General features: G+C 60.8%; 43 protein-coding genes, 1 tRNA gene, 1 rRNA gene and 2 pseudogenes (1 of these 47 running past the window's edge). 30 read left to right on the top strand and 17 right to left on the bottom strand.

What is annotated here, in order from left to right; all coding sequences use genetic code 11:
* Positions 1–163: 163 nt before the first annotated feature.
* From rrf to OKC42_RS08560, 3 genes are all read left to right on the top strand, one after another.
* Positions 164–278: ribosomal RNA gene (gene rrf, locus OKC42_RS08570) — 5S ribosomal RNA — on the top strand.
* A 97-nt stretch (positions 279–375) separates the two neighbouring features.
* Positions 376–452 (top strand) — tRNA-Asp (locus OKC42_RS08565).
* Between the two features lie 580 nt (positions 453–1,032).
* Positions 1,033–2,985 carry a ligand-gated channel protein gene (locus tag OKC42_RS08560; RefSeq protein ID WP_201953069.1) on the top strand — a complete coding sequence of 651 codons (1,953 nt, stop codon included), beginning with the start codon at positions 1,033–1,035 and terminating at the stop codon, positions 2,983–2,985.
* A 67-nt stretch (positions 2,986–3,052) separates the two neighbouring features.
* Here OKC42_RS08560 and OKC42_RS08555 read toward each other — a convergent pair whose 3' ends face one another.
* From OKC42_RS08555 to OKC42_RS08545, 3 genes are all read right to left on the bottom strand, one after another.
* On the bottom strand, positions 3,053–4,357 hold the full coding sequence (locus OKC42_RS08555) for a transporter substrate-binding domain-containing diguanylate cyclase (protein WP_270819484.1): 1,305 nt from the start codon (positions 4,355–4,357) through the stop codon (positions 3,053–3,055).
* 140 nt (positions 4,358–4,497) lie between these two features.
* Complete coding sequence (locus OKC42_RS08550) at positions 4,498–5,859, bottom strand: ATP-binding protein (RefSeq protein WP_021231762.1); 1,362 nt, start codon at positions 5,857–5,859, stop codon at positions 4,498–4,500.
* Between the two features lie 33 nt (positions 5,860–5,892).
* Positions 5,893–6,615 (bottom strand): response regulator, encoded by a 723-nt coding sequence (locus tag OKC42_RS08545; protein ID WP_005336534.1) that lies wholly within the window; start codon positions 6,613–6,615, stop codon positions 5,893–5,895.
* 199 nt (positions 6,616–6,814) lie between these two features.
* Here OKC42_RS08545 and OKC42_RS08540 point away from each other — a divergent pair, with 199 nt between their 5' ends.
* Positions 6,815–7,165 (top strand): hypothetical protein, encoded by a 351-nt coding sequence (locus OKC42_RS08540; protein ID WP_005355311.1) that lies wholly within the window; start codon positions 6,815–6,817, stop codon positions 7,163–7,165.
* 178 nt (positions 7,166–7,343) lie between these two features.
* Here OKC42_RS08540 and OKC42_RS08535 read toward each other — a convergent pair whose 3' ends face one another.
* On the bottom strand, positions 7,344–7,763 hold the full coding sequence (locus tag OKC42_RS08535) for a hypothetical protein (RefSeq protein ID WP_270819483.1): 420 nt from the start codon (positions 7,761–7,763) through the stop codon (positions 7,344–7,346).
* Between the two features lie 99 nt (positions 7,764–7,862).
* Positions 7,863–8,777 (bottom strand): LysR family transcriptional regulator, encoded by a 915-nt coding sequence (locus tag OKC42_RS08530; protein ID WP_129503088.1) that lies wholly within the window; start codon positions 8,775–8,777, stop codon positions 7,863–7,865.
* A gap of 258 nt (positions 8,778–9,035) precedes the next feature.
* On the opposite strand from OKC42_RS08530, the gene OKC42_RS08525 reads away from it, so the two are divergent.
* The 9 genes and pseudogenes from OKC42_RS08525 (at position 9,036) to OKC42_RS08485 (ending at position 23,064) form a co-directional block, all read left to right on the top strand.
* Entirely contained in the window at positions 9,036–9,368 is a 333-nt protein-coding gene (locus OKC42_RS08525) for a hypothetical protein (protein WP_013723379.1), read from the top strand.
* Positions 9,369–9,398: 30 nt separating this feature from the next.
* A pseudogene (locus OKC42_RS08520) lies at positions 9,399–10,084 on the top strand (pirin family protein).
* 39 nt (positions 10,085–10,123) lie between these two features.
* Positions 10,124–10,516: a DoxX family protein gene (locus OKC42_RS08515; RefSeq protein WP_005336513.1), complete on the top strand. Its 393-nt coding sequence runs from the start codon at positions 10,124–10,126 to the stop codon at positions 10,514–10,516.
* Positions 10,517–10,774: 258 nt separating this feature from the next.
* Positions 10,775–14,128 carry an exodeoxyribonuclease V subunit gamma gene (recC, locus tag OKC42_RS08510; RefSeq protein WP_270819482.1) on the top strand — a complete coding sequence of 1,118 codons (3,354 nt, stop codon included), beginning with the start codon at positions 10,775–10,777 and terminating at the stop codon, positions 14,126–14,128.
* Positions 14,128–17,736, top strand: coding sequence for an exodeoxyribonuclease V subunit beta (gene recB / locus OKC42_RS08505; protein ID WP_270819481.1), 3,609 nt, complete (start codon positions 14,128–14,130; stop codon positions 17,734–17,736). The genes recC and recB overlap by 1 nt, the downstream gene beginning before the upstream one ends.
* On the top strand, positions 17,733–19,796 hold the full coding sequence (gene recD, locus OKC42_RS08500) for an exodeoxyribonuclease V subunit alpha (protein WP_270819479.1): 2,064 nt from the start codon (positions 17,733–17,735) through the stop codon (positions 19,794–19,796). Before recB ends, recD begins: the two co-directional genes overlap by 4 nt.
* Before the next feature lie 87 nt (positions 19,797–19,883).
* On the top strand, positions 19,884–20,636 hold the full coding sequence (locus OKC42_RS08495) for a hypothetical protein (RefSeq protein WP_270819476.1): 753 nt from the start codon (positions 19,884–19,886) through the stop codon (positions 20,634–20,636).
* 449 nt (positions 20,637–21,085) lie between these two features.
* Positions 21,086–21,673 (top strand): hypothetical protein, encoded by a 588-nt coding sequence (locus OKC42_RS08490; RefSeq protein ID WP_270819475.1) that lies wholly within the window; start codon positions 21,086–21,088, stop codon positions 21,671–21,673.
* Positions 21,674–22,065: 392 nt separating this feature from the next.
* Positions 22,066–23,064, top strand: coding sequence for a sensor domain-containing diguanylate cyclase (locus tag OKC42_RS08485; protein WP_058057085.1), 999 nt, complete (start codon positions 22,066–22,068; stop codon positions 23,062–23,064).
* Positions 23,065–23,148: 84 nt separating this feature from the next.
* On the opposite strand, the gene OKC42_RS08480 is transcribed toward OKC42_RS08485, so the two are convergent.
* Positions 23,149–23,775, bottom strand: coding sequence for a porin family protein (locus tag OKC42_RS08480; protein WP_040068735.1), 627 nt, complete (start codon positions 23,773–23,775; stop codon positions 23,149–23,151).
* A gap of 1,275 nt (positions 23,776–25,050) precedes the next feature.
* On the opposite strand from OKC42_RS08480, the gene OKC42_RS08475 reads away from it, so the two are divergent.
* Complete coding sequence (locus OKC42_RS08475) at positions 25,051–25,815, top strand: helix-turn-helix domain-containing protein (protein WP_005336490.1); 765 nt, start codon at positions 25,051–25,053, stop codon at positions 25,813–25,815.
* A gap of 40 nt (positions 25,816–25,855) precedes the next feature.
* Here the strand turns inward: OKC42_RS08475 and OKC42_RS08470 are convergent, their stop codons facing one another.
* Complete coding sequence (locus OKC42_RS08470) at positions 25,856–26,620, bottom strand: UTRA domain-containing protein (RefSeq protein WP_236271799.1); 765 nt, start codon at positions 26,618–26,620, stop codon at positions 25,856–25,858.
* Between the two features lie 279 nt (positions 26,621–26,899).
* Here OKC42_RS08470 and OKC42_RS08465 point away from each other — a divergent pair, with 279 nt between their 5' ends.
* From OKC42_RS08465 to OKC42_RS08440, 6 genes are read left to right on the top strand one after another with little or no spacing between them, the layout of a single operon-like run.
* Entirely contained in the window at positions 26,900–27,946 is a 1,047-nt protein-coding gene (locus OKC42_RS08465; RefSeq protein ID WP_270819494.1) for an ABC transporter substrate-binding protein, read from the top strand.
* A gap of 9 nt (positions 27,947–27,955) precedes the next feature.
* The gene (locus OKC42_RS08460; protein WP_270819474.1) at positions 27,956–28,789 is read left to right on the top strand and encodes an alkaline phosphatase family protein; all 834 of its coding nucleotides are present in this window, start codon (positions 27,956–27,958) and stop codon (positions 28,787–28,789) included.
* Positions 28,789–29,670 (top strand): ABC transporter permease, encoded by an 882-nt coding sequence (locus OKC42_RS08455; protein ID WP_270819473.1) that lies wholly within the window; start codon positions 28,789–28,791, stop codon positions 29,668–29,670. Before OKC42_RS08460 ends, OKC42_RS08455 begins: the two co-directional genes overlap by 1 nt.
* Entirely contained in the window at positions 29,663–30,439 is a 777-nt protein-coding gene (locus tag OKC42_RS08450) for an ABC transporter permease (protein WP_167571452.1), read from the top strand. The genes OKC42_RS08455 and OKC42_RS08450 overlap by 8 nt, the downstream gene beginning before the upstream one ends.
* Before the next feature lie 6 nt (positions 30,440–30,445).
* Complete coding sequence (locus OKC42_RS08445; protein WP_270819472.1) at positions 30,446–31,453, top strand: ABC transporter ATP-binding protein; 1,008 nt, start codon at positions 30,446–30,448, stop codon at positions 31,451–31,453.
* A gap of 39 nt (positions 31,454–31,492) precedes the next feature.
* The gene (locus tag OKC42_RS08440; protein WP_270819471.1) at positions 31,493–32,146 is read left to right on the top strand and encodes an HAD family hydrolase; all 654 of its coding nucleotides are present in this window, start codon (positions 31,493–31,495) and stop codon (positions 32,144–32,146) included.
* A gap of 115 nt (positions 32,147–32,261) precedes the next feature.
* Here OKC42_RS08440 and OKC42_RS08435 read toward each other — a convergent pair whose 3' ends face one another.
* The gene (locus OKC42_RS08435; RefSeq protein WP_270819470.1) at positions 32,262–33,896 is read right to left on the bottom strand and encodes a sensor domain-containing diguanylate cyclase; all 1,635 of its coding nucleotides are present in this window, start codon (positions 33,894–33,896) and stop codon (positions 32,262–32,264) included.
* 83 nt (positions 33,897–33,979) lie between these two features.
* Between OKC42_RS08435 and OKC42_RS08430 the strand changes: the two genes are divergently transcribed.
* Both OKC42_RS08430 and OKC42_RS08425 read left to right on the top strand, forming a co-directional pair.
* Positions 33,980–34,420, top strand: coding sequence for a DUF2214 family protein (locus tag OKC42_RS08430; RefSeq protein WP_005355246.1), 441 nt, complete (start codon positions 33,980–33,982; stop codon positions 34,418–34,420).
* A 137-nt stretch (positions 34,421–34,557) separates the two neighbouring features.
* Positions 34,558–35,457 (top strand): DMT family transporter, encoded by a 900-nt coding sequence (locus tag OKC42_RS08425; RefSeq protein WP_270819469.1) that lies wholly within the window; start codon positions 34,558–34,560, stop codon positions 35,455–35,457.
* A gap of 63 nt (positions 35,458–35,520) precedes the next feature.
* Here the strand turns inward: OKC42_RS08425 and OKC42_RS08420 are convergent, their stop codons facing one another.
* The 3 genes from OKC42_RS08420 to OKC42_RS08410 all read right to left on the bottom strand — a co-directional run bounded on the left by OKC42_RS08420 (position 35,521) and on the right by OKC42_RS08410 (position 37,849).
* The gene (locus OKC42_RS08420) at positions 35,521–36,147 is read right to left on the bottom strand and encodes a glutathione S-transferase family protein (RefSeq protein ID WP_270819467.1); all 627 of its coding nucleotides are present in this window, start codon (positions 36,145–36,147) and stop codon (positions 35,521–35,523) included.
* A 106-nt stretch (positions 36,148–36,253) separates the two neighbouring features.
* Positions 36,254–37,522, bottom strand: coding sequence for an O-acetylhomoserine aminocarboxypropyltransferase/cysteine synthase family protein (locus OKC42_RS08415; protein ID WP_270819465.1), 1,269 nt, complete (start codon positions 37,520–37,522; stop codon positions 36,254–36,256).
* A gap of 150 nt (positions 37,523–37,672) precedes the next feature.
* Positions 37,673–37,849 (bottom strand): hypothetical protein, encoded by a 177-nt coding sequence (locus tag OKC42_RS08410; RefSeq protein WP_005336463.1) that lies wholly within the window; start codon positions 37,847–37,849, stop codon positions 37,673–37,675.
* A gap of 100 nt (positions 37,850–37,949) precedes the next feature.
* On the opposite strand from OKC42_RS08410, the gene sgrR reads away from it, so the two are divergent.
* From sgrR to OKC42_RS08390, 4 genes are all read left to right on the top strand, one after another.
* Entirely contained in the window at positions 37,950–39,653 is a 1,704-nt protein-coding gene (gene sgrR, locus OKC42_RS08405) for an HTH-type transcriptional regulator SgrR (RefSeq protein ID WP_164979887.1), read from the top strand.
* A gap of 145 nt (positions 39,654–39,798) precedes the next feature.
* Positions 39,799–41,976, top strand: coding sequence for a catalase/peroxidase HPI (gene katG, locus OKC42_RS08400; RefSeq protein ID WP_270819464.1), 2,178 nt, complete (start codon positions 39,799–39,801; stop codon positions 41,974–41,976).
* A 264-nt stretch (positions 41,977–42,240) separates the two neighbouring features.
* Entirely contained in the window at positions 42,241–42,636 is a 396-nt protein-coding gene (locus tag OKC42_RS08395) for an acyl-CoA thioesterase (RefSeq protein ID WP_005336457.1), read from the top strand.
* 44 nt (positions 42,637–42,680) lie between these two features.
* Positions 42,681–43,382 carry a hypothetical protein gene (locus OKC42_RS08390; protein WP_129503120.1) on the top strand — a complete coding sequence of 234 codons (702 nt, stop codon included), beginning with the start codon at positions 42,681–42,683 and terminating at the stop codon, positions 43,380–43,382.
* Between the two features lie 36 nt (positions 43,383–43,418).
* On the opposite strand, the gene OKC42_RS08385 is transcribed toward OKC42_RS08390, so the two are convergent.
* The 3 genes from OKC42_RS08385 to tyrS all read right to left on the bottom strand — a co-directional run bounded on the left by OKC42_RS08385 (position 43,419) and on the right by tyrS (position 46,510).
* Positions 43,419–44,168: a lipase secretion chaperone gene (locus OKC42_RS08385; protein ID WP_129503108.1), complete on the bottom strand. Its 750-nt coding sequence runs from the start codon at positions 44,166–44,168 to the stop codon at positions 43,419–43,421.
* The gene (locus tag OKC42_RS08380) at positions 44,165–45,076 is read right to left on the bottom strand and encodes a lipase family alpha/beta hydrolase (protein WP_031227935.1); all 912 of its coding nucleotides are present in this window, start codon (positions 45,074–45,076) and stop codon (positions 44,165–44,167) included. Before OKC42_RS08380 ends, OKC42_RS08385 begins: the two co-directional genes overlap by 4 nt.
* Positions 45,077–45,244: 168 nt before the next feature.
* Entirely contained in the window at positions 45,245–46,510 is a 1,266-nt protein-coding gene (gene tyrS / locus OKC42_RS08375; protein ID WP_270819462.1) for a tyrosine--tRNA ligase, read from the bottom strand.
* A 145-nt stretch (positions 46,511–46,655) separates the two neighbouring features.
* Between tyrS and OKC42_RS08370 the strand changes: the two genes are divergently transcribed.
* Positions 46,656–47,504, top strand: coding sequence for a helix-turn-helix domain-containing protein (locus OKC42_RS08370; protein WP_270819461.1), 849 nt, complete (start codon positions 46,656–46,658; stop codon positions 47,502–47,504).
* A gap of 12 nt (positions 47,505–47,516) precedes the next feature.
* On the opposite strand, the gene OKC42_RS08365 is transcribed toward OKC42_RS08370, so the two are convergent.
* Together OKC42_RS08365 and OKC42_RS08360 are read right to left on the bottom strand one after the other, a co-directional pair.
* Positions 47,517–48,293 (bottom strand): substrate-binding periplasmic protein, encoded by a 777-nt coding sequence (locus OKC42_RS08365; protein WP_270819459.1) that lies wholly within the window; start codon positions 48,291–48,293, stop codon positions 47,517–47,519.
* A gap of 391 nt (positions 48,294–48,684) precedes the next feature.
* Positions 48,685–49,842: pseudogene (locus OKC42_RS08360) on the bottom strand (hypothetical protein); the annotation flags it as partial.
* 223 nt (positions 49,843–50,065) lie between these two features.
* Between OKC42_RS08360 and OKC42_RS08355 the strand changes: the two are divergent.
* Positions 50,066–50,383 carry a YnjH family protein gene (locus OKC42_RS08355; protein WP_270819458.1) on the top strand — a complete coding sequence of 106 codons (318 nt, stop codon included), beginning with the start codon at positions 50,066–50,068 and terminating at the stop codon, positions 50,381–50,383.
* Positions 50,384–50,693: 310 nt separating this feature from the next.
* Here the strand turns inward: OKC42_RS08355 and OKC42_RS08350 are convergent, their stop codons facing one another.
* Entirely contained in the window at positions 50,694–52,142 is a 1,449-nt protein-coding gene (locus OKC42_RS08350; RefSeq protein WP_270819457.1) for a catalase, read from the bottom strand.
* 161 nt (positions 52,143–52,303) lie between these two features.
* Here OKC42_RS08350 and OKC42_RS08345 point away from each other — a divergent pair, with 161 nt between their 5' ends.
* Both OKC42_RS08345 and OKC42_RS08340 read left to right on the top strand, forming a co-directional pair.
* A complete protein-coding gene (locus OKC42_RS08345) occupies positions 52,304–52,801 on the top strand; it encodes a GNAT family N-acetyltransferase (RefSeq protein WP_270819455.1) in 498 nt (165 codons plus the stop codon).
* A gap of 4 nt (positions 52,802–52,805) precedes the next feature.
* Positions 52,806–52,866, top strand: partial view of an AraC family transcriptional regulator gene (locus tag OKC42_RS08340; protein WP_270819492.1) — the start only. The gene runs 800 nt beyond the window's last position; only the first 61 of its 861 coding nucleotides appear in the window; the start codon lies at positions 52,806–52,808; its stop codon lies beyond the right edge, outside the window.

Genomic DNA, 52,866 nt, shown 5'->3' with positions numbered 1-52,866 from the left:
TGAGCTAACCCATACTAATTACCCGTGAGGCTTAACCATACAACACCCAAGAAGTGTTCTAAGGCTTGTAGCAAATACCAAGCGAACTACTCAAATTCAGTGATAGTGACAAGCCAAGCGCAACATCACTACTCACGTCAGCTTTCCAAGATTGAAGAATTTGCCTGGCGGCCATAGCGCCGTGGAACCACCTGATCCCATGCCGAACTCAGAAGTGAAACGCGGTAGCGCCGATGGTAGTGTGGCATTCGCCATGCGAGAGTAGGACACTGCCAGGCACCCAATTAAACAGCGATGTGAAGACTCACATCACTGGCTGCGAGGATGACACCTCATAAGAAGCAGCAGAAGATTTAGCGAAAGCTAACCGAATGCGGAGCGGTAGTTCAGTCGGTTAGAATACCGGCCTGTCACGCCGGGGGTCGCGGGTTCGAGTCCCGTCCGCTCCGCCACTAATTTGAAGGCCTTCCCGATTGGGAAGGCCTTTTTGCTATGGGCGGTTTTGTCCATAAGACCCACAGGTTTGCATACCAGAACGAACACAAAGCCCAGTCTCACGACCGGGTTTTGATGTTTTAGCCTGCTGGTGAGCTGCCGACATCCCACCGCGATGGCAATACCTTCCCCTATTGGCGTTCTTGCTACTATTTCCACCTCTGTATCGCAGTACATCCCATCTTGGCCATATTGTTCCGCAGCGAACTGATAAAGCTTGAGGATTAAATCAGACCATCTTGCAACGGTACGTCATCGCTTCCGCTTGTTTGTTTAATCCCCTTGTTTATGGATTTATTCCATTAAAACAGTCTCTTATCAAGAATGAGCTGTTTTGTAGCAGGAATACCACACGAGATAAATGATAATCATTATTGTTTGAATGATCCGGTCGGGGTCGTTACAATGCGGGCTGATTAATAAAGTGCTTTTCAAATGAGCCTTTTCTAGCACTGCGTCTGGCCGGATGCCAGGGCGTTGTAATGAGTGAAGTAAGGGAATACGTCACCTTCCTACTAATAATGTTCAGGCTAAAACATGACAATTTTGAAACCGAACAAGCTTGCCTTGCTGATCTGCTCCCTTCTTACGACCCAGGCCTATGCTGCCGAACAAGAGGTGATGGTCGTCACCGCTTCCGGCTTCCAGCAGAAGATTGAAGACTCAGCTGCCTCCATCTCTGTGATTACCCGTGAGCAGCTGGAAAAGCGGGCATATCGCGATGTGACCGATGCCCTGAAGGATGTTCCCGGTGTTGTGGTGACCGGCGGTGGCAGCAGCAGTGATATCAGCATTCGTGGTATGGGGTCGAAATACACCCTGATGCTGGTTGATGGCAAGAAGGTGGATAGCCGTGGCACTCGTCCGAACAGCGATGGTCCGGGTATCGAGCAGGGCTGGCTGCCGCCACTGCAGGCGATTGAGCGCATTGAGGTCGTCCGTGGCCCTATGTCATCCCGTTATGGTTCCGATGCCATGGGGGGCGTGATTAACGTGATTACCCGCAAGACCACCGGCCTGGCTTGGCAGGGCTCGGTTCATGCTGATTCGACCTTCCAGGAGAACAAGGATGCTGGCAACAGTTTCCAGACCGATGCCTATACCGCAGGTTCACTGATCGATGGCGTGTTGGGGCTGCGTTTCAATGGTCAGCTCGCCCATCGTGGTGAAGACAAATTTATCCAGGGTTTTGCCGAGCAGGAGACTCGCAGTGGCACGGCGGTGCTCAGCTTCAAGCCTGATGATCATAACCGCTTCGATCTGGAAGCCAGTCGCAGTCTGCAGGATCGGGATCGCACGGCCGGCAATTCGCTGGCTGCCAAGGCGAAAGATAGCCTTAACCGATACGAGCGCACCAACTATGCGCTGACCCATGATGGCCAGTATGATTTCGGCTCTTCCAGCAGCTATTTGCAGCAGGAGACCAACACCAACCCGGCTCGCAAGATGGAGCTAACCAACACCATCGCCGATACCCATACCCAATTTATTCTGGGTGATCACTACCTGAGTATCGGTGGTCAGTATCGCTATGAGGATCTGCACGATCAGGGCAATACCCTGAAAGTGGCCAACCCTGCCGAGCAGCTGACCCGCTGGAGTTGGGCGATGTTTGTCGAGGATGAGTGGTCACTCACTGACAGCTTTGCCCTCACCGGTGGCGCACGCATGGATCGGGATCAGAATTACGGCTCTCACTGGAGCCCGCGCCTCTACGGAGTTTGGCATCTGGATGATAGCTGGACCTTGAAAGGGGGCGTATCAACCGGTTACCGCTCTCCTGACTTGCGGATGTCAGCGGCCAACTGGGGTCAGGTCACCGGTGGTGGTAGCCTGGATGGCATGCTGGTCGGTAATCCTGATCTCAAACCCGAGACCAGCGTGAGTGAAGAGATCGGCCTGCTGTGGAATGGCCATCAGGGCTTCAACGCCGGAGTGACCCTGTTCAACACCGACTTCAAGAACAAGATATCCGAAGTGCGTCGTTGCACCAGCAAGAGCGATCCCGCCTGTACCCTCAATGGTCACAGCTATGACTTCATCAGTGATCGGGTCAACGTCGACAAGGCGAACATGCGCGGTGTCGAGGGGATGATGGATTGGGCCATCAATGAGGATTGGTCGGTCAGCTCCAGCTACACCTTTACCCAGTCCGAGCAGAAGAGTGGTCCACTGGCGGGTCATGCCCTCAACCAGATGCCCCGCCATATGTTCAACGGCAGCGTAGACTGGCAGACCACCGAGGATCTCAGCCTCTGGTCACGGGTCAACTTCCGTGGCGAGACCTCCGAGTACCTGAGCCGGGTCAAGATGGCGGAGGGGACCCCTTCCTACACCTTCTTTGACATGGGCCTGGTCTACAAGGCCAACAAGCATCTGGATCTGACCGCCGGGGTCTACAACCTGTTCGACAAGACGGTGGATTACAGCAGCTATGGCACTGTGCTGGATGGTCGCCGCTACAACCTGGGCGTGACCTACAACTTCTGATAGGAAACCTCTCATGCGGCCGCCATCTTCCGATGGCGGCCGTTTTTATTGCGTGTCCGTCAGGGGACTATGCCTGATAGGCGGCGGCTTGCCAGGTATTGCGCCCCAGTCCCTTGGCCTGATACATGAGGGCGTCAGCCTGCCGTAGTAGCTGGTCGGCATCAGCCTCTCTCTCTGCGGCTACCCAGACTGCCCCGGTGCTGATGGAGAGGGTCACCTCACCGCTGCTGGTGTGCAGGGTTTGCCGGTTGCTCTCCAGGCAAATACGCTCGGCCCATTGCTCTGTCTCTGCCAGTGTGGCCAGCTTTTCCAGCAACAGATCCCCGATGCCATGACCAAAGCGGTCATTGGTCTCCTTGAAGTGATCCACATCGAACAGCAGTAGAGCACAGGGCTCCCTGCTTGCCAGCCGTTGCTCCATGGCGGGCATAAATGCCCGTCGGTTGAGCAGGCCGGTCAGGGGGTCGGTACTGGCCAGTTTCTCCAGTCTGGCGTTGGCGCGGCTCAACTCGGTGGTACGGCTGGCAACGGCGCGGCGCAATTGCACTATGTAGGCCACCATGATTAACACTCCGGCAAACAGTAGCCAGGGACCGAGATGGATGGGGTAGACGGTCTCAACATGCATCCATTTGCGGATGATCCGCTCCCGATCGCTCTCTTTGAGCTTGGCGAAGCCCTCTTCCAGCCGGTTTAACAGGGCAAGGTCGCCCTTTTTCACCGCAAAGCGGATCTGGTCGGTATAGAGGTGGCGAACCGGAATAAAGCGGGTGGGATCGTCCGAGGTATAGATGTAGAAGTTGGCGACCTGCAGATCGGCGATAAAGGCCTTCACTTCACCCTTGAAGGCCGCAGCCAGCAGGGTGTCATTGTCATTGAAGGTTTGCAGTCTGGTGCCGGGGAAGTAGCGTCTGGCGTAATACTCCTCGTAGCCACCGGCTACCACACCGACCGTTTCATGGAGCAGGTAGTAGTGGACATCGGTGCCGCGCAGTTCGCTCGAGAAGAAGAGTTGGGAGTCGAGCTGGGCGAGAGGCCGGCCATAGTCGAACAGTTTGTCCCGCTCCGGTGACCAGAGCAGTCCGGCGTGAACGTCCGCTTTCCCCTCATGGAGCAGGTCGAGGGAGCCTTGCCAGTCGACCAGCCTGAACTCGATCTTCTGGCCGGTGACCCTGGCATATTCACGCCACAAATCGATCAGCAGGCCATCCGGCTGGCCCGACTCATTGATATAGGAGAAGGGCTGCCAGGCTTTGGAGTTGGTAATGATGAGCGGCTCTTCCGGGGCTTTGGCCCAGGCTGGCAGGGCAAGGGCGAGTAGCAGGAGCCCCCATCCGATACTGACTATGACTCCTGTCCTGGAAGAGGCCATCCTTGCTCCAATCCGTTGCCGTATACCGTCCCGTGGTCACCGATTATCACCGTCTTTCTGATCGAAGAACAAGCGCTCAAATGATGAAGTTTACATGATGCAAATGGCGCCATGACAAGGCTGGCGGATAGAGTAACTACTTACAGCGGTAGGCTGATCCGCGCCTCCAGTCCCCCCTGTGGCCGATTGAGCAGGGTCAGCTCGCCGCCGTGCTGATGGACCAGGGTGCGGGCGATGGAGAGGCCCAACCCGACACTGCCGGACTCGGTGTTGCGCGCTTCATCGAGCCGCACGAAGGGTTTGAACACATCCTCGAGCCGCGCCGGATCGATCCCCGGCCCGTTATCGCAGACCCGGATCAACAGCTCCTCCTTGCGCCGCTCCAGCGACACTTCGGCGCTGCCGGCATATTTGATGGCGTTGCCGATCAGATTCTGCAGCACCCGGCGCAGGGTGTTGGCCCGACAGGCGTAGACCTCTTTGCCTTCCGCCAGACAGGTGACCGGCTGGCCGGTATCGGCATAGTCATCGCACAGGCTGACCAGCAGGCTGACCAGATCCAGCTCGCGGGTAGCCTCCTGCTGCCCCTCCTCGCGGGCAAAGCTGAGGGTTGCGGCCAGCATCTGCTCCATCTGTTGCAGGGTCTGCTGGATGCGCTCCTTGTCCTCGCCATCGGCCAGAAATTCGGTGCGCAGCCGCAGGCTGGTGATGGGGGTGCGCAGATCGTGGGAGATGGCCGCCAGCATCCGGGTTCTGTCCTGCACGAAGCGGTCGAGCCGGGTGTGCATCCGGTTGAAGGCCTGAATCGATTCGCGGATCTCGGTCGGCCCCTCCTCTTTCAAGGGCTCGATATCCTCGCCTCGCCCGAGCCGCTCCGCATTGCCTGCCAGCTGCTTGAGCGGGCGGGTGGCACGACGAAACAGCAGCACCATCAGCCCGATCACCAGACTGGCGACCAGCATCAGGTTGAGGGTGGTCTGCCACGACCAGCTGCCCGCCTCCTTGTCGACCAGCGAGCTGAACTGCAGCCAGCCCCCCTGCGGCAGTTCGATGGAGCCATAGAGCCGCATATCCCGCGGCGGGGGCGGCCCCTTGCGATCCCGCATCATGCGGGCATGATGTTCCCACGCCTTGCTGCGCTGAGTATCCTCTTTCAGCTCGGCGCTGATCTCGACCGTGAGGCCGGGGGGATAGTTGAGGCGCGAGCGCACCAGCTGCTCGAAGCGGGGGCTGCGGTTATCCGGTTGCAGCGGCTCGTCGGAGAGGCGCAGCAGCAGGGTCTCGCTGCGGCTCGCCTTGAGGATCTCGTCATAGAGGGACGGGGGGGAGAGGGAGAGCAGCCTGACCACCGAGATGATCCGCTGCATGGCGTTGCGGCTGTTGACGAAGCCGAGCGCCTCCTCCCGATCCGTGCGGTAGATCTGGATGCTGAGCAGCTGGATCAGGATCAACCCTGCCAGCGCCACCAGAATGATCTGGCCGGTCAGCCCCTTGGGCCACATCCGTGCCCACAGTCGTCGCAAGGTGCCCACTGCTTAAACCTGCGTCACGTCGGCGGAGAACATATAGCCGCCACCCCAGATGGTCTTGATCAGCTCCGGATTCTTGGGATCCCGCTCCAGCTTGCGGCGCAGCCGGCTCACCAGAGTATCGATGGCGCGATCGAAGGCTACCGCCTCGCGGCCACGGGCCAGATCCAGCAGTTGATCCCGGCTCAGCACTCGCTGCGGGCGTTCCAGAAACACCTTGAGCAGATCGAACTCGGCGGTGGAGAGGCTCAGGCCCACCCCATCCTCATCGACCAGCTCCCGGCGATTGACGTCGAGCAACCAGCGATCGAAGCGCAGATCCCGGGTCAGGGTTTCGGCGGCGGGTTGGGTCTCGGCCTGGGTGCGGCGCATCACCGCCTTGATGCGCGCCAGCAGCTCGCGCGGGTTGAAAGGCTTTGCCAGATAGTCGTCGGCCCCCATCTCCAATCCGATGATGCGGTCGGTCTCTTCCCCCATGGCAGTGAGCATGATGATGGGCAGGTTCGATTTGACCCGCAGCTCGCGGCAGAGGGTCAGACCATCTTCACCCGGCATCATCAGATCCAGCACCAGCAGGTCGAACTCCCGCTCCTCCAGCAGTCGCTTCATCTCCTTGCCATCCCGGGCACAGCTGACCCGCAGGCCGTGCTGTTCCAGAAAGCGTTTCAACAGATCGCGGATCTCGCTGTGATCGTCGACCACCAGAATGTGGGTGTTGCCCTGGTTCATGAATACCTCCCCTGCTTGGCGTTGGCACGAGTATACGAAAATCCGCCCGGCGGTTTGTGTCAAAGTGTGCCAGATCCGCACGATGCCACACTCTGCTACAAAAAAGGGCGATGCTGGCAAAGTTCAGACACCGATAGGGTGTTTACTTGAGGGCAAGGCAAGAGCGCCGAACCAGAATCATCCCTACAGGAGATAGACCATGAAAAAGCTGACCAAAACCCTGCTGACTGCCACCCTGATCCTTGGCCTGCCGCTGGGCGCCTATGCAGCCAGTGAAGCGGCCCCCACCGGCCAGCCCGGTGCCATGGTGGATTGCCCGATGGACGGTGGTGGCATGATGGGTGGCAAACACCACGGTGGTCGCCACGACAAGATGGCCCGCATGCAGAACATGACCCCGGAGCAGATCCAGGCCAACCTGCAGCAACGTTATGACCGCATTGAAGATCCTGCCAAGAAGGCGGAGTTCATCAAGAAGCTCAACGAGCGTGCCGCCGGCATGACCAAGCACGCCGAAGCAATGAAGCAGTTCGCCGAAGCGAACCAGTAACAGCGCCTGCTGTTATCAACCCAAGGGTGGCCGAGGCCACCCTTTTTTGCGCTTACTGCGTTGAGCAGCAGATTGGTTGAACGCTGGTGATTGCCAATAAAAGAGGGGAGCCCGGTGCTCCCCCTCTTGCTATCTGTACCGATGCGGGTGTTCAGCCCACTCCGCCGGACGAGCGAACTTAGCCCTGAGCCTTGTCGGTCAGGTCTACTTTCTTGACGGTTTCGCCTTCGAACTTGATGACCACGTTTTTCTTGGCGGCGTCGGTATCTTTCAGCAGGGTTGTGGTTGTCTCTGCCAGCAGCGGAGAAGCCTTCTTCAGGGCATCCAGATCATAGGTCCACACTTCCAGACCGGATTCAGTCTTGGTGGTGGCAGGAGCGCCCAGCTTCTCTTTGACTGCCTGCTTGTTGGAGCCGCCTTCCTTGATATCCAGTGCCTTTTTGATGGCTTCGTTGGATGCACTGTCCATGGCACCGGATACGGCAGTGCTGGCCGCATCCTTGACACTGCTGGTGACGCTGTCGGTCAGCGAATCCATCAGGCCGGCATTGGCAAACAGGGGCAGGGTGGTGAGGGCAACCAGCAAACTCTTTTTCATTTTCTACAGCTTCCATGGGTTCAATGAGGCGGCTATGAAATCAGCAAAGATATTGGGCGTCAAGTGAGGCATGCAATTAACATTTCTGTTAACTGGCTCTCATTTCTCACCAGCCGCAAACAGTTTTGGTATCTCCCGCACCAGCCAGCTTTTGGCCTTGCCCATGGTGTCTCGCCGCCAGGCCAGCACGACCTGGATCTGATGGCGATATTCGGGGCTGATCACCTTGAGTCGTCCGGCCCGGATGTCTTCCTCAATCCAGCTCTGTGGCATGGTGCCGACCCCGATCCCTGCCAGCAGGGCATCCCGTTTCTCCGTCATGGTGCTGACAGTGAGGCGCGGCTGCTTGTCCAGCAGGCGGTAGGTGAGCACCGGTTTGCGCAGGGCGGTATCGGCGACCGCGATGGCGCGGTAGCGGCGCAGGGTTTCGTCGGCCAAGGGTTCGGGCTCCTGATGCAGCGGATGATCGGGATGGGCGACATAGAGCATCACCTCCTCTTTCAGCACCTGATGCTTGATGCCGGTCATCATGATGTCCGGGTTGATGGAGGAGATCAGCAGATCGGCGCGACCATCTTCGAGACACTCCCAGCTACCCGCCAGCACCTCGGCCCGCAGCCGCAGTCGGGTATCGGTCTGTTCGGCCAGCTTCTCCACCAAGGGGTAGAGGGCCTGCACCGGGACCAGTGCATCGACGGCGACTGTGATGTCGGTCTCCCAGCCACGGGCCAGCGCCCGGGTCTCTCCCACCAGATGCTCGGCTGCCTCCAGCAGTACCCGGCCGCGCTCCAGCAGCATGCGCCCCGCCGGTGTGAACTTGGTGCGGTGGCCGCTGCGGTCAAACAGCATGGCATCCAGTTCATCCTCCAGCTTCTGCACCGTGTAGCTCAATGCCGAGGGGACCTTGCCCAGCTCGTCGGCCGCCGCCGCAAAGCTGCCGCGGCGGTCGATGGCGTCCAGCACCCGGATTGCCTCCAGGGTCAGCGCCCGCTCCTTGTTCGATTCCTTGGCCATTCCTCACCTTCAATTTTTTTGAATATGTTTGCCAGTTTATCTCGCTAACAAGTTAGGTCATGTCACTTTAATATTCAATCAACGCTTAGGCAGGAACGTCGAGCGGCCAAATATGCGGGTAGTTCCGTACTGTGACACACCAAATAGGTCTGTCTGACGTCGGTGAAAGAACAACACACTATTTGAATAACCTCTTGCATGGATGCATTGATTCTGGCCGAAAAGGCCTTGGCAATGACATATAAAACAAGAGAGTGAATGAACATGAAAAACGTAATCAAGATGCTGGCCGTTGCAGGCCTGATGACCACTGGTTTCGCCCAAGCTTCCGTACCGGCTGACTTCAATGCCATGCCCGGCGTGCTGTTTGTGAACTGGAACGCCACTGCCGCAATGGATGGCAAAGCCAATCCGATGCTGGAAGTGCGTGATGAGTCTGGCGATCTGCTGGCATCAGTCCACGCCAACCTGACTGGCACCCAGCAGGTGCGGATCCCGAGCCGTACCCAGGGCAACCTGACCGTCAGCCTGGCTGACCAGAGCAGCGAATACCGTATTCCGTTCGGCATCGGTAGCGGCAAACAGCGTTAATCAACCGTCCCGGTAGGTGAGGAGCAGACCATGATGCAATTGAGAGCCGCAGAAGCGCGGGGCAAGGCCAACTTTGGCTGGCTGGACGCGCGCCACAGTTTCTCCTTCGGTCATTACTATGACCCGGAGTGGATGGGGCACTCGGTACTGCGGGTGATCAATCAGGATCTGGTTGCGCCGGGTGGCGGATTCGCCACCCACCCTCACGCCAATATGGAGATCCTCACCTGCGTGCTGCAAGGCACCATAGAGCACAAGGACAGCCTCGGCCATGCCGAGCAGATCCCGGCAGGGGATTTCCAGCTGATGAGCGCAGGCAGCGGGATCCGCCACAGCGAGTACAACCCCTCGCGACGGATCCTCTCTCCCTGTTGCAGATCTGGATCGAGCCGAACGAGTTCGGCACGCCACCCGGGTATCAGCAGAAGAAGATCGAGTCCAGACCGGGCATGACGCTGGTGGCGTCACCGGATGGCGAGGCGGGATCGCTGCGGATCCGCCAACAGGCCCGCGTATGGCGGCTGGAACTGGCCCCGGGCGAGACGCTCGAATGGGCACTGGCTGGCCGACACGGTTACCTGCAGATGATTTCAGGGGAGTTGACCGCCAACGGTCTGGCTGCCCGACCCGGCGACGGGATACTCAGTCGTGATGAATACCGGTGGGAGCTGGTTGCGACCAGTGCCAGCCAAGCTCTGTTATTTGACCTACCCTGAAGCAGTCAGCGGTGATGTGACACAAACGAGGAATATGAAATGGACAAGATGAAAGATGTAGCGCTGCTGGCGGGTCGTGTACTGCTGGCGCTGATGTTCGTAATGGCGGGCTGGAGCAAGATCGGCGGCTATGCCGGTACTCAGGGCTATATGGAAGCGATGGGCGTGCCGGGCTTTATGTTGCCGCTGGTGATCCTGCTTGAGCTGGGTGGTGGCCTTGCCGTCGTGCTGGGTCTCTTTACCCGCAGCCTCTCCGTGCTGCTGGCCGGTTTCACCCTGATGGCTGCCTTTATTTTCCACTATCAGCCTGCAGAACAGATGCAGATGCTGATGTTTATGAAGAACGTCTCAGTGGCCGGTGGTTTCCTGGCGCTGGCGGCGGCCGGAGCAGGGGCTTTCAGTGTGGATGCCCGTCTCGGCAAAAACTGGTAATGCCCTGAAGAGTCAAGTTTTCCAATGCCTTTTGGCCGGTGCAACTGCACCGGCTTTTTTCTGTCTGCGTTTTCCGAGGCGGTGGGGCAGCTGCACAAATCTGCGGCCCCCCTCATGGTTCAGCGGTTTACCCGCCTGCTGGCCACAAGAGCCTTTTGCATCTTCCCCCCCGATCCCTGACAATTCCCTCTCTTGTGAAGTGACGGAAATGGCTCGCCTTTTCCCTCGCCCCCTCTCATCCACAGGCGGGAATTGCTCATGTTTACCCTCTACCACTCCAATCAGCTGGATCTGCTCAAAGAGCTGCTGGTGAGCCGCATCCGGCAGGCCCCTCTCTCTCACCCCTTCGATCGGGAGCAGATCCTGGTGCAGAGTCCGGGCATGGCCCAGTGGCTCAAGCTGGAGCTGGCCAAAGCGTTCGGCATCGCCGCCAATATCGACTTTCCGCTGCCCGCCAGCTTTATCTGGGAGATGTTCACCCGGGTGCTGGCGGATGTGCCGCGTCAGAGCCCCTACAACAAGGGATCCATGAGCTGGCAGCTGATGACCATTCTGCCTGCCTTGCTGGAGCGCCCCGCCTTTGCCCCGCTCGCCGCCTATCTGGGCGGGGGAGATGAGGAGGATCCTGCCCAGGAGCCCGAGCAGGTGCGGTTGTGGCAGCTCTGCCAGAAGGTGGCGGATCTCTTTGACCAGTATCTGGTCTACCGGCCGGACTGGATCGCCCGTTGGGAAGAGGGGGAAGGATTGAGTCAGGAGCTGGCCGGGGTGAGCGGTCAGGATTGGCAGCCCGAGCTGTGGCGCGAGCTGGTGGCCCGCACGTTGGCGCTCTCTCCGAGCGGTTACCACCGCGCCAACCTCTACGAGGAGTTTATCCACGAGCTGGCGCGTACCGCCGATCTGCCGGGCAAGCTGCCGCAGCGGGTCTTTGTGTTCGGCATCTCGGCGCTGCCGCCGCGTTATGTGGAGGCGCTGCTGGCCCTCGGCAGCCGGCCTGAGGTGGAGGTGCACCTGTTCGTCACCAACCCTTGCCGCTACTACTGGGGGGATCTGCTGGATCGCAAGACGTTGGCGCGCCTCGAAAACAAGCTCAAACCCGGTACCGACATCGAGACGTTGCAGGGCCCCGCCAACCCGTTACTCGCCTCCATGGGCAAGCTGGGGCGCGACTACCTGCACCAGCTGATGGAGCTGGAGGTGCCGCAAATCGAGGCCTTCGTCGATATCGACGAGCTGGATGGCAAGGGCAATATCAAGCTGCTGCATGCCATCCAGAAGGATGTGCTGGAGCTGGCCGAGCGAGGCGCCGGTCAGTTCGATCTCGACAGCAGCCATCACAAGAGCCCCATAGATCCGGCGGATGGATCCTTGCAGATCCACGCCTGTCACGGCCCGATGCGCGAGCTGGAAGTGCTGCACGACCGGCTGCTGGCGCTGTTCGAGCAGGACCCGTCCCTCACCCCGAAAGATGTGGTGGTGATGATGCCGGATGTGAACAGCTACGGCCCCTATATTCAGGCGGTGTTTGGCGCACGCGGCCAGATCCCCTTTGCGGTATCGGATCGGGCGGCGAGTCAGGAGAGCCCGCTGCTGCAAAGCTTCCTCGCTCTGCTCAGGTTGCCCAACGCTCGCTTCGGAGCGGGGGAGCTGCTCGCCATTCTCGAGGTACCCGCCGTGCTGCGCCGCTTCGAGCTGGATGACGACGAGTTCAACCAGCTGCGGGTCTGGGTGCAGGAGACCGGCATCCGCTGGGGGCTGGATGACGGCTACCCTGTCCGTTTCGATCTGCCGCCCATGTCCGGCAACAGCTGGCTGTTCGGCCTGCGCCGCATGCTGCTCGGCTTTGCCATGGGAGACGGTGAACCGGTGGCGGGCATCCTGCCCTACGCCGATATCGAAGGGCAGCAGGGGCTGGCACTCGGCAAGCTCGCCTGGTTCGTCGATTCGCTGGCCGAATTCCTGCCCCGCCTGCAACAGGCGCAGCCGCTGGCCGAGTGGAATGCCTGCCTGCTGGCGCTGCTGGAGCGCTTCTATCTGGCCGACGAAGATGAAGAACGCCAGCTCCAGCTCATTCGCAGTCAGCTGGCCGAGTGGCAGACTCGGCTCGACGAGGCCCGTTTCGAGCAGCCCATTACCGCCGACCTGTTGCAGGATTACCTCGGCAGCGTGCTGGAGGAGTCCCGCTCCAGCCAGCGCTTCCTCGCCGGTCAGGTCAACTTCTGCACCCTGATGCCGATGCGCTCCATCCCCTTCAAGCAGGTCTGTCTGCTCGGCATGAATGATGGCGTCTACCCGCGCACCCTGGCCCCCATGGGGTTCGACCTGATGGCGGTGGCGTCGCGGCGGGGGGATCGCTCTCGTCGTGATGATGACCGCTACCTGTTCCTTGAGGCGTTGCTCAGCGCCCAGCAGGGGCTCTATATCAGCTATCAGGGCTTCAGCGCGCAGGACAACAGCGACAAGGTGCCCTCCGTGCTGCTGGCGGAGCTGATCGACTATGTGCGGCAGGGCTTCGTGCTGGCGGGGGATGAGGATCTCGATGACGAAACCTCCGGCAAGCGGCTGCTCAACCACCTGATGGTGGCGCACCCGCTCACCCCCTACAGCCGCAACTACTTCTACCCGGAGGCGGGTTCACGCCTCTTTACCTATGCCGCCGACTGGCTGCCCGCTCTCAATCCGGTGCGCGGCGCGGCCAACTTCCAGAGCGGCGAGCTGCCTCTCCCGCCCGAATGGGGCAAGGAGCAGGGGCTGGAGCTGGCGGAGCTGCTGCGCTTCTATCGCCAGCCCACCAAATATTTCCTCAACCGTCGCCTCAAGGTGTGGTTTGAGCTGAACGAAGCCAACATCGAGGACAGCGAGCCGTTCGAGCTGGATGGCCTGCAACATTATCAGCTGAAAGATCTGCTGCTCGATGCCCATCTGGCGGAAGGTGAAAGTACCGAGCGTCGCGAGCGGTTGCAGCTCACCGGCCTGCTGCCGCAAGGGTGGTTCGGCAGCCTGCTGCTGGACGATCTGGATGCCGAGATGGGCAAGCAGGCGGATCGGCTGCGGCCATGGGTTGCGGCCAATGAGTCAGAAAAACAGGCGGTGGAGATCGATATCTCCCTCACTCAGGGCCAGCTGCAAGGGTGGATCGACACCCAGAAGGGGCGCTTGCTGGTGGTCAAACCCGGCAGCTTCAACGGCAAGGATCTGCTGCTGGGCTGGATCCAGCACCTCTGCCTCTCATTGAGCGGCGCTCCCGGCGACACCCTGCTGTTCGATGCCAAACAGAGTCTGCGGTTAGCCAAGCTCACTGCCGACGAGGCTCGGCCCAAGCTGGCGGCGCTGGTGGCGTGCTGGGCGCAGGGGATGAAGCGGCCGCTGCCCTTCTTCCCCAACACCGCCTGGGATTGGCTCAAGGCGATCGAGAAGGATCCGGACAAGCCGGAGGCGGCCGACAAGGCGGCCCTCACCCGTTTCAACGGCGGCTGGATGATCAATGGGGAAGGGCAGGACGTTTACGTCGCCCGCTGCTTCCCCGAACTCGATGACGAAGTGCTGGGGCAGTTGCAGGCGCTGGCCCGCGAACACCTGACCCCGCTGATCAAGACCCTGGAGGAGCTGAAATAATGGCTAACCCGCTCAATACATTGCGTTTTCCCCTCCATGGTGAACGACTGATCGAAGCCTCCGCCGGTACCGGCAAGACCTACACCATCGCCGGTCTCTACCTGCGCCTGCTGCTGGGCCACGGCCCGTTCATCGAAGAGGGGGCCGATGCCGGTCAGCCGAGTGCCCACGAGCGGCCGCTCTCGGTGACCGAAATTCTGGTGGTGACCTTTACCGAGGCGGCCACCGCCGAGCTGCGCGGCCGGATCCGTGGCCGCATTCACGAGGCGCGCCTCGCCTTTATGCGCGGTCACAGCAGTGACACCCTGCTCGCCCAACTACTGGAAGAGGTGGAGGATCACGAGCTGGCGGCCCGCCGCCTGCTGGCTGCCGAGCGGCAGATGGACGAGGCGGCGGTCTTTACCATCCACGGCTTCTGCCAGCGGATGCTGAAACAGAACGCCTTCGAGTCGGGTGCCCTCTTTGAAACCGAATTTCTTACCGACGACAGCCAGCTCAGGCTGCAGGCGGTGAGCGACTACTGGCGCGCCGAGTTCTATCCGGTGGATAAAGCCCTCGCCAGCGCGGTGCGTGCGCTCTGGCCGAGCCCCGCCGCCCTGCTGCGGGAGATGGGCAGCTGGCTCGACAACAGCGAGCTGGAGATCCACCCCGCGCTGGGGGATGAGCCCCTCGCCGCTCGCCATCAGGCGGCCATGAGTCGCATCGCGGCGGTGAAGAGCGAGTGGCTGGCGCAGACGGACGAGATCCGCCGCCAGACCGACGGCCAGATCAGCCGCTACACCGGCAAGAACTACGAAGGGTGGCTTGCCAAGATAGCTGACTGGGCACAGGACGAGGCCAGTGGCTACGCCATCCCCAAGGAGCTGGAGCGCTTTGGCCAGACGGTGCTGGAGGAGAACCTCAAGAAGGGGGGCGCTGTGCCGACCCTGCCGCTGTTCAGTCAGATAGACGAGTTGCTGGCGAGCCGCCCCGGTATTCGGGATCTGATCCTGCAACGGGCGGCCAAGGTGGTGCGCAGCCGGATGCAGGCCAGCAAGCGTCAAGCCCATCAGCTCTCGTTCGATGATCTGCTCAAAGATCTCGACGGGGCGCTTGGCTCAAGCCTTGGCGAGCGGCTCTGCGAGCGCATTCGCGCCACCTATCGGGTAGCGATGATCGATGAATTTCAGGATACCGACCCCCAGCAGTACCGCATCTTCCATCGGCTTTACGGCGGCCACACAGACACGGCGCTCTTGATGATCGGTGACCCCAAGCAGGCCATCTACGGCTTTCGCGGCGCCGACATCTTTACCTACATTCAGGCGCGGCGAAATGTGAGTGCCCACTACACCCTCGGGCGCAACTGGCGCTCCAGCAGTGCGCTGGTGGGGGCGGTCAACGGCCTGTTCGAGCGGGCCAAGGATCCCTTTATCTACGAGGCGGATATCCCCTTCCTGCCGGTGGAGGCGCAGGGCAAGAGCAAGGCGCTGCTGCTCGATGGTGTCACCGCCCCGGTGCTCCACTGCTGGCAGCTGACCGGCCAGCCCACCTTCAATCGGGGGGATTACCAGAGCAAGATGGCCCGCGCCACCGCCGCCGAGATCCACCGCCTGCTGACCCTGGCCCGCGAGGGCAAGGCGCTGATCGGCGACAAGGCGGTGAAGGCCGGGGATATCGCCGTGCTGGTGCGCACCGGCGCCGAGGGCAAGCTGGTGCAGCAGGAGCTGGCACGGCTTGCCATCGCCTCCGTCTATCTGTCGAACCGCGAGAGCGTGCTGGAGCAGGTGGAGGCGCGGGAGATCCTGTTGATTTTGCACGCCTGTCAGAACCCGAGCGAAGAGCGCAGCCTGCGTGCGGCGCTGGCCACCGGGTTGTTTGATCTCGACGCCAAGGCGCTCGATGGGCTGGCCAGCGACGAGCGGGCGTGGGAGAGCGCGGTGCAGGAGTTTATGGAGTACCGCAAGATCTGGCACCGCCGTGGCGTGCTGGCGATGTTGCGGGCCCTGCTGCACCGGCGCAATCTCGCCTCTTCGCTTTTGGCGAGCCCCTATGGCGAGCGGCGGCTGACCAACTTCCTCCATCTTGGCGAGCTGCTGCAACAGGTGAGCAGCGAGCTGGATGGGGAGTATGCCCTGCTGCGCTGGCTTGGGGAGGCGGTGAGCCGCCCCAACGGGCAGGATGCGGAGCAGGTACTGCGCCTCGAATCCGAGCGGAAATTGGTGCAGATCGTCACCATCCACAAATCCAAGGGGCTGGAGTACCCGCTGGTGTTCCTGCCCTTTATCTGCAGCCACAGAACCGCCGAGACCCCGCTCTATCACGAGGCGGACGAGGCGGGCAATCGCACCATTCTCGATCTGACCGGCGCCGACTCGTCGCTCGCCGAAGCGGACAGGGAGCGTCTTGCCGAAGATTTGCGACTGCTCTATGTGGCCCTGACCCGGGGCGTCTACGCCACCTGGCTGGGGCTGGCACCGGTGCGGGCGGGGGCGGGCAAGTCGGAGAAGACCGACCTGCACCACACCGCCATCGGCTACCTGCTGCAAAAGGGCGAAGAGGGGGATGCGCAGACGCTGGCGACCGCTCTGACCGAGCTGTCGCAGGCGCTGCCCGGAGTGGCCGTCGGTGAGCCCTCGCTCACCCGTCCGGCCCCGCTGCCGCCAGAGGAGGAGCAGCTGGGCGAGCCGCAGGTGCGCCACTTTGGCGGTTCCCTTGAGCGGGACTGGTGGATCAGCTCCTACTCCGGGCTGGCGGCGCAGGGCCACGGTCACAGCAAGGGGGTCTTGGCCAATCCCGGCTTCGATGACGAGGTCGTCACCGAGGCGGCTGCATTGGCTTCCGAGCAACCGGACGAGGCGCCCCAGCCCTCCATCTTCACTTTCCCGAAGGGCGCGCGCCCCGGCACCTTGCTGCACAGTCTGTTCGAGACCATCGACTTTCAAAGCGCCGCGGGCGAGCCGCTGGCAGAGCATATCGCCAGCTTGTTACTGCAAGATGGCTTTGACGAGAGCTGGGCCCCCGTGTTGCAACAGCAGGTGGAGGCGGTGCTGGATACCCCGCTGGAAACGGGCTTTGGTGAGCCGGTGCGGCTGCGGGATCTGGCCCCCGAGCGCAAACAGGTGGAGCTGGAGTTCTTCCTGCCCATGGGGCGGGTGACGGCCCCGGCGCTGACCGCCCTCTGCCAGCAGTACGACCCGCTGTCGCGGGGCAACAAGCCGCTCAGCTTTGCCACCGTGCAGGGGATGCTCAAGGGCTTTATCGATCTGGTGTTCGAGTGGCAGGGGCGCTGGTATCTGCTCGACTACAAATCCAACCACCTCGGCATGAGCCCCGCCGATTACAGCCGTCCGGCGCTGGAGCGGGCGATGGCGGAGCACCGCTACGACCTGCAATACCAGCTCTACTCGCTGGCGCTGCACCGGTTGCTCACCCTGCGCCTGCCGGGCTACGACTTCGAGCAGCACTTTGGCGGCGTTTTCTATCTGTTCCTGCGCGGCATGCCGCAGGGGGGCATTTTCCATACCCGCCCGAGCCGTGAACTGGTGCTGGGGCTGGATAAGTTGTTTAGCGAAGGCAGTGAGCTGCCAGCAGCGGGATCCCAAGCATTTAACGAGGTAGAGGCATGAGCGGCACCATGATCAGCACCGCGACCAGCGCAATGATGGTTGAACGGTTGAAAACACTGGCGCTGGCTGGCCGTATCCGCCAGCTGGATCTGCAATTTGCCAAGCTGGTGGCCGACCTTGGCGGCAGCCCCGAGTTGGTGCTGGGGGCGGCGCTCACCTGCTTCGAGCTGGGGCGTGGCCATGTCTGCCTGCCGCTTGAGATGCTGGCGAACGGATCTTTACGCCCGTTCGGGCTGGATCCCCAGCAGAGCCGGGATCTGCTGGGGGATCTGGCGGATCCTGCCCGCTGGCCCGCCCTGTTTGCAGAGAGTCCCTTGGTGGGTACCGAGCAGGATGAGGGGCTTGCCCCGCGCTGGCCGCTGCGGCTGTGGCACGGGCGGCTCTATCTCACCCGCTACCACGATTTTGAACTGGGGGTGGCCCGCCATCTGCGCGCCCTGAGCGAGCGAGCCGAATGGCCGGAGATTGCCCCGGCCCTGTCGCGGCTGTTTGCCCGCGACTACGCTCTGGTGTTCCGGGCGCTGCTCAAAGCCCGCCTCGCCCCCGACTTCTCGGTCCGCCACTTTATCGAAAAGTATCTCGATCTGGTGTTCCCCAATGAAGTGGATTGGCCCGCTATCGAAGGGCTGCTGGCCAGCGCCCAGGCGGCGAGCGACTTGAGCAAGCTGGATAAGCTGGTGCCCGAGGCGCTCTGCTGCAACGGCCAGAAGCTGGCGGCGGCCACGGCGGCGGCGCGCCCCTTTGCGGTGATCTCCGGCGGCCCCGGCACCGGCAAGACCACCACGGTCGCCAAACTGCTCGCCATTCTGGTGGAGACCGGCCTGCAAGCGGGCAAGGCGCCGGCGATCCGGCTGGTGGCCCCCACCGGCAAGGCGGCGGCGCGCCTCACCGAGAGTATCGGCTCTGCCCTGCAGGCCCTCGATCTGCCTCCCGAATGGGTCGAAGCGATCCCCACCGAGGCGGGCACCTTGCACCGGCTGCTCGGGGTGATTCCGGGGCGCAGCCAATTCCGCCACCACGCAGGCAACCCGCTGCACCTCGACCTGCTGGTGGTGGATGAGGCCTCCATGGTCGACCTGCCGATGATGGCGCGCCTGCTCGATGCGCTGCCGAGCCACGCCCGCCTGATCCTGCTTGGCGACAAGGATCAGCTCGCCTCGGTGGAGGCGGGGGCCGTGCTCGGCGATATCTGCAGCTTTATCGAGCAGGGCATCAGCCCGGCGCAGGCGGATTGGCTCTCCCGCCAGACCGGCTATCGCTTGCAGGGTACGCCCGCGGGGGCTGCCGTGCGCGACAGCCTCTGTTTGCTCTCCAAGAGCTGGCGTTTTGATCAGCACTCTGGCATCGGCCAGCTGGCGCGCGCCTGCAACAGCGGCGATGCCACGGCGGTGGAATCAGTCTGGGGCGCAGGATTCGCCGATATCAGCCTGCACCCCTGGGCGGGGGAGGCCTACGATGCCCTGATTGCCCAGGGGGTGGCCGGTTACGGCAGCTATCTGAAGGCGGCCCGCGTGGGGGAGGCGCCCGCCGCCGTGTTTAAGGCATTCAACAGCTTCCAGATCCTCTGCGCCCTGCGCGATGGCCCGTTCGGGGTGCAGGGGTTAAACGAGCGGCTCGAACTGGCCCTGTCACGGGCCGGGCTGATCGCCCGCGATGGCGACTGGTATGCCGGTCGTCCGGTGATGGTGGTGCGCAACGACCATGGCGTCGGCCTCTACAACGGCGATATGGGGCTCTGCCTGCCCGATGAAAGTGGGCGGCTCAAGGTATGGTTTGAGCAGCCGGATGGCACCCTGCGGGCCCTGCTGCCAAGCCGCTTGCCACCCCACGAGACGGTCTACGCCATGACCATCCACAAATCCCAGGGTTCGGAGTTTGCCCATACCGTGCTGGTGTTGCCCGACAGCCCCAGCCCGCTGCTGACCCGCGAGCTGGTCTATACCGGCATCACCCGCGCCAAGGCCCGCCTCGATCTCTATGGCGATCGCGCCCTGTTGGCACAGGCGGTACGGAAAAAGACCGAGCGTTATTCCGGATTGGCGGAGCGGTTGGGGGAGTGATTGATGGTGGCGGTAAAGGGATTTACCGCCATGAGAAAAGAAGTTTACTACTTATTATCACGAATCAATTCTGATTAGAGGTTATTGATGAAGGATTTACTTAAGACATTGAAAGATAATGCAACATCTAGACTAAACAATCCTATTATCGGCGCGTTCGTCTTGTCTTGGATGTTTTTGAATATAAATGGAGTGGCTAGGTTTATATTGGAAAGTAACCAAGGAAAGCTTGACATTATAAAGAACAAAAGTTGGGGGGTTACAGATGATCTGTTAATCCCATTTTTAGTATCTGTCGGATATTTGGTAATACTTCCAGTTTTAAATACGATCTACAGCTTTATACATGATAATTGCATTGATAAAATTAGAGATGAAAATAGCAATAAAGCGCAGAAAGACGCCTTTGTTAGAAGAAAGGAGACCGTGTGCGCAAAAATTGAGTCAACTGATGAATATGTTGTTAAGTTAAAAGACAAAGAATTAGAATTATGGGCAGGTCAAAAATTAGAGCTCATTCGTGAAATAATAAATCTTAAGGGTAAGTATGCGAAATTGCTTTCTGACTTCGAACTTAAATCGAAAGAGTTTCGTGCTGATAATAATAAGTTAAGTCTTTCTATTGCACAATTGGAACATACTAATAAACGCTTGTCAGCGCAAGATTCAGAACAAAGAGATTATATTGGGAGAGTTGTTGCCAATCTGGACAGAGCATTGAATTCCCTGGAGAATAAAATCGTAAGCGATACAAAATTTGATGAGATAGAAAAAATTAGAAATGAAATATCCGATGTTAGAAATAAATTTTATGTATGGGATGATGATATTCCATTCTGATTTTTTCATGGCTTGTAGCTTATCTCGTGTGTTGGGCTTCGCAGGCTCAGCACCAACCTACCGATTGTGTAGGTTGGTGCTGAGCGTAGTGAAGCCCAACGTTTACCGCGAAATCTCTTTTTTCCTTCCCTTCATCCCCGACCCTTCTCCTCCTTTTTAATCAACGGGAGAAGGGAGGTTTGGCCCCGTGGCTATATCTCGAATTTACACGCGATTGCCAACACCATATCTCCGATGCTGCTTTATCCCCTCTCCCTCTGAGAGAGGGCTAGGGTGAGGGGAGCCGGTTTACACAATGCCCATTTCGTAAAATCGGGTAGGGTGCAATGAACGAAGTGAATTGCACCGCCCATATTTATCTTGCAAAATGGTGGGATACTTTTCGTTTTTAATAATAAATCAGGCAGTAAAATGACAATTCATAGTTTTAAAAGCGAACGGCAAAAAACATGCTGCTTGGGGTTGGCTTTATATTTCTGGTTGTTCTATGGTTGGCAAGTATCTTATTCAAAACAAAATTATCAGATAAAACACTTATTGCTGACTTGGTTCCTGAGTCGCTCACCTACATTACTATCAGTGCGTTATTTGGATTAGTGGGTGCAATAGTAACTGCTTTTCGATGTCCCAGACGTCATGCCTTAAAATATATTGCAAAAGCGTTTGGTAATTGCTTCTTTATGATGCTTATAACATCATGGTATGGCTATGATATGTACGTCTATTATTATCCAGATAAAGTGGTCAGTTATGATACGGAATATAAAGTGGTTCATCCCGGACCATCCAAAGGCAAATACGGCCGTTGTGAGGCAGGCTTAAAAATAAAAGATAAGCATACAGGGTATTGGTTTGATCTTTGTTACAGTGATAGTGAGCTTGGTAAGGCACAGATTCGGAATTATGGTGAGGTATGGGTGAAAACTCGGGTTAACGAGGTGGGGTCATACCTGGAGAGCTACAAGATATATCCAGACAAATCTTATTTTTCTATCCCCTCACCGCCAACCGCTCTCCAGCAAGTAAATAAGGGATAATCTCGTTCCCGTGCCCAGATTAAGTTTCTCTAATCGAACCTGTGTGGTTGGCGATCATATTTCCGATGCTGCTTTATCCCCTCTCCCTCTGGGAGAGGGTGAGGGGAGCGGGTTGGCACAATATGCTGCACTTGGTCACCCCTCTTGCGCCGCCCGATTATTCCATCCCCCAAATGACTGAATCGTGAGTTAAATCCGGTAAATGGGGCGCGCTTGAGCCACACTTATGGCCACTCTGATTCAGCCTGCGCCGTGAGTGGCCGATAACCGGGGAAGCGGTGGTTCGGTGGGGTTCTGGCTGACAGATCTGTTGCAATATGCCAAGGTAGCGCCTCACGACAACAGCGCGATTCCCCGTGGTGGCGCGGGGCGGAAGAACAAGGATAACTGCTATGGTGCAGGACAGTGACACGATCAGGATCTCGGATGTCAGCGAGGCCGTGGTGCATGGCATTCTGGAGGTGACCAGCGATGGCATCTGGGATTGGCATGCCAATACCGGTTTTGTCTATCGCAACCCCGGCTGGTACCGGATGCTGGGTTACGAGCCTCACTCCCTCGGCAATACCGTCTTCACCTGGGAGAACGTGATCCACCCCGACGATCTGGCGGCAGTGATGGCGAAGTTCGATCTCTGTCTGAGCGGCAGCGCCCATGAGTATCGCGCCGAGTACCGTTGCCGCTGCCGGGATGGCAGTTACCTCTGGATTGAGGATTGCGGCCGCATCATTGAGCGCAATCCCGATGGCTCTGTGGCGCGGATGATCGGTGCCCATCGCGATATCCACGCCAGCAAGTTGTTGCTGGAGCAGCTGGAGCGGCGCAATCAGTCGCTGGAGCAGCAGGTTGCCGAGCGTACCGCCGAGCTGGTGCGACTCAACGAGGCGCTGCAACAGAAAGCCGAGGAGAACCGTCTGCTGGCAGAGACCGATGCCCTGACTGGCGCCGCCAGTCGCTATCGGCTGGAGCGGGCATTGCAGCTGGAGTGCGAGCGGGCGCGCCGCTTCCATCAGCCGTTTACGGTGATCGCCATGGATGTGGACAACTTCAAGCAGATCAATGACAGCTATGGCCACAACGCCGGGGATCAGACCCTGATCAACATAGTGGCACTGGTGCGCCGCCATATCCGCGAGATCGATCTGCTGGCCCGCTGGGGCGGTGACGAGTTTATGGTGTTGTTGCCCAACACCGGCCGCGAGGATGCGCTGGTGGTGGCGAGCAAGTTTCAGGCATTGATGGCGAGCGAGCCCATCTGCCCCCACGCGCCCGCTACCATGAGCTTCGGGCTGGCGGAGTATCAGCAGGATGAGCAGAAGGAGAGCCTGATGGTGCGCGCCGATCGGGCGCTCTATCAGGCCAAGCAGCTGGGTAAAGACCAGATCTGCTAACGCGGGGTACGGAAAAAGAGCAGTAAAAAGGGCCGCAGGTTTGAAACCTGCGGCCCTTTTGTATTGTTACTGACGCGGCGCGACTTAGAAGTGGTAGCGCAGACCCAGCTTGAAGGTATCCAGAGAGTAGTGCTCGTCACCCAGGCTCAGGGCGTCGAACTGGCGCTCGTAACCGATACCGGCAGAGAAGTGGTCGTTGAAGGCGTAGTCCAGACCTACTTCCAGATTGGGGTGTACCTTGCTCTTGGTTGCGCTCTTGCTTCCCTGACCGCTGAAACCGAGGAGAGTGGCGTTGCCGACAACTTCCACTTCGGTGCGGGTGTAGGCGATACCCGGTTTGGCATAGGCGCTGAAGCCCCAGGCCAGCGGCTGGCTCAGCTTGGCGGCCAGGCTGATGCTGCGGGTTTCGATGGTGGTGTCGGCAAAGCCGGTTGCAATCGGGGAGGTCACCCAGACCAGCTGATCCATCTGTTGGGCGTGCAGGCCACCTTCAACGGCTAGCCAGGGTTTGAAGCTGTAACCCACGATCAGGCTGCCGCCGTCGAGTTGGTCATCGATGAGCTTGGCGTCATAGACGTCTTTGGCAGCACCATCGAGATCCATCTTGGAGGTGGTCAGATCCAGACCTGCATACCAGCCTTCGGCATGGGCGCCGCCATTCATGGCCAGAGCAAGCAGGGAGAAAGCGGCAATTTTATTAAACTTGTTCATGGATAAATAACCTTGTGTTGCGTGAACTGCGTGTGATTTATATTGCTCAATCCATGAAGCTTTTTATATTTCCGTCATTGCTCTGCTTTCACAGAGGGGCCGCAGTATAGTCAGCGAATTTCTGAATAACAAGAGAGTGATTTCCCCATTCTTCTAAATATGACTGGCTGCAAGCAGGGGCATTTTGTTTAATAAATGGTGTTATTAGAGTTTTAGCTTTATTGAGGTTTAAATAATTAACTGGTGAGGCAAATGACAGGCTGTGAGTTCGATTTTGATTCTATATGATTGATTTATATCGGCATTTAATTTTTATTCGAGCGTGACCATGATGAGCTGTCTAAAAATTGGCATCTCAGATGTCACTGATTGGCACCAGGTTCTTTTCGATGATTTTTTGAACGCCCCACAAGGTGAAACCGTGAGAAAAAAATCTATCTTTTTGCCTGTTTTTTGCTCTTTTTGAGGTTTGGGATTGTTCCCATCGAGGGTTTTGGTGGTCTTTTGAGGCTGTTTTTGCGTGGGCTATGTTGCCCACCAGATGAGTGGGTGGGTTCTTATGGGTGGCTTTTCTCTTCACCCGGCCGCAGTTGTTGGGGTGGGCATGAGGCGCGATAAGCAGATATGGGTCGTGCGGCCTGATTAATTTTGTTTGCTTATATATACAAGCCATTTAAAAGATAGGTTTTTGGAGGTTTAAATAACTTTATTATATTCGTTTTTATATTTTAGAAGCTTCCCAATCAAGCCATTTAAATATATTGAATGGCAATAACACGGTATTGACGACCGTTTAGAATACCTTGCCAGAGAGGTCGTGGTGGCTGGTGCATCAGTGGGCGGCGGGTGGCCTGTCACACTTCCCCTTGCCGGGGCCCTTGACCTGACCTGCGAATTCAGGGAAAAGAAAAGGGCGGTGCTATCAGCGCCGCCCAATGCCAGGAAAGAGAAAAAACCTTACGGTTTAAAAGATAAAAATTTGGAAGCAAACAATCGATTTCTCAACCAGGAAGGGTCTTGAATTCGATACGTTTCGATTATGCGCGATGTTCTATGCAGCACTAGCAAAATGTTTGCGGGTTGAAAGATATGCACTGTCTGGTGTCAGATTTTGCGACCTCATCGTTCAACTGGTCTGTCCTGATGGGCGTTATAGGCGATTTTTTCTCTAGGCTGTTTTTTCGGTGTCAATATCTGAGCCTTGAAGGTAAAAACAGGTCAGAAGCTGACTCGGCATAACCATGCAATGAAAGTGCGATAACAAGGAAGAGTGGCATGACCTACAGCCAGACCCTGGCCAACAATATTCTCGACACCCTGAAGAAGACCCTGACCGACAAGGGGATCCGCTATCAGACCCTGGCAGAAGCCATGGGTGTCTCCATCGCGACCGTGAAACGGATGATGAACAAGCCCTCGCTGCCGTTCGATACCCTGCTGGAGATCTGCCATCTGGTGGGGCTCTCGTTCGAGGAGTTGCTGGATCGCACTCAGGACGCCCAGAGCCGCCGCGCCGTCTTTACCCAGGAGCAGGACGAGGCGTTTCACAACGAGCCGGGGCTCTACGCCTTTCTCGCCAATATCTTCTGGCGCGACAAGACGCTGATCGATCTCAAGCGGGAGTACGGCCTGACCGATGCCTCCTGCTACCTCTATCTGCGCAAGCTGGAGAAGCTCGGCATTTTGCAGCTCGGTATCGACAACAGTTACCACTTCCTCATCAGCGAGCGGATCAGCTTCGAGCAGCACAGCCGTTTCGCCCGTCAGCAGGCACGGCAGGCAATGTCGGTGCTGGGGGAGTATCTGGTGGAGAACATGCACAAGTCGAACAACTATATGGCGCTCTGCCAGCTGCACCTCAACGAGGGAGAGGCGATGGCGCTGATCGACCGGATGAAGGAGTACTGGCATCAGGAGATCAAGCTCAACCGCCCCGCCATCGGCCAGCAGGAGCACGCCAAGACCTACACCATGTCGCTGCAACTGGCTGACTGCGGCTACCAGAGCTTCGACGACATGATCCCCAATATCGACAACTGATCCCTGCGGATCCTGCGGGATCCACTCTGTTGGCTGGAGTCTAATCGGCGACCCGGGTTTGTTGCAGCTTGCCTGCGAGCGGCTGCAATGCTCGCGTATCCAGACAGATGCGGATGGCATCCGGCCGCCAGTGCTCGATATCGCAATCCACCAGAGCGCCCCGCTCGTCATAGTTGACCCGCACCAGCCGTAGCACGGCGCTCCCCTCCGCCAGATTGAGGGCGCGGGCGATGGCGCCGCGCGCCGCCGAGGGGGTGATCTCGAGACTCGCCCCGCCTTGGCCTATGCCATAGCGCTGCTGATAGAGCTCGGTGAGGGAGCTGGCCAGCGGCGCGCTGGCGATATCGGGAAAGCGGCTCGCCAGCAGGTGGTGGCTGACATGAAGCACCGGGCGGCCGTCGATCAGCCGCTGGCGGCGGATTTCATAAAGTGGGGTGAAGGGTTCCAACCCCATCCAGCGGCACAGCTCGCTGCTGGCAAGCTCGCTGCCGTGGGCCAGCACCCGGGTTTCGGCGGTGCGTTGCTGCTCGCCGATCCACTGGTGAAAGTGTGTGTGGATGGCGGGATCGTAGGTGAGGCGGGGTGGTGCCACAAACCAGCCGCGCCGTTCGGCACGGTAGATAAGGCCGTCCGCTTCGAGGCTGGAGAGCGCCTCCTTGATGGTGATGCGGGTGGTGGCGAAGCGCTCGCTCAGGGCCCGTTCGGCGGGCAGCTGCTGCCCTGCCGCCAGCTGGCCGCTGCCGATATAGCGGCGCAGGGTCTGGCAAATCTGTTCGCACTTGGAGGAGACGCGGCCATCGGCCATGCTCTGTTCGTTCACTCTCTGTTCGTTCACTCTCTGCTCGCTCAATCTCGGCTCGGTCACACGCTTGTCCCTGTTGCTTATTCAGAAGGCGGATGGCTGGCCAATCCCTTGCTGGAATAGTCCAGCCTCACTCGGGTTCAGAGTTGTAACCGCTGTGGATGACAGCGCCATGACAGGGTGATTGTCATCAAACTGCCATTAAAGCGCCCCGCCACCGTCACAATTCCCCTCTAGCATCCCTCTCGAACCTTAACTGACCTAGTCCAGAGGGATGGGATGATGAAAAGCGTGATCGCAAGTGCACTGGCCCTGGTGGCCGTCAGCCAACCACTTTTTGCAGCCGAGAATATCGCGGATCTCGAAAAGGCCGCCCGCGGTGAAGGCCAGCTCCACAGCATCGGCATGCCCGACAGCTGGGCCAACTGGAAGGATACCTGGCAGCAGCTGGGCAGCATCTACGGCATCAAGCATCAGGATACCGACATGAGCTCGGCGCAGGAGATCGCCAAGTTCGCCGCCGAGAAGGCCAATGCCACCGCCGATATCGGCGATGTGGGCGGCGCCTTCGGTCCGGTTGCGGTCAAGCAGGGTGTTACCCAGCCCTACAAACCCTCCACCTGGGCCGACATTCCCAACTGGGCCAAAGATGCGGACGGTCACTGGATGCTGGCCTATACCGGCACCATCGCCTTCCTGATCAACAAGGATCTGGTCAAGGCTGCCCCCACCAGCTGGCAATCCCTGCTGGGTGGCGACTACAAGGTGACCCTGGGTGATGTGGGCGTAGCCTCCCAGGCCAACAACGGCGTGCTGGCGGCGGCCTATGCCACCGGCGGCAGCGAGAAGAATCTGAAACCTGCACTGGAGCTGTTCGGTCAGCTGGCCAAGCAGGGTCGTCTCTCCCTGAACGATCCCACCATCGCCAACATCGAGAAGGGCGAGGTAGAAGTGGGTGTGCTGTGGGACTTCAACGCCCTCAACTACCGCGACCAGATCGACCCCAAGAAGTTTGATGTGGTGATCCCGAGTGACGGCTCCGTCATCGCCGGTTACACCACCATCATCAACAAGTGGGCCAAGAACCCCAACGCCGCCAAACTGGCGCGGGAATACATCCTCTCCGATGCCGGTCAAATCAACCTGGCCCGCGGCTACGCCCGCCCGATCCGCAGCAACGTGACTCTGCCGGATGACGTGAAGGCCAAGCTGCTGCCGGCCGAGCAGTACGCCAATGCCAAGCCGGTGCAGGATCACGCCGCCTGGGAGCAGAGCTCCAAAGCCCTGCCGCGCCAGTGGCAAGAAACCGTCATGATCAACATGCAGTAAGGGAATCCAGTGCAACACAAGGTGATAGTGGTACTTGTGGATGGTCTGGCAGCCGAGGTAGCCCACACCATGGGCTACCTCGGTGGCATGGTGGAGGCGGGGCGGGGCCTGCATACGACCCTGAGTGCTGCCCTGCCGTCTCTCTCCCGACCCCTCTACGAGTGCATCCTGACCGGCGTGCCGCCGGTGGTGAGCGGCATCACCCACAACGGGGTGAGTCGCCTCAGTCTGCATGACTCCATCTTCCATCTGGCCCGCGCTGCGGGCAAACGCACCGCAGCGGCGGCCTATTACTGGGTGAGCGAACTCTACAACCGCAGCCCCTGGCTGGCTGCCCGTGATCGCTTTACTCACGACGAGCAGTTGCCCATCCAGCATGGCTGCTTCTACTGGGATGACCACTACCCCGACAGCCATCTGCTGATGGATGGGGAATGGCTCAGAACCCAATATGACCCCGATTTTCTGCTGATCCACCCGATGGGGGTGGACGATGCAGGCCACAAGTTTGGCCTCGATTCCCGCCAGTACCGCAATCAGGCGCGCCGCATGGACAGCTTGCTGGCCGATCTGCTGCCCCAGTGGCTGGCGGAGGGGTATCAGGTGGTAGTCACCTCGGATCACGGCATGAACAACGACCTGAGCCACGGCGGCACCCTGCCCGAAGAGCGCACCGTGCCGCTCTGGCTGTTTGGCGATGCCTTTATCGAGCGCTGGCCGGATGGGGTAGTGATCGCCCAGACCCAGCTCTGCGCCCTGATGTCGGATCTGCTGGGCATCCCCCACGACAAGCCGGCAGCGCCACCGCTGCTCAAGGCCGCCTTTATGCGCGAGGTGCACTGATGATGACTGCCACCACCGAGATCCTCGCGGATCGACCCGTGGCCACCAAGCGCAAGGTGCGCCGCCACTGGCTGCCCGCGCTGGTGCTGCTGCCGTTTATCCTCTTGATGATCCTGTTCCAGCTCGCTCCCATGGTGTGGGTGCTGGTGGGCAGCTTTCAGACCCCAGATGGCTGGGGCCTCGACTACTACCGGGAGATTTTTAGCTCCCCCTTCTACCTGCAATCGTTCGGCAACTCGTTGCGCATTGCCGGTATCGCCAGTTTGGCGGGGCTTGCCATCGGCACCCTCGGGGCGGCAGCGCTGCGCCACAGCGGCGAGCGGGTCAAGCGGGTACTGTTGGCCTTTGTCACCATGACCGGCAACTTCAGCGGGGTACCGCTGGCATTCGCCTTTATCATCATTCTCGGCATCAACGGCGCGGTCACTCTGCTGCTGAAATCCTGGGGATTGATCGACGGCTTCAACCTCTACTCGGGTAGCGGCCTTATCCTCATCTACACCTACTTCCAGATCCCGCTCGCCCTGCTGCTGCTCTACCCGGCGTTTGATGCGCTGCAGGATGAGTGGCCACAGGCTGCCGCGCTGCTCGGCGCGAGCAAGCGCCAATATGTGTGGCACGTGGCACTGCCGGTGCTGACGCCTGCGCTGCTCGGCACCCTGATCATCCTGTTTGCCAACGCGGTGGGGGCCTATGCCTCTGCCTACGCCCTCACTACTGGCAACTTCAATCTGGTGACCATCCGGGTGGCCAGTCTGGCCTCCGGCGATATCTTCCTCGAACCCAATATGGCGGCGGCGTTGGCGGTGATCCTGATGGTGCTGCTGGGGGTAGTGACGGCCGCCAACCAGTGGCTGCTGAAGGGGCAATCCCATGCATGATTTGACGCCGCGCTGGCCCAAGTGGGTGCTGGGTGGGCTGGTTGCCACCCTGCTGCTGCCGCTGTTGGCCACGTTTCTCTACTCCATCTCTACCCGCTGGGGAGCGACCCTGCTGCCGGACGGCTTTACCCTCGACTGGTATCTCAAGCTGTGGGGCGACCCGCGCTTTCTGGCGGCGTTTGGCCGCAGCCTCCTGGTCTGCTTCGCCACCCTGCTGTTGGGGACCCTGGTGCTGGTGCCGACCGTGCTGGTGGTGGCCTACTACTTCCCAAAGCTGGATCCCTGGATGAACTTGTTGATCCTGCTCCCCTTCGCGGTGCCACCTGTGGTCTCGTCAGTGGGGCTGCTGCAGATCTACGCCGATGGTATCCTGCCCATTATCGGCACGCCGTGGATCCTGATCGGCACCTGGTTCACCGTGGTGCTCCCCTTTATGTACCGGGCGCTGGCCAACAGCCTGCAAGGGGTACCGCTCAGGGATTTGATGGATGCCGCTCATCTGCTGGGGGCCAGTAGTCGGCGCGCCTTTCTGTTGGTGGTGATCCCCTGCCTGCGCAAGGGCCTGCTGGCGGCGCTGTTTCTCTCCCTCTCCTTCCTGCTCGGCGAGTTCGTGTTTGCCAACATGCTGGTGGGCACCCGTTACGAGACCCTGCAGGTCTACCTCTACAACATGCGCGCCACTTCTGGCCACTTCACCAGTGCGCTGGTGATGAGTTACTTCCTGCTGACCCTGCTGCTCACCTGGGCGGCCAACAGATTTCATCGGTGATCCAAGATGTTTCATTTAGAAGTCAATCAGTTGCACAAATCCTACGGCGATACGCCGGTGTTCGAGGGGATTGAATTCGGCATTCGCAAGGGGGAGCTGGTGACCCTGCTCGGCCCCTCCGGCTGCGGCAAATCCACCCTGCTGAGGGCGCTGGCGGGGCTCACCCCTGTGGATGGCGGTCAGGTGCGGGTGGCCGGTGAGGAGATCACCTGGCAGGCGCCCCAGAAGCGCGGCATCGGCATGGTGTTCCAGAGCTATGCGCTGTTCCCCAACATGACGGTGTGGGACAACGTTGCCTTCGGCCTCAAGATGAAGCCCCAGCCGGGGCGCGAGCTCGCCGCCAGCGTGCAGGAGGCGCTTGAGCTGGTGGAGCTGACCGGTTTCGAGCGCCGCTATCCGGCCGAGCTCTCCGGCGGCCAGCGCCAGCGGGTGGCGCTGGCCCGGGCCCTGGTGGTGCAACCACGGATCCTCTTGCTGGACGAGCCGCTCTCGGCACTGGATGCCCGCATCCGCCGCAGCCTGCGTCAGCAGATCCGCGAGATCCAGCAGCGCCTTGAGCTCACCACCATCTTCGTGACCCACGATCAGGAGGAGGCGCTCACCATGTCGGATCAGATCTTCCTGATGAACAAGGGATCCATCGTCCAGAGCGGCACGCCGGAGGAGATCTACACCCGCCCCGCCAGCGAGTTTGTGGCGGGCTTTATCGGCAACTACAACCTGCTTGGCGCCGAGCAGGGCAAGTCGCTGTTCGGCCCCCGTTTTCAGGGCAAGCTGGCACTGCGGCCGGAGTCCATTACCCTGCTGCCCGCCGGGGCGACCAGCAGCGAACCCAGCCTGCCCGGCATCGTTCGCCAGCAACAGCTGCTCGGCAACGTGATCCGCTATCAGGTGGAGTGCGAGGCGGGGCTGTTGACGGTGGATTGCCTCAACCGCTCGGCTGGCGATCTGCTGGCCACCGGCAGTGCCGTGACCCTGGCGGTGGCCCGGGATCAACTCTGTGAGGTAGCATGACGCCTCGTTTCATTTTCGTTGTTACCGCAAGGAGCCCTCATGGCACTGGCACTGTTTGATCTGGACGAAACCCTGATTGCCGGGGATTCCGCCAGCCTCTGGCTGGAGTACATGGTGGCCGAGGAGCTGGCGCCCGCCAGCATGATCGCCGAGGAGCAGGCCATGATGTCCCTCTACCATCAGGGCAAGATGGACATGCACCAGTACATGGCCTTCACCCTGCAACCGCTGGCGGGCAAGACGCGCCAGTGGCTCGACTCGCTCTCTACCCGCTTTGCCGAGCAGGTGCTGCGCGAGCGCCTCTACCCCGAGGGGTTGGCGCGTATCGAATGGCATCGGGAGCGGGGCGACGACCTGGTGCTCATCTCCGCCTCCGGCGAGCATCTGGTGGCGCCCATGGCGAAGATGCTGGGGATGGATCACTGCGTCGCCATCCTGCTCGATGAGGAGGAGGGGATACTGACCGGCCAGACCCGCGGCACCCTAAGCTTTCGCGAAGGCAAGGTGGCCCGCATAAACCAGCTGTTTGCCGGCAGGGACCATCTCTGGCAGGGGAGCTTTGGCTACAGCGACTCCCACAACGATCTGCCCATGCTGCGGGCGGTGAGCCATCCCCATGCGGTTAATCCTGCCCCCGCGCTGCGTCAGCAGGCCGAGGAGCTGGGCTGGCCGGTGTGGGAGTGGCAGCGCTGAATCGCGCACCGCACAGGCTTAACGTGCAGCAAGAAGCACGATAAACAAAGAGAGAGGCTGGAGCCTCTCTCTTTGTTTTTGCTGACGGCGTTGTGGTTGAGGCTGGCCGCTGTGGCTACCCTTCGTTGGTTTGTTGCCGGGGCTCGCCAAAGGCGGGTACTTCCTCCTCGGCACTCTGGTGAGGGGTGTGGCGCAGCGGGAAGCAGATACGGTTTTTCCCCTCCCGCTTGGCCTGATAGACCCCCTTGTCGGCCAGCTCCACCAGCTCTTTGGCCGAGAGCCCGGAGCGGCTGAAGGCCACCCCGCCACTGATGGTGATAGTGAGATCGGGTTCGCGCCACTCCAGCTGCTCCACCCCGAGCCGGAACGCTTCCAGTAGGGAGGGAAGCATCGGCTGCTCTTCGCCGTAACGGAAGATCAGCACCAGCTCCTCGCCGCCATAGCGGCAGAACCAGCCCCACTCGTGGAACAGATTCATGCCCAGCTTGCTTACCCGCTTGAGCACCACATCCCCCGCCTGATGGCCGTGGGTATCGTTGACCCGTTTGAAATCATCCAGATCGAACATCACCACCCCGAAGGGGGCGCCACTGTTGAGCTGCTTCTGCAGGCACTCGTCGAAGAAGCGGCGGTTGTAGAGGCCGGTGAGCTTGTCCTGATGGGCTTGCAGGCGGATCTGGGCAAAGTCCTGGCTGGCGGCATCCATCTCTTCATAGACCTTGGCCAGCTCCAGCATACGGCGGCCGTTGTAGGCGATACCGCCGGAGCGGCTGGCCCGGATCAGCAGGGTGATCTCGCCCAGCATGCGGCGGAAGTAGCGTGACCAGAGCATGGCGAGCAGCAGATAGAGAATGCAGGCGACGGCAATCATCAGCTGCACGTTGATAGAGACGCTGTCGATCACCTGCTGCATGCTGGCAGTCGGCTCGACGCTGAGCAGGATCCAGCGCTGCTCGGGGATGCGGTAGTAGGAGACCATCAGGCCGCTGGCATCATCGAGGAAAAAGCCCTGCGGCAGTTGCATCCGGGCCAGCCAGTCGGGGTGGGCGAGGGGTTTGAATACCCTTTCGCGATCCGGATGGGCCAGCACCAGTCCGTCATGGTTGAGCAGGATCTGATAGCCAGCCCCCAGAGGGTGAGTCTCATCATGCTTGTTGTTGAGCCAGCTGGTGAGGGGGGTGAGCTGGGTATCCAGCGAGAGTACGCCAACCCGCTTGCCGTCAGGATCTTCAATTACCCGGGCCAGCGCCATGGTGAGGGTGCCCAAGGTGTAGTCGTAATAAGGATCAGTCCAGACAATCTGTCCGGGATGGCTGGATGCCAGCAGATACCAGGGGCGGGTTCTGGGATCGAACTTCTCGTCGGCCTGCCAGGAGGGGTGGATCAGCATCTTGCGATGCTCGGTGCCCACGTAGACGTAATCGAGCTCCATCACCTTGTGATAGGCCTGCCACTGTTGCAGGTAGCGCTCGCCGTTAAGGATCTCCGGGCCGCTGAAATCCCGATAATTTACCTGCTGATAAATGAGCGTAAACTGGCGTTTGAGGGTCGCCAGATAGGGTTCGATCAGGGTATGGAAATACTGGGTGTTGCGAGCAATCAGATATTGTTGCTGCTCGTGGCGCAGGGTGCGCTCCATATGCAGGTAGTAGATGCTGCCGAGCAGCAACACAGGGATAAAGAGCAAGAGGAGGCCCAGCCGCATGCGGGTGATCAAAGACCAAGTGTTCTTGGGCTTGGCGGGGGACATGAACAGATCCTTTTCGTCTCGGGTGACACCAGCATATATGATGCTGTGCGGCTCGTCTAAAGGCAGAAAATGAGATGTTTCCGATGCTGAACCACACTCTGCTCTCAATGATTCATTATGGCAGCATAGCGGTGCTAATCCTTGCCCTCTGTGTCGAGTATCTGATCTTTCGGCGCGGCCTGAACATGCTGCGAGTGCGCCGCCTGCTGCTGGCAGATGGGGTGGCTGCGCTGGCGCTCTTCTCCATCTTTGCCACCGGGTGTCTGCTGGCCCTTGAGCATGCCAGCTCGGTGGCAGAGATCTTTGCCCATCCTGCCCACGGCCTCAAGATGGGGCTGTTTCTGCTGATTGTCGGCTCCCTCGTTTATCCCAGCCGCCTCTTCTATCGCTGGCGTCGTGCCCTGCGTCTGGGCAAGGCGCCGATGATCTCCATCCAGCAGCACTTCCGGGTGGTGTGGATCCTGCGGGGCAATCTGCTACTGATTGCCCTGTTGGCCGTGTTCACCAAGCCCTCGCTGCTGTAACACTCGCGGTGCTCAAAAGCATTGCGATGCAGCGCGTTGAGAGCGAGAGCGAAGACAAAGAGTGGAGACAAGAGGATAGGGAGGCGGGTATCTTGGATCGGATAACCCGTCACGCGCCGATTTAAGGAAGAATCGCCATGCGCTCCAATCTGATGTTGCTGATGGCTGCCACCATCTGGGGTATGGGCTTTGTCGCCCAGCGCCTCGGGATGGATCACATGGGGCCCTATACTTTCAATGGCCTGCGCTTTCTGCTCGGCGCCCTCTCCCTGCTGCCGCTGCTCTGGTGGCTCAAATCCCGACAACCTGTTGCCGTCGCAGGCGACCATCGCCAACTGCTGATCGGTGGTGTGCTGGCCGGGTTGGTGCTGTTCTGTGCTGCCTCCCTGCAGCAGGTGGGGCTGCTTTATACCACTGCCGCCAAGGCGGGTTTTATCACCGGGCTCTACATCATTCTGGTGCCGGTACTGGGGCTGCTGCTGCGCCACAAGAGCGGACTCAATACCTGGATTGGTGCCCTGATTGCTCTGACGGGCCTCTATGTGTTGAGCGTCACCGACGAGTTCACCATCGGCTTTGGCGATCTGTTGCAGGTGGTCGGCGCCCTCTTCTGGGCCGTTCACCTGCTGCTGGTGGATCACTACTCCAACCGGGTTGCTCCCATCAAGCTCGCCGGGGTGCAGTTCGTAGTCTGCGGCCTGCTCAGCCTCGCCACTGCTTTTGTTATCGAAAGCCCGACTGTTAGCGGCGCCGTGGCCGGTTGGCAGGCGCTGCTCTACGCCGGGCTGGTCTCGGTCGGGGTGGGTTATACCCTGCAGGTGGTGGGGCAGCGTGGCGCCCATCCGGCCCATGCCGCCATCATCCTCAGTCTGGAGACCGTCTTTGCCGCCGTGGGTGGCGTGTTGCTGTTGGGTGAGACGCTGGATGAGCGCGCCATTGCCGGTTGCGCCCTGATGCTGGCGGGGATGCTTATCTCCCAGATCCGGCTGCGCTGGTGGTGGAAGTCGCGCCGCGACAAGGTGCCAGCGACCAAGTAAACCGCGCTCGCTGCATAACAAAACGCCCCGACTGTCGGGGCGTTTTTCATGGTGGCTGTTCGGTCAGGGGCGCTGATCCAGCTCGCGCTCCAGCTCTACCGCCTTCTGACGGGCCGGATGGGTATTGAGGCGTTCCCAATAGGCTTGCAGATGCGGGAAGTGGGCCAGCTGACCGTTTTGCGCCAGCAGATCCACCAGGAAGGAGTTCATGATGTCGGCGCCGGAGAGGTGATCCCCCACCAGATAGTGGCGATTCGCCAGTACCTCATTGAGGTAGCCCAGCACCTTGGCACACTCCGCCTTGGCGTAGTCCGGCAGGAAGCGCATCGGGCTGCCATCCTTGCGCACGAACATGTCGAGCAGCAGCGGCAGAATGCCCGAGCTCTCGGCAAAGTGGAGCCACTGCAGGTATTCGGGATACTCCGGGCTATCTGGTGCCGGTGCCAGCCGATCGGCAGCATAGCGGGCGATCAGGTACTCGGTGATGGCGCCCGATTCCGCCAGCACCCGGCCGTCGAACTCGATGACTGGCGACTTGCCGAGAGGGTGGATGGCTTTCAGCTCGGGCGGCGCCAGAAAGGTGGCGGCATCGCGCTGATACGCCTTGATCTCATAGGGCTGACCCAGCTCTTCGAGCAGCCAGATGATGCGTTGGGAGCGGGATTTGTTCAGGTGGTGCAGGACTATCATAACGACCTCGATTCGGTAGCAGGATGGGGTATACGAGCAGGCGAGGGGGGCGGTTCACCGATGGCTAAAAAAGAGCGGGCTGATGCCCGCTCCCTTGCTGACTGACTCAGGCCTCCAGCGCCTGATCCAGATCCGCCAGTATGTCCTCGATCGCCTCGATCCCGACCGACAGCCGGATCATCTCCGGTTTCACGCCAGCCTTGGCCTGCTCCTCCTTGCTCAGCTGGCGATGGGTGGTGGAGGCGGGGTGGCAGGCCAGCGACTTGGCATCGCCGATGTTCACCAGCCGCTTGAAGATCTTCAGCGCATCGTAGAAGCGCACGCCCGCCTCGTAGCCATCCTTCAGACCGAACGAGAGGATGGCCGAGGGGCGGCCGGCCATGTATTTCTCCGCCAGCAGATAGTGCGGGTGACCCGGCAGACCGGCGTAGCTGACCCAGGCCACCTTGGGGTGATGCTTGAGGTGGTAGGCAACCCGCAGGGCGTTATCCACGTGGCGCTCCATGCGCAGACTCAGGGTCTCCAGCCCCTGCAGCAGCAGGAAGGCGTTCATCGGCGCCAGCGCCGCGCCGGTATTGCGCAGCGGCACGGTACGCACCCGCCCGATAAAGGCAGCGGGGCCAAAGGCCTCGGTGTAGACCACCCCGTGGTAGGAGGGCTCGGGTTTGGTCAGTTGGGGGAAGCGCTCTGCGTGATCCGCCCAGGGGAATTTGCCCGAGTCGACGATGACGCCACCCAGCGAGTTGCCGTGGCCGCCGACATATTTGGTCAGGCTGTGGACGACTATGTCAGCGCCGTGTTCGATGGGCTTGCACAAGACCGGGGTGGCGACCGTGTTGTCGACGATGAGCGGCACGCCACGGGCGTGGGCTGCCTTGGCCAGCGCGGCCAGATCGACGATGTTGCCCGCCGGGTTGCCGATGCTCTCGCAGTAGACCGCCTTGGTCTTGTCATCGATAAGAGCGGCGATGGCTTCGGCACTGTCATCCTTGGCGAAGCGCACCTCGACCCCGAAATTCGGCAGCATGTGGGCGAACAAGGTGTAGGTGCCACCATAGAGCTGGGGCGTGGAGACAATGTTGTCACCGGCGGCGGTCAGTGCCTGAATGGCGTAGGTGATGGCGGCGGAACCAGCCGAGACCACCAGGCCGGCGATGCCCCCTTCCAGCGCGGCCATCCGCTGCTCCAGCACATCGTTGGTGGGGTTCATGATGCGGGTGTAGATGTTGCCCGGCACCGCCAGATTGAAGAGATCCGCCCCGTGCTGGGCGCTCTCGAATTCGTAGGCCACCGTCTGGTAGATGGGCACGGCGACCGCTTTGGTGGTGGGGTCGTTGGAAAAGCCGTGGTGCAGGGCCAGGGTCGCATCTTTCATCACACACTCCTTGTTGGATGTTGCTTGTCACAGTTATAGATGGATAGACGTCCAATCTATCAGGCCCGTGGCCGATGTAAACAGCAAGATCCGGCAAAGCAATATCGCCCGCAGGGGATGCGCGTCCTGAGTGGCTGGCATGGCCCGTACTCAGAGACGACGGCGATACTCCTTGTCATCGATCTGGTTCATATCCCACTGCATCAGGCGGTTGAGCTGCTGCATGGGATCTTCGATAAGTGGCAGCGGGCGCGGCAGGATCCGCTTGAAGTAACGGCGCAAGGTCTGCTGGATCCGGTTCGGTTTGAGGGGGTTGGCGTGGCTCATGATGGTGCTCCTCTGCTGTGGTTCTCACGTTCATCAGCAGTATTGAGCTAAAATGCGGAAGTAAAAACTGATGACTTACAGCAACAGGATTTCCTCTTTTATGCCGACCGGTCGCCTCTACCAGCAATTTCAACGACTAGCCCAGCTGCTTGGCAGCGATGAGCGGGAGATCAGCCTCGCCGAGGTGGCGGATCTGCTCTGCTGCACCCCGCGCAACGCCCGCCTGCTGCTGCGGCGGATGCAGGATCAGGGCTGGCTCAGCTGGTCGGCGGAAGCGGGGCGGGGGCGGCGCTCCCGGCTCACCCTGCTCGACAGTCAGGAGAGCCTGACCCGGCGCCGCTTGCGGGATCTGCTCAGCCAGGGCCAGTTGGCGCAGGCGGTGCGGCTGGCCGAAGATCGCCTCGATCTGCTCACTCCGTTGCTGATCGAACAGCTCGGTCAGGCCACCCGCGAGGGGCGCCAGATCCTGCGAGTGCCCTACTACCGACCGCTGCCGCAGTTGCTGCCCACCGGCCCGATGCGCCGCTCCGAAATCCACCTGAGCCGCCAGATCTTCAACGGCCTCACCCGGCGAAATGAGGAAAATGGGGAAATCGAAGGGGATCTCGCCCACCACTGGGAGTGTCTGGGTCCTTGCCACTGGCGTTTCTACCTGCGCCCGGCGGTGCGTTTTCACCACGGTCGCGAGCTGGTGGTGGAAGATGTGATGGAGAGCCTGCTGGCCCTGCGGGCTCGCCCGCTGTTCGCTCATCTGGACCGGTTGGAGAGCCCCTGGCCGCGCACGCTTGATCTCTATCTCGACAGCCCGGATCCCTGGCTGCCCAATCTGCTGGCGGAGCCGGTGGCGACCATCTTGCCGCGGGAGCTCAAGGGGGAGGCGGGCTTTGCCCTGCAACCGGTGGGCACCGGCCCTTACCGGGTGGCTGTGAACGATCCCCTGCATCTTTGCCTTGCGGCGTTTGACGACTACTTCGGCCTGCGCGCCCTGCTCGACGAGATCGATATCTGGATGCTGCCTGAACTGGCGGAGCGGCTGGAGACCCACCTGCAGCTTGGGCGCGACAGCCCCGAGCTCGGCACCATGCGCGGCGAATCGGAGCTGGAGTCGGGCTGCTACTTCCTGCTGCAAGACGATCGTTCCGGATCCTTGCAGGATCCCGCTCTGCGCCAGTGGCTTGGCCAGCTGCTCAATCCGGTTGCCCTGATGGGGCGGGTCGCCCCCGAGTTACAACGGGGCTGGACCAGCGCCCTCGGCCTGCTGCCCCACTGGCGCGAAGCACTGCCCGCGCCCTTGCCCACACCGGCGCAGTTGCCGACGACCTTGGTGCTTGCCTGCTTCAACCAGCATCTGGAATTCAACGAGTGCGCCAACGCCATGAGCAGCCTGCTGGCCGAACAGGGGATCCGGCTGGAGGTGCGCACCCTCGATTACGGCCGCTGGGTAAGCGGCGAGGATGAGGATGTGGATCTCTGGCTCGGCACCCTCAACCTCGAACATGCCGGCCCCTTTGCCCCCTACGCCTGGTTGCAGGGCACCCCGTTGCTGCGCAAGGTGTGGGGCAGTCAGCATGGGTTGTGGCAAGGGTTGATGCAGTGGCGCGCCAGCGGTGCCGAGCCTGGCCCCCGCGCCCTGCTGGCAACTGTGCAGCAGCAGAGCTGGTTTGTGCCGCTGTTTCACCACTGGCTGGAGCTGGAGAGCCGGGTCGGCGTGCACGGGGTGCGGATGACGGCGCTCGGCTGGTTCGATTTTCGCAGCGCCTGGCTGCGGCCCGAGCCGCCCCATCAGCCCGCAGAGGCGCCATAGTTCGTCCAATTTCTGTCGCGGCCGACGAGTGCTCCGGGGCCGCTTGCGTGAAAGATTCGTAAATCGGCCGCTGCTGCACAGTTTGTGTCACGCCTCTGTGCCATGCTGTTTCAGGTTATGGACAGCAGAGCAAATGAGGAAAACGATGAGCAACAATTCAGACAGTTCCGCAGGAAAATGCCCGGTCATGCACGGGGGAACCACCTCCGTCGAGACGTCCAGAATGGAGTGGTGGCCGAAGAGCCTCAACCTCGACATTCTTCACCAACACGATACCAAGACCAATCCGCTGGGGGCCGGTTTCAACTATCGGGAAGCCTTGAAGGGGCTCGATATGGCGGCCCTCAAGCAGGATGTGACCGCCCTGATGACCGACAGTCAGGAGTGGTGGCCCGCCGACTGGGGTCACTACGGCGGCCTGATGATCCGCATGGCCTGGCACTCGGCCGGGACTTATCGCATCGCCGATGGTCGTGGCGGTGGCGGCAGTGGCAACCAGCGTTTTGCCCCCCTCAACTCCTGGCCGGATAACGCTAACCTCGACAAGGCCCGTCGCCTGCTGTGGCCCATCAAGAAGAAGTACGGCAACAAGATCAGCTGGGCCGATTTGATTATTCTGGCGGGCACCGTGGCCTATGAGTCCATGGGGCTCAAGACCTTCGGCTTCGCCTTTGGCCGCGAGGATATCTGGCACCCGGAGAAGGATATCTACTGGGGATCGGAGAAAGAGTGGCTGGCGCCCAGCGGCAAGCCGGGCGGTCGTTACTCCGGCGAGCGGGATCTGGAAAACCCGCTGGCGGCGGTGATGATGGGGCTTATCTACGTCAACCCGGAAGGGGTGGATGGCCAGCCCGATCCCCTGAAAACCGCGCAGGATATGCGAGTCACCTTCGCCCGCATGGCGATGGATGATGAAGAGACGGTGGCGCTGACCGCCGGTGGCCACACCGTCGGCAAGGCTCACGGCAACGGCGATGCCAAACAGCTTGGCCCCGAGCCGGAAGGGGCCAGCCTCGAGGAGCAGGGGCTCGGCTGGATCAATCACCACAGCCGCGGCATCGGCCGCAACACTGTGACCAGCGGCATCGAAGGGGCCTGGACCACCCACCCGACCCAATGGGACAACGGCTACTTCGAGCTGCTGTTCAAGTACGACTGGTGGTTGCAAAAATCACCGGCGGGGGCCCATCAGTGGGAACCGATCAATATCGCCGAAGAGGATATGCCGGTGGATGTGGAGGATCCGTCGATCCGCTGCAAACCCATGATGACGGATGCCGATATGGCGCTCAAATTCGATCCCGAGTATCGCAAGATTGCCGAGCGCTTCCGCGATGACCCGGCGGCCTTCTCCGACGCCTTCGCCCGCGCCTGGTTCAAGTTGACCCACAGGGATATGGGGCCGAAGAGCCGCTATGTCGGCCCCTATGTGCCGACAGAAGATCTGATCTGGCAGGATCCGGTGCCTGCCGGCCGTGCCGATTATGACGTGGCGGCGGTCAAGGCCAGGATTGCCGCCAGCGGCCTCTCCATCAGCGAGCGGGTCACTACAGCCTGGGATAGTGCCCGTACCTTCCGTGGCTCCGACAAGCGGGGCGGTGCCAACGGCGCCCGCATCCGGCTGGCGCCGCAGAAGGATTGGCCGGGCAATGAACCGGCGCGGCTGGCGAAGGTGCTGGCGGTCTATGACAAGCTCGCGGCCGAGTGTGGCGTCAGCGTCGCGGATCTCATCGTGCTGGGGGGCAACCTCGCCATCGAGCAGGCTGCCCAGGCCGCTGGAGTGACGGTGAGCGTGCCGTTTGCGCCGGGCCGGGGGGACGCCACTCAGGCTCAGACCGATGTGGCCTCGTTCGAGGTGTTGGAACCGTTGGCCGACGGCTTCCGTAATTGGCTGAAGCAGGACTATGTGGTGACGGCGGAGGAGCTGCTGCTGGATCGCGCCCAGCTGATGGGGCTCACCGCCTGCGAGATGACGGCGCTGGTCGGCGGGATGCGGGTGCTCGGCACCAACCATGGCGGTTCCGGGCACGGGGTCTTTACCGATCGGGTCGGGGTGCTCAGCAACGACTTCTTCGTCAACCTGACCGACATGGGCTACCAGTGGCTGCCGAAAGCGAGCAATCTCTACGAGATCCGCGATCGCCGCAGCGGCGCGCTGAAGTGGACGGCCACCCGGGTGGATCTGGTGTTCGGCTCCAATTCGGTGCTGCGCGCTTATGCTGAGGTCTATGCCCAGGATGACAACAAGGAGAAGTTTGTCTGTGACTTCATCACCGCCTGGAACAAGGTGATGAATGCGGATCGCTTCGATCTGCTCGGCTAGTCCCCAAGCCGTTTGGTTATCTGCACCAGCCCCGCACAGCCAAGATGTGCGGGGCTTTTTACTGCCCGCTTTTCTGTGCAGCCCTACCATCCGCCGCGCTGCGACACCTGCTGGCCGGTCGCGCAGGGCCGCTGGCATCCCTGTGCTTGGGCCAGCAGTATCATGTAACATGCTGATCCGCTGATGATGCCCGGCGGCCACCCATTGGCCACTGATGTCCCATGAACGGACAAGGACAGAAACAAAGAGACAAGGAGTCAACCCATGCTGGAAATGCAGATCCAACCCCGCTTTCAGGAGACGGATGCCCTCGGCCATATCAACAATACGGTGCCGGCGGTTTGGTTCGAATCGGCGCGAGATCCCCTGTTCCGGATCTTCTCCCCCGATCTGGATGTGCATAACTGGCACCTGATCATCGCGGGCTATACGGTGCAGTTCAAACGGGAGCTGTTCTACGGCCAGCCGGTCACCATCAAGACCGGCGTGCGCCGCATCGGCACCAGCTCCTTTACGGTCTGGCAGGAGGCCTGGCAGGGCGGCGAACTGGCCGTCACCGCCGAAACGACCCTGATCCATTTTGACTACCGGGCCCGCCAATCCCTGCCCCTGAGCGATGCTCACCGGGAAGGGCTGCGGGCCTGGCTGACAGAGAGTTAACCACGGGCCGGATGGCCCATCACAGGAGTGTTATGTACAACTCAATGCGCAACACAGCGATCGCGCTGACCTTGGGATTCTGCTCCCTCCCTTCTCTGGCCGCTTCTCTCGCCGAGCAGTTTACCCTGATGGAGAAGGGGGCCGAGAGCGCCCTCGATACCCGTCAATTCAGCCATGACGGCGTCGATATCAAGGCCTGGATCGATGGCGCCCCCGTCATCATCGCCGTGCCCATCATGAACGAGCTGGGCAAGCTGGAAGGGGAGAGCCGCTACTACTTCAAGGGCGGCAAGCTGTTCGGGGTCAAAGAGCCCGCCGCCCAGTTCGCCTTTGATGACAGCGGCAAGCTGACCCAGTGGCTGGACGAGAAGGGTCAGCCCGCCGAGTTTGTCAGCAAGATGAGCATGCAGCAGCGTCAGGAGTGGCTCACCAAACGGGCCGCCGAGCTGAGCAAGCTGTTCGCGCAGAGCGCGGCCGAACAGAAGGCGGCCAAGGGGGGCGTCAAGCTGAAGGGGGCGGATCTCGCTCACTGGCTCTGCAACGGCAAACTGATGGATCTCGCCCACGGCGACAAGGTGATCTTCGAGCAGGACAAGCTGAAGATTGGCGAGCAGGGGATCGAGGGGGAGGTCTCCCTGCGTCAGGAGAAGGGGTGGCAGGAGCTGAGCCTCAAGTGCGAGGTGCAGGGCACCCAAGTGACCCGCCTCACCTGGCAGCCGCTGCCGGGGGCCAACAAGCCGCAATAAGCGCAATAGCAAGGGGGCCCATCACAGGCCCCCTTCTCATTCGGCTTGTGGCTCCCCCAGCTTGAGCCGGGTGAGCGCCTCGACCCGGCGCCACTGTCCGGGCTCGAACCAGCGGGCCAGCAGCTCCTGCTGCTGTTCGGCCCGGGCCTCGTTCGGCAGTTGCCTGAGCTCGGCCAGAAAGCCGCTGAGCTGCTCCTCGAACCCTTGCCGGTTCTGCTCCAGCTGGCGCATCCGATCCACCGCTTCCGGCCCCCCCGTCTCCAGCAGCAGAGCCTCCCGTTTGGCCGGGTCCATCTGCGCCAGCCCTTGCAACTCCTCAAGCAGACGGCTGTTGGCCTCCGCCTCGCGAAACCAGCCCGGTTGCTCCGCCAGCCAGAGATCCAGCTCGCTGGCCAGCTGCGACTTGTCGCTGTCTCTTGCCTCCGCCAGCGCCCTGCGGCGCAGGGTCAGCTGCTCCATCAGTCGATCCTCGGCAAACAGCTGGGCCTGCTCCGCCGGGGTAAAGCTCTGCTGGCGCAGCTGCTCCCGCTCGTCAAACAGGATCTGCAGGCTGGCGAGGGAGATTTCGGTGGGCACCGTCAGGCTGCTTTGGGCGGAGACAAAGGTGCGATAGCGTGCCTGCAGGGCATCGGCGGCCTCCTGCTCGGGATCGTGCGGGTGGCTCTGTGCATGCTGGCTGGCTTGAGCGGGGGATGAGTCTGCCGTCGGTGCCGTGGGCCAGAGCAACACCCCGCCAAGCAGCAGGGTGATGGCGCAGGGCACGACGAGCAGGGTGGCTATCTTCATAGTCCCAGCTCCTTGAGTCGGTTGGCATGCTGGCGATAGAGGGTGACCGGATCGGTCTCGAACAGATGGTGGATGCCGAAGGACTGGTTCACTTCGTCCAGATGGTTCATCCGGTAGTCGGTGCCGATCACCTTGCCGAGGTGACTGCTGCAGACTCCGACCAGTCCGTCATTGGGCTCTTTGAAGAAGGCGCCGGTCAGCGCCAGCGCCGGATCCACCGGATCCAGCAGATTGGTCAGGTTGCCGCGCCCGCTCCAGGAGAAGTAGTAGACGCCGTTGCTGGCCTGCATCGGCCCCTCACCGCAATAGCGGCTGGGCAGCCCCTCCGGGTAGCGCTGGTTGAACTGGCTGGCTCCCTTGCTGGTTAGGGCATCGAGGGCGGCGACCGGATCTTGCGGCAGTTGGCTCCCGCCCGAGAGCAGTGAAATCATGCCGGAGAGGGCGTGGGCCGCGGCGGCAGCCAGCTTTTCGGCGGCCGAGCCGGGCGCTGCATTGGCCCGCACCAGATCGGCAATCTCGGAGCCGTAGTTGACCCCGCCGACGCTGGTGGCGGAGGCGACCAGCTCGGGGGCGACCGAGGCGACATAGCGGATGGTAGGGCCGCCGTGGGAGTGGCCGATCAGGTTGACCTTCTCGGCGCCGGTGGCCGCCAGCAGCAGCTCAACCTGGGCGAGCAGTTGCTCCCCCCGTTGCTCCGAACTGGCGGTGGCCGATACCTGAGCCACGTAGACTTTGGCACCATCCCGGCTCAGGGCCTGGGGAATGCCATAGAAGTAATCGACCCCGAGCAGCTTGTCGAAGCCGAAGAGGCCGTGTACCAGCACTATGGGGTAGCGGGTCTGGGTGTATCCGCTGGCGTGTGCCAGCATGGGCAGGGTGCAGAGCAGCACCAGAAGCCATCTCTTCATCATCAGCATCCTTGTTGAATCGTGAGGAACAGATTGTGTGGCGTACTCCATGTTCGCCGGTGCCAGTATGGTGGCTGCTGACGGGAGAGGCTGTGAGGGGGATCGCAACTCGGGATTCAAAAGGGATTCAGGGTGTGGGCGGGGAGGTTGTGCTCCCCGCCCTGCGGCTTATTGCCACTCCACCAGGTGATACTGCTTCTTGCCCCGGCGCAGCAGCTGGTAGCGACCAAACAGCCGATCCGTGGCGCTCAGCTGATCATCTTGCTTGAGCACACCATTGAGGCTGATGGCGCCCGCCGCCAGCAGCTCGCGAGCGATGCGTTTGGAGTTCGCCAGACCGCAGCTGACCAGCAGGCTGACCAGATCCGTCTCGCCGTTGACGGTGCTGCTCGGCATGCCATCCTGCGCCAGCTGGGCCAGATCGCTCTCGCCGAGGCGAGCCACATCGCCGCTAAACAGCAGCTCGCTGATGCGCTGCACCGCAGCCAGCGCCGCCTTGCCGTGTACCAGCTCGGTCAGCTCGTTCGCCAACACCTGCTGGGCCTGCTTGCGCCCCTGCCGCTTTGCGTCTTCCGCCTCCAGTGCATCAATCTCGCTCAGCGACATAAAGCTGTAGTAGCGCAGGAAGCGGTAGACATCCTCATCCGCGGTGCCGAGCCAGAACTGGTAGAAGGCGTAAGGGGAGGTGAGCGCCGGATCGAGCCAGACCGCGCCCCCTTCGGTCTTGCCGAACTTGGTGCCGTCTGCCTTGGTGATAAGGGGGAGGGTCATGCCGTGCACCTGCGCCTGATGGAGGCGACGGGTGAGATCCATGCCGCTGGTGATATTGCCCCACTGGTCGTTGCCGCCAATCTGCAGGGTGCAACCGAGCCGCTGGTGCAGCACCGCAAAGTCGTAGGATTGCAGCAGAGCGTAGGAGAACTCGGTGAACGAGATGCCCTGATCCGGGCGAGCCAGCCGCTGACGCACCGACTCCCGCGCCAGCATGGCGTTGACCGAGAAGTGCTTGCCGATATCCCGCAGAAAGTCGAGGGCGGACATCTGCCCCATCCAGTCGCCATTGTTGACTAGTTGCGGGGCTGACAGGCCCTCATCGGCGGGCAGCAGCGCCCTGATCTGGGCAGACAGGCTGGCGACCCAACCCTGCACGGTATCGGCACTGTTGAGGCTGCGCTCGGTCGCCTTGAAGCTGGGATCGCCGATAAGGCCGGTTGCCCCGCCCACCAGTGCCACCGGGGTGTGCCCAGCCAGCTGGAAGCGGCGCAGCATCAAGAGCGGCACCAGATGACCGATATGCAGGCTGCCGGCGGTGGGATCGAACCCGCAATAGACGGTGCGCGGGGTGGCAAGATGATCGGCCAGGGCCGCCGGGTCGGAATTCTGGGCCACAAGGCCGCGCTCGGTCAGCTCATCGAGCAGGTGGGGGTTGATCATGGGTGCTCCAACAACAGGGGAAAAGCCGTCATCCTCGCCGTTCTGGCCGGTGGCGGATATGTCCCCTAAGGGACAGTTTTGCCACTCTCGTGCTAGCATTCAGCCATAGCGGGGAATCGCTCCCCGTCACTGGAAACGTGCCACCATGACCCAGCCATTCACCACAGATGCCTTGACCCGCAGTATGACCGAAGTGGTCGATGCCCTGCACAGCAGCGCCTTTGCGGCGGCGCTGGTGCGGTTGATCCAGCAACAGGTGGCGTTTGATTGCGCCCTGCTGCTCGGGGTGGGGCAGCGCCCCGTCTACCTCTACGACAACCTCAATCATCAGCGGGCTCTGTTGTTTGACCGCTACCTCACCAGCCACTTCAGTCAGGATCCCTTTATGCAGGCGCTGGAGCAGGGCTTGCCTGCCGGCGTCTGGACCCTGGCGCAGGTCTCCCAAGGGCGGCTCGATCCCGAATATCGCTACCACTTCTATCAGGCTACCGGCTGGCAGGAGGAGGTGGGGCTGATCCTGCCGGTGCGGGACGGGCTGACGCTGATGCTGTTTCTCGGGCGGCTCGACAAGCGCAGTACCCTCAGCCGTGACGAGCTGGCGAGGCTGGAGCAGCTGTTCCCGCTGGTGCATTCGCTCTGTCGTCAGCAGTGGCGGCAGAGCCAGCCGCTGTTGGCCCAGAGCACTGCGCTGCCAGACAGCTCCAGCCTCCGGAGTGCGGTGGAGCAGGCTATGTCGAGTGTCGGGGGGGATCGGCTTACCCGGCGCGAGCGGCAGGTGGCGGAGTTGCTGCTGCAGGGGCTGGATACCGAGGCGATTGCCGCAGCGCTCGGGATTGGCAGCGGCACAGTGAAGAATCACCGCAAGCATCTCTATGGCAAGCTGCGGCTCGGCTCGCGGGCCGAGCTGTTCACTCTCTTTCTGAACCACCTCATTACGGCGCCGGTGGAGGCATCGCAGGCGTCATCGGCGGGAGATAGAGAGAGCCCGCCATAGGGCGGGCCGGGGTTACTCGAGGCGCGGGATGGTGGGAGTGGTTTCGGGCAGGATACTGAGCAACTGGTAGCGCTTCATCAACTGCTTGTATTCATCCCCCTGTTTGACCTTGTCCAGCGCCTGTTGCAGGCGGGCAACCTGTTGCTTGTCTGCCCTCAGGTTGAAGGCGAAGCAGTTGTCCTGCTCTTCAATGATCGCGACGGTGACAAAATCCTCGCTGGGAAAACCCAACTCCTTGGCCTGATGGCGCAACATCACCTCGTTGCCCGCTACCAGGTCGGTGCGTGCCATGATCAGCTGGCGCACCACCTGATCCATGCGCTCCACCGACATCATATTGCCCGGGCTGATCCCGCGGTTGAGCAGCAACTGCTCCCCGACATCCGCCTGCATCACACCGATCTGCAGCTTGGCGAGATCCGCTTTGCTGGCCACTTTGGGGGCATCCTGCTTGCGGCCGACCAGCGCGACCCTGGAGTGGCTGATGGGGCAGACCCAGAGGAAGTGGGGATCCCGCTCCTTGGTGTGCGCCGTGGTAAAGAGCACGGCCTCTTGCTGCTGGGTCAGCAGATACCAGCCGCGGGCCCAGGGCAGAAAGTGGATGGGTTGCTCCGGCTCCCCCATTTCGCGCCACATCAGGCGCAGCAACTCGACCGCCAACCCCACAGGCTGACCATTTTTATCCTGGCCATTGAGTGGCATGTTCTGCTCCGAATAGTAGATAAGTGCCGGAGCAGGGAGCGCGATAAACAGGGCGAGAGAAGCGAGAACAGGGAGCAGACGACGCATGATGCACTCCTTATGCGGGTAGTTACCTAACAGTCTATGTGGCCTTTTTCATAACGTCATGATCCGGTAGCGGGATAAAAAACAGGCCACCTTGCGGTGGCCTGTCGGTTTATTTGAGCAGGGCTTCCATCTCTGCTTCTGCCTTGGCGCGAGCCTTGGCTTCCGCCGCTCTGGCGGCATCGGCGACGCTCTCTCCGGCCGTATGGGATGCGGCACTGACAGCCTGTTTGGCTGGATCGGCAACGGCCTTGGTTGCCTCTTGCTTCACGGTAGCGGCGGCACTGCTGACTGCCTGTTTGGCCGGAGCGACAACAGCTTTGGTGGCTTCCTGTGTCACGGTCGCCGCGGCACTGCTGACGGTCTGTTTGGCTGGAGCGGCAACAGCCTTGGTGGCCTCTTGCGTCGCGGTCGCAGCGGCGCTACTGACGGCTTGCTTGGCAGGAGTGGTAACGGCTTTGGCCGCTTCTTGCGTCACGGTGGCGGCAGTGCTGCTGACGGCCTGTTTGGCGGGGGCGGCCACAGCCTTGGTGGCTTCCTGCGTCACGGTTGCAGCGGCGCTGTTGACGGCTTGCTTGGCAGGAGCAGCAACGGCCTTGGTAGCTTCTTGCGCCGCGGTCGCAGTGGCGCTGCTGACTGCCTGTTTGGCCGGAGCGGCAACGGCCTTGGTAGCTTCTTGCGTTGCGGTCGCAGCAGCGCTGCTGACGGCTTGCTTGGCAGGAGCGGCAACGGCCTTGGTGGCTTCTTGGGTTACGGTCGCAGCGGCGCTGCTGACAGCCTGTTTGGCCGGTGTGACAACGGCTTTGGTGGCCTCTTGCGTCACGGTGGCGGTGGAGCTGCTCACCGCCTGTTTGGCGGGTGCAGTGACTGCGGTGGTTGCTGTGCGGGTAAGTGCGGTCGCGCTTTGGCTCACCGTTTGGGTGGCCTGCCCTGTGGCGTTGGCGGCTGCGCCGCTGATAGCCTGACTTGCGCTGTTGGTCAGAGAGCCGGCGACGCCGCGGGTCACTGTGCCCAGCGCGCTGCCAAGGGAGAAGGGGGAGGCGCCACTCTGACTGGTCGCTGCGCCGGTCAGGGCATTGGCCGCCGGGGTGAGCTGGCTGGTGGGGGTCTGCCAGCCCTGCATGGCGGTTGGCCAGGTCGGTGCCGTGCCTGCCAGATTTTCGCCGAAGGTCAGGGTGGTGCCATCCCCTTTTTGCAGCAATACCGACATCTGGTTGGTTTGCGAGTTCCACACCATCCCCGCCTGCTTGGCGATATCCGGCACCGGCGCATACTCGGAGACCACATAGAAAAGCGGCCCCTCCTGCTGTAACTTGTCGGCAGTCTTGAGCAACTGCATGGTGCTGTCGTAGTTGGGGCCAAGGATGGCTGTCATCCGATCCTTGATCAGGGGTTGTTCGAACAGATTGACCTCGTTCGGGTCAAAGCCGACCAGCGGCTTGAGCAGGGCCCACATCAGCTGGCTGGTGGGGCTCATCATCAGCAATGGGGCAACGCAGGCGGACAACATCAGGCTCAGGCAGGCCGCCTGAAGCAACGGCATGATACGCATTGGGATAATATCCAAATAACGATTTGATAAATAAGGTTATATTTTGTCAGGACGTGACAAATTCACCGGAAGTTTGCGCGTGGCAGCGAGAGGCTGCCCGCAGGCGCTGGCAGGCTACCATATTGGTTTCACAATGCCAGCAGGCAGTATGATTGTCAGTCAAGTAAACCACGGGGCTGGTCGACTCTTCGAGAGTGCCTCCCATCGCAACAGGATCCCCCTCATGAAAAATGTACTGCTCTGCCTGCTGGTCTCCCTCTGGCTCGCCCCCGCTCTGGCTGCGCCCAAAACCACTGTGGTGGGCGAGTCTGCCAGTCCCGAGCTGGTGCTGCCACTGGGTTCGCTGCCCGAGCGGGTCTGCTGGTTTGCGGATCAGAAATATTCTGAAGGGGCCCGCATTCTGCAGGGTGATATCTGGCTGGAGTGTGGCCCGCAGAACGACCTCGAGAGCAATGGCCCGCTGGCCTGGCGCTCTCCTGCGGTGGTGTTGCCTGCCACCCGTGGTGCGAAAGATCAGAAGACGATTTCCGTGGGTCAGTGAGGCTTTTCTTGATCCAGCTAAAGACATGGACGTGATCCCTGTCGCATAATGCAGCTCCTTTCTTCTCTTGGCTGGAACCTAAGAAATGGCTCGTCGCTCTTCCAATGCACAACGTCGTCGCAGTAGCTGGTGGTACAAACGCTTGTTGGCAAGGGAGCGGGAAGAGCGCGAAGCGCGTTCCGTCCGGGATTGATACAGCAGTGAAAACAGAGCCTTGGGCTCTGTTTTTTTATTTATCAAATACCGTCATGACGAGAACGGGGGCCATCAGGCCCCCGTTTTGTTTTTGCAGATGTTGCCTGCTTGCGGCTTAGCGCTGCAAGGCGGCCAGTGCCAGTTCGACCCGTTTGGCGTACTCGGGGTCGGCCTGCTCGAAGTGTTTGAGCTGGGCCGCGACGATGGCGTCATCCTCCACATTGATAAGGGAGCGGGCCAGGTTGGCGGCGAGCCGTGAACGCTGCCCCTCGTCCATGATGCGGAACAGGTTGCCCGGCTGGCTGTAGTAGTCGCTGTCGTAGTCACGGAAGTCGTAGTGCAGGGCGGCCCCTTCCAGACTCAGCGCCGGTTCGTGCTGCTCGCTCGGCTGCTGGGTGCCGAAACGGTTCGGCTGATAGTTGGGGCTGGCGCCGCCATTGCTGTCTGCCCGCATGGCTCCGTCACGATGGGCGCCGTGGTGGAACGGGCAGCGCGGGGCGTTGACCGGCAGCAGACCGTGGTTGACGCCTAGGCGATAGCGCTGGGTGTCGCCGTAGGAGAAGAGTCGCCCTTGCAACATGCGGTCCGGCGAGAAGCCGATACCGGGCACCACGTTGGCCGGGGTAAAGGCGGCCTGCTCCACATGGGCGAAGTAGTTGTCCGGGTTCTGGTTGAGCTCCAGCACGCCCACCGGGATCAGCGGGTAGTCGCTGTGCGGCCACACCTTGGTGAGGTCGAACGGGTGGATGTTGTAAGTCTGGGCTTCGGCCTCCGGCATCACCTGCACATAGACCTTCCAGCGCGGGAAGTCGCCCCGCTCGATGGCATTGAACAGATCCGCCTGACTGGTCTCCCGATCCTGCCCGACGGCGGTGGCTGCCTCTTCATCGGTGTAGAAGCTGTGGCCCTGCTCGGTCTTGAAGTGGAACTTGACCCAGAAGCGCTCGTTGGCGTCGTTGATAAAGCTGAAGGTGTGGCTGCCGTAGCCATTCATCTCCCGCAGGCTCTTGGGAATGCCGCGATCGCTGAACAGTATGGTGACCTGATGCAGGGATTCCGGATGGCGTGACCAGAAGTCCCAAGCGGCAGTGGCGTTGCGCAGGTTGGTGCGCGGATCCCGCTTCTGGGTGTGGATGAAGTCAGGGAATTTCAGCGGATCACGGATGAAAAAGACCGGGGTGTTGTTGCCCACCAGATCCCAGTTGCCCTGCTCGGTATAGAACTTGAGGGCGAAGCCGCGCACGTCGCGTTCGGCATCGGCGGCGCCTTTTTCACCGGCCACTGTGGAGAAGCGCAGGAATACAGGCGTCTGCTTGCCGATGGCGCTGAACAGATCGGCCTTGCTGAACTGGCTGATGTCGTGGGTCACGGTAAAGGTGCCGTAGGCGCCCGAGCCCTTAGCGTGAACCACCCGCTCGGGAATGCGCTCGCGGTCGAAGTGGGCGAGTTTCTCCATCAACCAGATATCTTGCATCAGGATGGGGCCGCGCGGGCCGGCGGTGAGGCTGTTGTTGTTGTCGACGACGGGGGCGCCGTTGGCGCTGTGCAGGGTCTTGTCAGTCATGGCTTCTCTCCTTGTTGATATGGGGCCAGCCTACGGATCTGCGCCGTGCTCGGCCAATGGGCTTTTCCTCGCCCTTTGATAGGCAAGACAAATGGGTGCTGGTGGGGGATGTGTAACCGCGCCGGATATTGCATGATGGAGGTTTCGAGAAGGAGCCTCATATGCAGATTACTATCCGTCATGCCGAACCCGCCGATGCCCCCGCCTTGCGGGATCTTTACGCCATGCCCAATGCCCAGGCGGGCACTTTGCACCTGCCTATGCCACCCCTTAGCCAGTGGCAGAAGCGGTTGGAGAGCGACTGCGTGGTGGCGCTGGTCGCCGAGGTCGACGGCCTGCTGGTAGGCCAGCTCTCGCTGCTGGTTGAGCCCAATCCCAGACGCAAGCATGTGGCCGGGATTGGCATGGGAGTGCGGGATGACTGGGCTGGCAAGGGGGTTGGCTCTACCCTGATGGCCGCGGCGCTGGATCTGGCCGATAACTGGCTCAACCTGCACCGGATTGAGCTGACCGTCTATACCGACAATGAGGCCGCACAGGCGCTTTATCGCAAGTTCGGTTTTACCGAGGAGGGGCGAGCCCGTGACTATGCCTTCCGCCAAGGGCGTTATGTGGATGCGCTCTATATGGCCAGAGTCGCGGGGGGCGCCAGTCGCTAACGGCATGGTCGACTATCAGGCCAGATTGCGCCCGGTGATCCGGGCGCTGGAGCAGAATCCCGATC

Source organism: Aeromonas sp. Y311-2 (assembly GCF_027706025.1).
Lineage (GTDB): Bacteria > Pseudomonadota > Gammaproteobacteria > Enterobacterales > Aeromonadaceae > Aeromonas > Aeromonas veronii.
This window is presented reverse-complemented; position numbering and strand designations above follow the sequence as displayed.

Excerpts from the sequence above, each read along its gene's own strand:
- OKC42_RS08350 (WP_270819457.1), bottom strand. The coding sequence starts at position 52,142 with ATGACTGACAAGACCCTGCACAGCGCCAACGGCGCCCCCGTCGTCGAC.
- OKC42_RS08435 (WP_270819470.1), bottom strand. The coding sequence starts at position 33,896 with ATGTCCCCCGCCAAGCCCAAGAACACTTGGTCTTTGATCACCCGCATG.
- OKC42_RS08535 (WP_270819483.1), bottom strand. The coding sequence starts at position 7,763 with ATGAAAAAGAGTTTGCTGGTTGCCCTCACCACCCTGCCCCTGTTTGCC.
- OKC42_RS08455 (WP_270819473.1), top strand. The coding sequence starts at position 28,789 with ATGATGACTGCCACCACCGAGATCCTCGCGGATCGACCCGTGGCCACC.
- recD (WP_270819479.1), top strand. The coding sequence starts at position 17,733 with ATGAGCGGCACCATGATCAGCACCGCGACCAGCGCAATGATGGTTGAA.
- OKC42_RS08430 (WP_005355246.1), top strand. The coding sequence starts at position 33,980 with ATGCTGAACCACACTCTGCTCTCAATGATTCATTATGGCAGCATAGCG.
- recB (WP_270819481.1), top strand. The coding sequence starts at position 14,128 with ATGGCTAACCCGCTCAATACATTGCGTTTTCCCCTCCATGGTGAACGA.
- OKC42_RS08355 (WP_270819458.1), top strand. The coding sequence starts at position 50,066 with ATGAAAAATGTACTGCTCTGCCTGCTGGTCTCCCTCTGGCTCGCCCCC.
- OKC42_RS08440 (WP_270819471.1), top strand. The coding sequence starts at position 31,493 with ATGGCACTGGCACTGTTTGATCTGGACGAAACCCTGATTGCCGGGGAT.
- OKC42_RS08425 (WP_270819469.1), top strand. The coding sequence starts at position 34,558 with ATGCGCTCCAATCTGATGTTGCTGATGGCTGCCACCATCTGGGGTATG.
- recC (WP_270819482.1), top strand. The coding sequence starts at position 10,775 with ATGTTTACCCTCTACCACTCCAATCAGCTGGATCTGCTCAAAGAGCTG.
- OKC42_RS08345 (WP_270819455.1), top strand. The coding sequence starts at position 52,304 with ATGCAGATTACTATCCGTCATGCCGAACCCGCCGATGCCCCCGCCTTG.
- OKC42_RS08550 (WP_021231762.1), bottom strand. The coding sequence starts at position 5,859 with ATGTGGCCCAAGGGGCTGACCGGCCAGATCATTCTGGTGGCGCTGGCA.
- katG (WP_270819464.1), top strand. The coding sequence starts at position 39,799 with ATGAGCAACAATTCAGACAGTTCCGCAGGAAAATGCCCGGTCATGCAC.
- OKC42_RS08555 (WP_270819484.1), bottom strand. The coding sequence starts at position 4,357 with ATGGCCTCTTCCAGGACAGGAGTCATAGTCAGTATCGGATGGGGGCTC.
- OKC42_RS08410 (WP_005336463.1), bottom strand. The coding sequence starts at position 37,849 with ATGAGCCACGCCAACCCCCTCAAACCGAACCGGATCCAGCAGACCTTG.
- tyrS (WP_270819462.1), bottom strand. The coding sequence starts at position 46,510 with ATGATCAACCCCCACCTGCTCGATGAGCTGACCGAGCGCGGCCTTGTG.
- OKC42_RS08545 (WP_005336534.1), bottom strand. The coding sequence starts at position 6,615 with ATGAACCAGGGCAACACCCACATTCTGGTGGTCGACGATCACAGCGAG.
- OKC42_RS08495 (WP_270819476.1), top strand. The coding sequence starts at position 19,884 with ATGAAGGATTTACTTAAGACATTGAAAGATAATGCAACATCTAGACTA.
- OKC42_RS08450 (WP_167571452.1), top strand. The coding sequence starts at position 29,663 with ATGCATGATTTGACGCCGCGCTGGCCCAAGTGGGTGCTGGGTGGGCTG.
- sgrR (WP_164979887.1), top strand. The coding sequence starts at position 37,950 with ATGCCGACCGGTCGCCTCTACCAGCAATTTCAACGACTAGCCCAGCTG.
- OKC42_RS08525 (WP_013723379.1), top strand. The coding sequence starts at position 9,036 with ATGAACATGAAAAACGTAATCAAGATGCTGGCCGTTGCAGGCCTGATG.
- OKC42_RS08530 (WP_129503088.1), bottom strand. The coding sequence starts at position 8,777 with ATGGCCAAGGAATCGAACAAGGAGCGGGCGCTGACCCTGGAGGCAATC.
- OKC42_RS08475 (WP_005336490.1), top strand. The coding sequence starts at position 25,051 with ATGACCTACAGCCAGACCCTGGCCAACAATATTCTCGACACCCTGAAG.
- OKC42_RS08395 (WP_005336457.1), top strand. The coding sequence starts at position 42,241 with ATGCTGGAAATGCAGATCCAACCCCGCTTTCAGGAGACGGATGCCCTC.
- OKC42_RS08465 (WP_270819494.1), top strand. The coding sequence starts at position 26,900 with ATGAAAAGCGTGATCGCAAGTGCACTGGCCCTGGTGGCCGTCAGCCAA.
- OKC42_RS08380 (WP_031227935.1), bottom strand. The coding sequence starts at position 45,076 with ATGAAGAGATGGCTTCTGGTGCTGCTCTGCACCCTGCCCATGCTGGCA.
- OKC42_RS08385 (WP_129503108.1), bottom strand. The coding sequence starts at position 44,168 with ATGAAGATAGCCACCCTGCTCGTCGTGCCCTGCGCCATCACCCTGCTG.
- OKC42_RS08420 (WP_270819467.1), bottom strand. The coding sequence starts at position 36,147 with ATGATAGTCCTGCACCACCTGAACAAATCCCGCTCCCAACGCATCATC.
- OKC42_RS08470 (WP_236271799.1), bottom strand. The coding sequence starts at position 26,620 with ATGGCCGATGGCCGCGTCTCCTCCAAGTGCGAACAGATTTGCCAGACC.
- OKC42_RS08390 (WP_129503120.1), top strand. The coding sequence starts at position 42,681 with ATGCGCAACACAGCGATCGCGCTGACCTTGGGATTCTGCTCCCTCCCT.
- OKC42_RS08485 (WP_058057085.1), top strand. The coding sequence starts at position 22,066 with ATGGTGCAGGACAGTGACACGATCAGGATCTCGGATGTCAGCGAGGCC.
- OKC42_RS08540 (WP_005355311.1), top strand. The coding sequence starts at position 6,815 with ATGAAAAAGCTGACCAAAACCCTGCTGACTGCCACCCTGATCCTTGGC.
- OKC42_RS08480 (WP_040068735.1), bottom strand. The coding sequence starts at position 23,775 with ATGAACAAGTTTAATAAAATTGCCGCTTTCTCCCTGCTTGCTCTGGCC.
- OKC42_RS08515 (WP_005336513.1), top strand. The coding sequence starts at position 10,124 with ATGGACAAGATGAAAGATGTAGCGCTGCTGGCGGGTCGTGTACTGCTG.
- OKC42_RS08415 (WP_270819465.1), bottom strand. The coding sequence starts at position 37,522 with ATGAAAGATGCGACCCTGGCCCTGCACCACGGCTTTTCCAACGACCCC.
- OKC42_RS08490 (WP_270819475.1), top strand. The coding sequence starts at position 21,086 with ATGCTGCTTGGGGTTGGCTTTATATTTCTGGTTGTTCTATGGTTGGCA.
- OKC42_RS08365 (WP_270819459.1), bottom strand. The coding sequence starts at position 48,293 with ATGCGTCGTCTGCTCCCTGTTCTCGCTTCTCTCGCCCTGTTTATCGCG.
- OKC42_RS08560 (WP_201953069.1), top strand. The coding sequence starts at position 1,033 with ATGACAATTTTGAAACCGAACAAGCTTGCCTTGCTGATCTGCTCCCTT.
- OKC42_RS08370 (WP_270819461.1), top strand. The coding sequence starts at position 46,656 with ATGACCCAGCCATTCACCACAGATGCCTTGACCCGCAGTATGACCGAA.
- OKC42_RS08445 (WP_270819472.1), top strand. The coding sequence starts at position 30,446 with ATGTTTCATTTAGAAGTCAATCAGTTGCACAAATCCTACGGCGATACG.